General features: G+C 38.4%; 55 protein-coding genes, 1 pseudogene and 1 riboswitch (1 of these 57 running past the window's edge). Of the genes and pseudogenes, 45 read left to right on the plus strand and 11 right to left on the minus strand.

The annotated features are described in order from the left end of the window. Positions 1-150: 150 nt before the first annotated feature. The 3 genes from NQ185_RS11940 to NQ185_RS11950 all read left to right on the plus strand — a co-directional run bounded on the left by NQ185_RS11940 (position 151) and on the right by NQ185_RS11950 (position 4,212). On the plus strand, positions 151-1,092 hold the full coding sequence (locus NQ185_RS11940; RefSeq protein ID WP_257582058.1) for a carbohydrate ABC transporter permease: 942 nt from the start codon (positions 151-153) through the stop codon (positions 1,090-1,092). Between the two features lie 19 nt (positions 1,093-1,111). Beyond that, the gene (locus NQ185_RS11945; RefSeq protein WP_257582059.1) at positions 1,112-1,951 is read left to right on the plus strand and encodes a carbohydrate ABC transporter permease; all 840 of its coding nucleotides are present in this window, start codon (positions 1,112-1,114) and stop codon (positions 1,949-1,951) included. Between the two features lie 122 nt (positions 1,952-2,073). Continuing rightward, positions 2,074-4,212: a glycosyl hydrolase 53 family protein gene (locus tag NQ185_RS11950; protein ID WP_257582061.1), complete on the plus strand. Its 2,139-nt coding sequence runs from the start codon at positions 2,074-2,076 to the stop codon at positions 4,210-4,212. A 376-nt stretch (positions 4,213-4,588) separates the two neighbouring features. On the opposite strand, the gene NQ185_RS11955 is transcribed toward NQ185_RS11950, so the two are convergent. After that, positions 4,589-5,230, minus strand: a complete 642-nt coding sequence (locus NQ185_RS11955) for a YigZ family protein (RefSeq protein WP_257582062.1) — start codon at positions 5,228-5,230, stop codon at positions 4,589-4,591. Positions 5,231-5,507: 277 nt separating this feature from the next. Between NQ185_RS11955 and NQ185_RS11960 the strand changes: the two genes are divergently transcribed. From NQ185_RS11960 to NQ185_RS12060, 21 genes and pseudogenes are all read left to right on the plus strand, one after another. Further along, complete coding sequence (locus NQ185_RS11960; protein ID WP_257582063.1) at positions 5,508-6,650, plus strand: sensor histidine kinase; 1,143 nt, start codon at positions 5,508-5,510, stop codon at positions 6,648-6,650. Between the two features lie 121 nt (positions 6,651-6,771). Continuing rightward, positions 6,772-7,452, plus strand: a complete 681-nt coding sequence (locus NQ185_RS11965) for a response regulator (protein WP_257582064.1) — start codon at positions 6,772-6,774, stop codon at positions 7,450-7,452. 157 nt (positions 7,453-7,609) lie between these two features. Further along, a complete protein-coding gene (locus NQ185_RS11970) occupies positions 7,610-8,152 on the plus strand; it encodes a transposase (RefSeq protein WP_257582065.1) in 543 nt (180 codons plus the stop codon). A gap of 185 nt (positions 8,153-8,337) precedes the next feature. Further along, on the plus strand, positions 8,338-9,180 hold the full coding sequence (gene fakB, locus NQ185_RS11975) for a DegV family protein (RefSeq protein WP_257582066.1): 843 nt from the start codon (positions 8,338-8,340) through the stop codon (positions 9,178-9,180). Between the two features lie 57 nt (positions 9,181-9,237). After that, positions 9,238-10,698, plus strand: coding sequence for an ATP-dependent helicase ComFA (locus NQ185_RS11980; protein ID WP_506323683.1), 1,461 nt, complete (start codon positions 9,238-9,240; stop codon positions 10,696-10,698). Then, complete coding sequence (locus NQ185_RS11985; RefSeq protein ID WP_257582068.1) at positions 10,698-11,405, plus strand: ComFC family protein; 708 nt, start codon at positions 10,698-10,700, stop codon at positions 11,403-11,405. The genes NQ185_RS11980 and NQ185_RS11985 overlap by 1 nt, the downstream gene beginning before the upstream one ends. Before the next feature lie 57 nt (positions 11,406-11,462). Beyond that, positions 11,463-11,867 (plus strand): TIGR03826 family flagellar region protein, encoded by a 405-nt coding sequence (locus NQ185_RS11990; protein ID WP_257582069.1) that lies wholly within the window; start codon positions 11,463-11,465, stop codon positions 11,865-11,867. Between the two features lie 105 nt (positions 11,868-11,972). Further along, positions 11,973-12,230, plus strand: a complete 258-nt coding sequence (gene flgM / locus NQ185_RS11995; protein WP_257582070.1) for a flagellar biosynthesis anti-sigma factor FlgM — start codon at positions 11,973-11,975, stop codon at positions 12,228-12,230. 209 nt (positions 12,231-12,439) lie between these two features. Further along, positions 12,440-14,725: a hypothetical protein gene (locus NQ185_RS12000; RefSeq protein WP_257582071.1), complete on the plus strand. Its 2,286-nt coding sequence runs from the start codon at positions 12,440-12,442 to the stop codon at positions 14,723-14,725. Next, positions 14,722-15,018 carry an EscU/YscU/HrcU family type III secretion system export apparatus switch protein gene (locus NQ185_RS12005; RefSeq protein ID WP_257582074.1) on the plus strand — a complete coding sequence of 99 codons (297 nt, stop codon included), beginning with the start codon at positions 14,722-14,724 and terminating at the stop codon, positions 15,016-15,018. The genes NQ185_RS12000 and NQ185_RS12005 overlap by 4 nt, the downstream gene beginning before the upstream one ends. A gap of 48 nt (positions 15,019-15,066) precedes the next feature. Beyond that, the gene (gene fliS / locus NQ185_RS12010) at positions 15,067-15,498 is read left to right on the plus strand and encodes a flagellar export chaperone FliS (protein WP_257582075.1); all 432 of its coding nucleotides are present in this window, start codon (positions 15,067-15,069) and stop codon (positions 15,496-15,498) included. 17 nt (positions 15,499-15,515) lie between these two features. Further along, on the plus strand, positions 15,516-17,306 hold the full coding sequence (locus NQ185_RS12015; RefSeq protein WP_257582076.1) for a flagellin N-terminal helical domain-containing protein: 1,791 nt from the start codon (positions 15,516-15,518) through the stop codon (positions 17,304-17,306). A gap of 102 nt (positions 17,307-17,408) precedes the next feature. Further along, positions 17,409-17,846 (plus strand): YaaR family protein, encoded by a 438-nt coding sequence (locus NQ185_RS12020; RefSeq protein ID WP_257582077.1) that lies wholly within the window; start codon positions 17,409-17,411, stop codon positions 17,844-17,846. Between the two features lie 39 nt (positions 17,847-17,885). Next, positions 17,886-18,371, plus strand: a complete 486-nt coding sequence (locus tag NQ185_RS12025; RefSeq protein WP_257582078.1) for a flagellar protein FlgN — start codon at positions 17,886-17,888, stop codon at positions 18,369-18,371. Between the two features lie 15 nt (positions 18,372-18,386). Then, a complete protein-coding gene (gene flgK / locus NQ185_RS12030) occupies positions 18,387-19,871 on the plus strand; it encodes a flagellar hook-associated protein FlgK (RefSeq protein ID WP_257582079.1) in 1,485 nt (494 codons plus the stop codon). Between the two features lie 13 nt (positions 19,872-19,884). After that, a complete protein-coding gene (gene flgL, locus NQ185_RS12035; protein ID WP_257582080.1) occupies positions 19,885-20,760 on the plus strand; it encodes a flagellar hook-associated protein FlgL in 876 nt (291 codons plus the stop codon). A 63-nt stretch (positions 20,761-20,823) separates the two neighbouring features. Then, positions 20,824-21,378: a DUF6470 family protein gene (locus NQ185_RS12040; RefSeq protein WP_257582081.1), complete on the plus strand. Its 555-nt coding sequence runs from the start codon at positions 20,824-20,826 to the stop codon at positions 21,376-21,378. A gap of 15 nt (positions 21,379-21,393) precedes the next feature. Further along, on the plus strand, positions 21,394-21,831 hold the full coding sequence (gene fliW / locus NQ185_RS12045) for a flagellar assembly protein FliW (RefSeq protein WP_257582082.1): 438 nt from the start codon (positions 21,394-21,396) through the stop codon (positions 21,829-21,831). 4 nt (positions 21,832-21,835) lie between these two features. Next, entirely contained in the window at positions 21,836-22,060 is a 225-nt protein-coding gene (gene csrA, locus NQ185_RS12050; RefSeq protein WP_257582083.1) for a carbon storage regulator CsrA, read from the plus strand. Between the two features lie 204 nt (positions 22,061-22,264). After that, positions 22,265-23,401, plus strand: coding sequence for a flagellin N-terminal helical domain-containing protein (locus NQ185_RS12055; protein ID WP_257582084.1), 1,137 nt, complete (start codon positions 22,265-22,267; stop codon positions 23,399-23,401). A gap of 346 nt (positions 23,402-23,747) precedes the next feature. Continuing rightward, a pseudogene (locus tag NQ185_RS12060) lies at positions 23,748-23,861 on the plus strand (flagellin); the annotation flags it as partial. A 355-nt stretch (positions 23,862-24,216) separates the two neighbouring features. Here the strand turns inward: NQ185_RS12060 and NQ185_RS12065 are convergent. Further along, positions 24,217-25,122 (minus strand): endonuclease, encoded by a 906-nt coding sequence (locus tag NQ185_RS12065; protein WP_257582085.1) that lies wholly within the window; start codon positions 25,120-25,122, stop codon positions 24,217-24,219. A 438-nt stretch (positions 25,123-25,560) separates the two neighbouring features. Here NQ185_RS12065 and NQ185_RS12070 point away from each other — a divergent pair, with 438 nt between their 5' ends. Both NQ185_RS12070 and NQ185_RS12075 read left to right on the plus strand, forming a co-directional pair. Continuing rightward, complete coding sequence (locus NQ185_RS12070) at positions 25,561-29,226, plus strand: flagellin N-terminal helical domain-containing protein (RefSeq protein ID WP_257582086.1); 3,666 nt, start codon at positions 25,561-25,563, stop codon at positions 29,224-29,226. Between the two features lie 492 nt (positions 29,227-29,718). Next, a complete protein-coding gene (locus tag NQ185_RS12075) occupies positions 29,719-30,258 on the plus strand; it encodes a D-lyxose/D-mannose family sugar isomerase (protein ID WP_257582088.1) in 540 nt (179 codons plus the stop codon). 97 nt (positions 30,259-30,355) lie between these two features. On the opposite strand, the gene NQ185_RS12080 is transcribed toward NQ185_RS12075, so the two are convergent. From NQ185_RS12080 to NQ185_RS12090, 3 genes are all read right to left on the minus strand, one after another. Continuing rightward, a complete protein-coding gene (locus NQ185_RS12080) occupies positions 30,356-30,952 on the minus strand; it encodes a PIN domain-containing protein (RefSeq protein WP_257582089.1) in 597 nt (198 codons plus the stop codon). Positions 30,953-30,956: 4 nt separating this feature from the next. Then, positions 30,957-31,442, minus strand: coding sequence for a helix-turn-helix domain-containing protein (locus NQ185_RS12085; RefSeq protein ID WP_257582091.1), 486 nt, complete (start codon positions 31,440-31,442; stop codon positions 30,957-30,959). A 181-nt stretch (positions 31,443-31,623) separates the two neighbouring features. Next, positions 31,624-33,378, minus strand: coding sequence for a GH39 family glycosyl hydrolase (locus tag NQ185_RS12090; RefSeq protein WP_257582092.1), 1,755 nt, complete (start codon positions 33,376-33,378; stop codon positions 31,624-31,626). Between the two features lie 255 nt (positions 33,379-33,633). Between NQ185_RS12090 and NQ185_RS12095 the strand changes: the two genes are divergently transcribed. The 3 genes from NQ185_RS12095 to NQ185_RS12105 all read left to right on the plus strand — a co-directional run bounded on the left by NQ185_RS12095 (position 33,634) and on the right by NQ185_RS12105 (position 34,797). Next, positions 33,634-33,798, plus strand: coding sequence for a glycine zipper domain-containing protein (locus tag NQ185_RS12095; protein ID WP_257582093.1), 165 nt, complete (start codon positions 33,634-33,636; stop codon positions 33,796-33,798). A gap of 113 nt (positions 33,799-33,911) precedes the next feature. Beyond that, positions 33,912-34,304, plus strand: coding sequence for a globin domain-containing protein (locus NQ185_RS12100; protein ID WP_257582095.1), 393 nt, complete (start codon positions 33,912-33,914; stop codon positions 34,302-34,304). A 37-nt stretch (positions 34,305-34,341) separates the two neighbouring features. Then, positions 34,342-34,797 carry a DUF2269 family protein gene (locus tag NQ185_RS12105; RefSeq protein ID WP_257582096.1) on the plus strand — a complete coding sequence of 152 codons (456 nt, stop codon included), beginning with the start codon at positions 34,342-34,344 and terminating at the stop codon, positions 34,795-34,797. A gap of 658 nt (positions 34,798-35,455) precedes the next feature. Here the strand turns inward: NQ185_RS12105 and NQ185_RS12110 are convergent. Then, positions 35,456-35,926 carry an NUDIX hydrolase gene (locus tag NQ185_RS12110; RefSeq protein WP_307000875.1) on the minus strand — a complete coding sequence of 157 codons (471 nt, stop codon included), beginning with the start codon at positions 35,924-35,926 and terminating at the stop codon, positions 35,456-35,458. A gap of 100 nt (positions 35,927-36,026) precedes the next feature. Here NQ185_RS12110 and NQ185_RS12115 point away from each other — a divergent pair, with 100 nt between their 5' ends. Then, positions 36,027-37,556: a plasmid pRiA4b ORF-3 family protein gene (locus NQ185_RS12115; protein WP_257582098.1), complete on the plus strand. Its 1,530-nt coding sequence runs from the start codon at positions 36,027-36,029 to the stop codon at positions 37,554-37,556. Positions 37,557-37,644: 88 nt separating this feature from the next. Here NQ185_RS12115 and NQ185_RS12120 read toward each other — a convergent pair whose 3' ends face one another. Continuing rightward, on the minus strand, positions 37,645-38,106 hold the full coding sequence (locus NQ185_RS12120) for a chemotaxis protein CheX (protein WP_257582099.1): 462 nt from the start codon (positions 38,104-38,106) through the stop codon (positions 37,645-37,647). Positions 38,107-38,196: 90 nt separating this feature from the next. Beyond that, positions 38,197-38,297, minus strand: a riboswitch (cyclic di-GMP riboswitch). Positions 38,298-38,470: 173 nt separating this feature from the next. Between NQ185_RS12120 and NQ185_RS12125 the strand changes: the two genes are divergently transcribed. After that, a complete protein-coding gene (locus NQ185_RS12125; protein ID WP_257582101.1) occupies positions 38,471-39,220 on the plus strand; it encodes a YybI family spore inner coat protein in 750 nt (249 codons plus the stop codon). Positions 39,221-39,299: 79 nt separating this feature from the next. On the opposite strand, the gene NQ185_RS12130 is transcribed toward NQ185_RS12125, so the two are convergent. Both NQ185_RS12130 and NQ185_RS12135 read right to left on the minus strand, forming a co-directional pair. Further along, positions 39,300-40,232: an aldo/keto reductase gene (locus NQ185_RS12130; protein ID WP_257582102.1), complete on the minus strand. Its 933-nt coding sequence runs from the start codon at positions 40,230-40,232 to the stop codon at positions 39,300-39,302. Continuing rightward, positions 40,229-41,239, minus strand: a complete 1,011-nt coding sequence (locus tag NQ185_RS12135; protein WP_257582103.1) for a Gfo/Idh/MocA family protein — start codon at positions 41,237-41,239, stop codon at positions 40,229-40,231. The genes NQ185_RS12130 and NQ185_RS12135 overlap by 4 nt, the downstream gene beginning before the upstream one ends. A gap of 308 nt (positions 41,240-41,547) precedes the next feature. Here NQ185_RS12135 and NQ185_RS12140 point away from each other — a divergent pair, with 308 nt between their 5' ends. Together NQ185_RS12140 and NQ185_RS12145 are read left to right on the plus strand one after the other, a co-directional pair. Further along, a complete protein-coding gene (locus NQ185_RS12140; protein ID WP_257582104.1) occupies positions 41,548-42,072 on the plus strand; it encodes a DoxX family protein in 525 nt (174 codons plus the stop codon). A 141-nt stretch (positions 42,073-42,213) separates the two neighbouring features. Continuing rightward, positions 42,214-44,331: a sensor domain-containing phosphodiesterase gene (locus NQ185_RS12145; protein WP_257582105.1), complete on the plus strand. Its 2,118-nt coding sequence runs from the start codon at positions 42,214-42,216 to the stop codon at positions 44,329-44,331. A gap of 51 nt (positions 44,332-44,382) precedes the next feature. On the opposite strand, the gene NQ185_RS12150 is transcribed toward NQ185_RS12145, so the two are convergent. Then, positions 44,383-44,517 carry a hypothetical protein gene (locus NQ185_RS12150; RefSeq protein WP_257582106.1) on the minus strand — a complete coding sequence of 45 codons (135 nt, stop codon included), beginning with the start codon at positions 44,515-44,517 and terminating at the stop codon, positions 44,383-44,385. Positions 44,518-44,643: 126 nt separating this feature from the next. After that, complete coding sequence (gene ymaG / locus NQ185_RS12155) at positions 44,644-44,913, minus strand: inner spore coat protein YmaG (protein WP_257582232.1); 270 nt, start codon at positions 44,911-44,913, stop codon at positions 44,644-44,646. A 342-nt stretch (positions 44,914-45,255) separates the two neighbouring features. Here ymaG and NQ185_RS12160 point away from each other — a divergent pair, with 342 nt between their 5' ends. The 12 genes from NQ185_RS12160 to prfB form a co-directional block, all read left to right on the plus strand. Beyond that, entirely contained in the window at positions 45,256-45,882 is a 627-nt protein-coding gene (locus NQ185_RS12160; protein WP_257582107.1) for a hypothetical protein, read from the plus strand. 89 nt (positions 45,883-45,971) lie between these two features. Then, complete coding sequence (gene flaG / locus NQ185_RS12165; RefSeq protein WP_257582108.1) at positions 45,972-46,337, plus strand: flagellar protein FlaG; 366 nt, start codon at positions 45,972-45,974, stop codon at positions 46,335-46,337. 26 nt (positions 46,338-46,363) lie between these two features. Then, a complete protein-coding gene (fliD, locus tag NQ185_RS12170) occupies positions 46,364-48,439 on the plus strand; it encodes a flagellar filament capping protein FliD (protein WP_257582109.1) in 2,076 nt (691 codons plus the stop codon). Positions 48,440-48,472: 33 nt separating this feature from the next. Then, positions 48,473-48,877, plus strand: coding sequence for a flagellar export chaperone FliS (gene fliS / locus NQ185_RS12175; RefSeq protein ID WP_257582110.1), 405 nt, complete (start codon positions 48,473-48,475; stop codon positions 48,875-48,877). Continuing rightward, positions 48,877-49,224, plus strand: coding sequence for a flagellar protein FliT (gene fliT / locus NQ185_RS12180; protein WP_257582111.1), 348 nt, complete (start codon positions 48,877-48,879; stop codon positions 49,222-49,224). Before fliS (NQ185_RS12175) ends, fliT begins: the two co-directional genes overlap by 1 nt. Before the next feature lie 114 nt (positions 49,225-49,338). After that, positions 49,339-49,893, plus strand: coding sequence for a ribosome hibernation-promoting factor, HPF/YfiA family (hpf, locus tag NQ185_RS12185; protein WP_257582112.1), 555 nt, complete (start codon positions 49,339-49,341; stop codon positions 49,891-49,893). 162 nt (positions 49,894-50,055) lie between these two features. Continuing rightward, positions 50,056-51,666 (plus strand): gamma-glutamyltransferase, encoded by a 1,611-nt coding sequence (ggt, locus tag NQ185_RS12190; protein WP_257582114.1) that lies wholly within the window; start codon positions 50,056-50,058, stop codon positions 51,664-51,666. A gap of 279 nt (positions 51,667-51,945) precedes the next feature. Continuing rightward, positions 51,946-53,559: a gamma-glutamyltransferase gene (ggt, locus tag NQ185_RS12195; protein WP_257582116.1), complete on the plus strand. Its 1,614-nt coding sequence runs from the start codon at positions 51,946-51,948 to the stop codon at positions 53,557-53,559. A 53-nt stretch (positions 53,560-53,612) separates the two neighbouring features. Next, positions 53,613-54,179 carry a chromate transporter gene (locus NQ185_RS12200; RefSeq protein WP_257582117.1) on the plus strand — a complete coding sequence of 189 codons (567 nt, stop codon included), beginning with the start codon at positions 53,613-53,615 and terminating at the stop codon, positions 54,177-54,179. After that, entirely contained in the window at positions 54,176-54,709 is a 534-nt protein-coding gene (locus tag NQ185_RS12205) for a chromate transporter (RefSeq protein WP_257582118.1), read from the plus strand. The genes NQ185_RS12200 and NQ185_RS12205 overlap by 4 nt, the downstream gene beginning before the upstream one ends. 154 nt (positions 54,710-54,863) lie before the next feature. Beyond that, positions 54,864-57,377, plus strand: a complete 2,514-nt coding sequence (gene secA / locus NQ185_RS12210) for a preprotein translocase subunit SecA (RefSeq protein WP_257582119.1) — start codon at positions 54,864-54,866, stop codon at positions 57,375-57,377. A gap of 81 nt (positions 57,378-57,458) precedes the next feature. Then, positions 57,459-57,671, plus strand: a protein-coding gene (prfB, locus tag NQ185_RS12215) for a peptide chain release factor 2 (protein ID WP_373370801.1) whose coding sequence is annotated in 2 segments (ribosomal slippage) — positions 57,459-57,530 and positions 57,532-57,671 — 1,098 coding nt in all; it runs 886 nt beyond the window's last position. Because the reading frame shifts where the segments join, the coding sequence is not laid out codon by codon here.

Genomic DNA, 57,671 nt, shown 5'->3' on the forward strand with positions numbered 1-57,671 from the left:
GGATTTTGGTGTGTGTGTGGTAACCTCACTTTTATCCTAAAATTATGGGGGTGGCAAGTTTTTTGCTTATAAACCCTTTTATATCAAGGAATTATTAACTTTTTACTATAGATGTTTTGACAATACGACTGTCAAGATAGGAGGTATATTATGGAACGCATTGTAAAATCAAATGAGGTTCAGATTCCACTCGGATCTTCCAAAAAAAGTTTATGGAAAGAAATATATAAAAATAGAATTCTCTATCTTTTCATCTCTCCTTTTTACATTCTATTTTTGATATTTGGATTATTTCCCATTGTCTTCTCACTTTATTTGTCGTTTCAAAAGTGGGACGGAATTGGAGAAATGGAATTCATCGGCCTCAGGCAATTTAAATATTTAATGACCGATCATATTTTTTGGCAAGCAGTAAGCAATACTTTTATTATTTGGTTTATATCAACACTACCAATGTTAGGCGGCGCTTTAGTCATTGCATTTTTATTAAATGCACCTTTTGTTAAAGCGAAAGGCTTCTACAGGGCAGCTTATTTTGTAACAAATGTTACATCTATCGTTGCTGTTACAATTATTTTCCAGTCCATTTTTGGAAATTCATACGGGTTGTTGAATTACATACTAAAAACAATTGGCATGGAACCCGTAAAATGGTTGGATTCCGGTATTTTAATCAAAGTTGTCATTGCCTCCATGGTTGTATGGAGATGGACGGGCTACAATGCCATAATTTATTTAGCGGGATTGCAAGGAATCCCTACTGAATTATATGAAGCTGCAAAAATTGACGGTGCCAATACCACCCAGCAATTTTTCTATATTACCATCCCATTATTAAGACCGATTATCCTCTTTACCGTTTTAATGACAACGATTGGCTCCATGCAATTATTTACCGAACCTCAAGTTTTACTTGGAAATTCCGGTGGTGTTGGGGGAGCTGGATTAACAATAACCCTCTATATGTACAAACAAGGTTTTATTGATAACCAATTTGGATATGCATCCGTCGTCTCTTGGGCTTTATTCGTGATTATCGGGTTATTTGCATTATTAAATTGGCAAATCGTAGATAAAGCGGGATCTAAATAGGGATGAGAGGTGAGAGATAATGAATGTGAATAAACGGCGTGTACAATTTAAAACTATTCTTTTGCATTTCTTGCTTTTAATAGGAGTATTTATTTCAGTATTTCCTTTTTACTGGCTAGCCGTCATGTCGACAAATAAAACAAGTGATATTTTAAGATTCCCACCAAAACTTGTATTTGGTTCGGAGATCGTGACCAACATCACAAATGTAATGAACAGTGTAGACTTTGTTCAATCTTTCTTAAATACTTTGTTTGTTACTTCAATTTCTGTATTTTGTGTCCTATTTTTCTGTTCGCTTGCAGGCTTCACATTTGCTAAGTTTAACTTTCCGGGAAAGAAATGGTTATTCAGTCTTTTGCTTATTACATTAATGATTCCATCTCAACTCTCGTTTATCCCATCATATATCATTATTTCAAAAATAGGATGGGTTGGAACTTTTAAGGCATTAATCATTCCTGGTGTTGCAAACGCATTTGGGATTTTTTGGATTAGGCAATTTTCCCTTGAATCAATCAATGACAGTTTGTTAGATGCAGGGAGATTAGATGGCTGCAGTCATTTCCGTCTATACTGGAATATTGCCTTGCCAATATTACGTCCGGCATTGGCTTTTCTAGGGATCTTCTCATTTATCGGAGTGTGGAACGATTACTTATGGCCATTAATTGTTCTGAATGATCCTGAAAAATATACGTTGCAAGTAACACTGTCCACATTAAGTGGTATTTACACAACAGATTATGGAATGGTAATGGCGGGAACCTTGCTGGCAACCTTACCCTTAATTATTATGTTCTTATTTGTAAGCAGGCAATTTATTTCCGGGATTACTGCGGGTGCGGTGAAGGATTGATGATTAGTTAGCAGCTTCATATAATTGGATAGGGAGGGGATACATCCATCATATTAATTTTTGCATTTTCATCACAGTACCAAAATGGTTAATACATGAATTAATTAGGAGGTAAGGTACACGTGAAAAAGCGCAATATAATAAAATTCTCCATAAGTTTTTTGGTAGTAATGTTAGTAATATCAGTGACTTTCATGAGTCTGCCGGCGCATGCATATCATGGTACTGCAAACATTACCCCAGCAGTTACAAATTTAACCTCAAAGAATTGGGTATCAGTTCAGGCGGGTACTGGAGATGCAAGATTAGCTATGGATCAAGATGAGAACACATATTGGGATGCAACTATCGTTTCAGATCAAAGCTGGATTGAGTTTGACCTTGGTGGGAAATATCCTGGTATGAGAAAAATAGAGGTTATATTTCCTTCTAAAAACGGAAAATACCAATATAAATTAGAAGCGTCGGAAGAAGGCGAAAATTGGTTTACTCTTTCAGACCATTCAAAAGAAGCAATAATCGGAGGAGAAGATATTCTAATTAAAGATACTCCTGCCATTAGATACTTGAAAGCTACTTTGCTTGGGGTGTCAAACGGAGCGATTGCTGGAATATCTGAAATACGAATAAATAACTATATTCTTAAGGAGAATCTTACTGTTGGTGCAGATATATCGTACGATACACTATATCTAAACAGAAAGTATACAACTTCGAATAATTCAAATTTCCCATCTTCGGATGGCCGTATGATTGGCACCATGCAAGAAACCGGTATGTCTTCGGTTCGTTTCCGGATATGGAATGACCCCCGTAATGAGGGTACTGGAAATCCAGTTACTAACCTTGATGGGAGTATGAGTCCTGAAGATACCCTTAATAAATCTCTATATGCTAATGGGCTTGGCATGAAAGTCGGGCTAGACTTCCATTATTCTGATAGCTGGGCTGACCCTGGTAAGCAAGTAAAGCCAAAGGCTTGGAAAGATTTGAATTTTGAACATTTACTGGATGCTGTATATGATTTTACTTACGAGGTAACGGAAAGTCATGTAAAGTCTGGTGTCGTTCCTGACTATGTGCAAGTTGGCAACGAAATCATTAATGGTATGATGTGGGGAAATGAAAAAGTAGCAACTGGAAATGAACCAAATTACGCTAAAAATGACCGTTCCTATTTCGCAAATTCGGGTGGCGAATTGCTTTGGGAGTATTGGGGTTCAGAGGATCCTGAAAAGCAGGCTGCGTATAACGCATCATGGAATCGTTTTGCAGCTTTAGTTGATGCAGGACTTCGTGCAGTTAAAGAAGCTTCTCCAACTTCAAAAACAAAAATTCATGTGATTGTTGATGCAAATAGGCTGCCAAAAACACAGGAATTTTGGCGTCAATTGACGACTAGGCTTAAGGAAGATTTTAATAATGATTTTGATATCATGTCAATTTCATATTATCCCGAATGGCATGGGACGATGGAAGCATTGAGTGAATATTTACATGCATTTGCAACTGAATTTCCTGAGTATGAACTAGCAGTATCTGAAACAGCCCATCCTGCTTCAGGCGGCACATCCAAAACTGGTTATCCTTATTCAATTCAAGGACAAGCAGATTTCATGAAGGACGTAATGCGTGCATGTAATGATACTATTAATGCATCTTGTTCCACCATGTTAGTTTGGGAACCAGTAATGTGGCAAACGATGTTTACTCGGATTGGAAATACACAATTTTATCAGGCAAATGATTCGACACGTGTATTCCATGAAGCGTTCAGTGAAAATATTCAAAAAAGCAATCACTATCTTTCTACTAAACTTTACACAGTGCCTATTTTACCAGAGTTCACTGAAGTATTAGATATAGAAAACAATGTAATTAAAAAGGCTAAAGTATCTTGGGATTCCATTTCAAAGGAAGCATATTCAAATCTAGGTTATTCCACTGTTAAAGGAACAACCGAGTTTGGAGAAGTAATCGCCCATATTTCGGTAGATATTGATATTAGTGTTATTGAGAATTTGCTGAATGAGTATATTACTTCGGGAGAAGTCTCAGGTCCATTAGTTTCACAGTTGGAGAATATGCTTAAACAAGCTAACCATCATTTAAATAAGGGTTCACAAAAAGATGCAATAAAGTTTATTGAACAATTTTTATTTCATCTTAACCGAAGTGCGAATGAAAAAAATGTTTCAATAAATGCAAAAGAAAGTCTTTATAATCATGCTCAGTTATTATTGGAAATAATGAAAAAATAAAAAACAGAATAAAAACTACAAACAAGGAAACGCCCTCACTTTTATCATTAGATGAGGGCGTTTTTTTAGAAAAAATTTAAGAAGGAGATATTGATATGAGCCGGAAAAGAAAAGTAATTTCACTTTTCCTTATTATGGATATGCTTGTTAATATATACCCCTGGTTTCTAGCCTAGAAGAAGCCAAGGCTTCTGAAGAAAAAGATAATAACAAAGCTAGAGATGGACAACTAAATGCATTTGAAAACAAATTAAAAGCACAAACTAACAAATCATTATCTAAAGAACAAGTGCAAATCTTGCTCAAATGGATGGCAGATTTAATATAACTGCCACAGTGCTGTTAAATAAGGAGAGAAGGACATCCCTCTCCTTATTTAACGCGGTGGCACATCCATCTCAAGATACAACTTCTCACCTGCTAATATAGCAGCCTGTCCATTTGTCATATCAATGATCCATTCACTAAAATTTTCTAGTTCTGCATCTTCTACGAACGCTTCAAGCTCGACTTGATCGGAATAATGAATCTCTTTAAGTTGATAAACAGAAGAACGCAGTTCATTTTCAAGTTTCCCAAGCCAAGAGTAGTCGGCCTTCACATGCATAACGGTCATTAATTTCCGTTCCACCACTCCGACGGCGTTCAGTCCTTCTGTTGTCGATTTGCCATATGCTCTGATTAGCCCGCCCGCTCCTAGCTTGATGCCGCCGAAATATCTCGTCACTACAACAACCGTGTCTCTTAAATCGCGTTTTTTTAATACTTCTAGCATCGGGACACCCGCGGTTCCACTTGGTTCCCCATCGTCATTTGCTTTTTGGATTTGATTGTGCTCGCCAATCAAATACGCGGAGCAATTATGAGAGGCATTCCAGTGTTTCTTTTTTATATCTTGTATAAATTGTTGAGCTTCTTCTTCTGTTTCAGCGCGGCTAATATGTGCAATAAATCTTGATTTTTGAATGATGATTTCATGTTCACCCTGCTTTTTTACAGTAAAATAGTGCGGAAGCAAGAAATCAGCTCCTCTCTACAAAATCATTTGTAAGAAAAACTTAATGTTTAACAAAATTATACATGATATAATAATGAAATAGAATCATATCAACTTTAGGGATAGGTCTTTTTAACCGGCTAGTAGGTAAAAGGTATGAGTTGAGAGATTTAAATATAGGAAAATTCCGGTAATTTAGAATTATTTTGAAAAAAAAACACTTCAAAAATAGTTGAAATATGCATATTAATGTAAAATTAATTTAATGCGTAAAGGGGGGTATCCCTCGAGGTACATAATGCCACTTAGAAAAGTAGATGTAAAAGCTTTGGATTTTATAGTAGAACAAATGATTGATACTGTGGACAAGAGCAAAGATGAGATTTTTCGCATCGGCGAGCAATGTAGACAGGAACATGATTCATTAATAGCAGAAATAAAAGAGATTAGGGAGCAAGTTAAACAAGTTATAACCGAAGGCGATGACCTGGAAATAAAAGCTAGACTTGCGAGGAAGCGATTATCTGAGGTAAGTAAAAACTTTCGAGCGTATAGTGAAAAAGAAGTCCGTGAAGTATATGAAAATGCACATGAACTTCAAACGAGGCATACAATCAACAATCAGTTTGAAAAGCAATTGCGACTCAGGCGTGATGACTTGGAAAGACGGCTTTTAGGGCTTCAAGAAACTATTGATCGCGCTGAAACTCTCGTCTCACAAATTACCATCATTTCTAACTATCTCGTTAGTGATATTAAAGATATTGGTGAAGTATTAGAAGATGCCAAAATGAAGCAGGACTTTGGACTTCGTATCATTGAGGCACAGGAAGAAGAAAGAAAACGCATTTCTCGGGAAATTCATGACGGTCCTGCTCAGTTGCTGGCCAATGTTCTCATTCGTTCCGACTTGGCCGAAAAAGTCCATAAAGAATTTGGACCTGAACAATCCTTGGTTGAAATTCGTAGTTTAAAAGAGATGATTCGAGCAGCGTTATATGAAGTCCGTCGAATTATTTATGATTTACGCCCAATGGTGCTGGATGATTTAGGACTTATTCCAACATTACAAAGATATTTAGCAACCATTGAAGAATATCACAAAGTCGTCAAGTTGGACTTTATTCATATAGGTGAGGACAAAAGGCTTCCTTCAAAATATGAAGTGGCGCTTTTCCGTCTCATTCAGGAATCCGTCCAAAATGCCCTTAAACATTCAAAAGCCAGTGTGATCACGGTTAAATTTGAAAGAAGGCGTGACAGTGTATTTGTTATCGTAAAAGATAATGGCATCGGATTTAATCCCGATGAAAGGAGAAATGATTCGTTTGGTTTAATTGGCATGAAGGAGCGTATCGTTATTCTCGAAGGGACATTAGCCATAGAATCAAGCTCTGTATCAGGTACAGCAATTAAAATGCAAATTCCATTATTGGATTAACAGGAATTTATTTCTGTTGAAATAAGTTCAGATGGACAAGTGCTTTAGATTTTAACATCAGTCCATCAGACTTTTAAACTATTAAAAATGCTAAATATAGAGGCATGAGGGGGAATTATTAGTGTCAACGAAAATCGTAATTATTGATGATCATCAATTGTTTCGTGAAGGAGTCAAACGCATTCTTGAGTTCGAAAAAACGTTTACGGTAGTGGCTGAAGGTGAAGATGGTTCCCATGCAGTTGAACTTGTAGAAAAATTTTCACCAGACGTCGTGCTTCTTGATATTAATATGAAAATGACAAACGGTATTGAAGCGACACGTCAATTATTAGAGGCATATCCAGATACAAAAGCAATGATATTATCCATTCATGACGATGAAGCCTACGTAACACACGCATTAAAAACAGGGGCTTCCGGCTATATGCTGAAAGAAATGGACTCCGATGAACTCATCGAAGCTGTAAAAATTGTAGCGGACGGCGGTTCATACATCCATCCGAAGGTCACTCACAAACTGATTGGCGAATATCGAAGACTAGCAAACCAAACGAATAGCGGAGGCGGCTACCAACAGCCAGAAGTTCAAGTTCCGCTTCACTTATTAACGAGCAGAGAGTGCGAAGTATTGCAACTGCTCGCAGACGGGAAAAGCAATCGCGGCATTGGCGAAACACTATTTATCAGTGAAAAGACAGTCAAAAACCACGTCAGCAACATCCTACAAAAAATGAATGTCAACGACCGCACCCAAGCCGTAGTAACAGCTATCAAGAATGGTTGGGTTGAAGTTCGATAAAAAATGGAGAATCTATTCAAACTTGGTTTGAATGGGTTCTTTTTTATTAGGGACAGGTTCAAAAGGGACAGGGCAAGAAGAAATAGAAGGAATTAATCATTTTACGTCGAAGTAGAGACAGGAGTGAAATAAAAATAGATACGGAAAGGATGATTCAATGGCTAGAAAAAGAAGGGAATGGCTTCCGGGTGATACTTTGCACATTACAAGTAGAGGGAATCGCAAAGAAGTACTCTTTTATGATGATAAGGACAGACATTATTATTTAGCATTGTTGTCAAAGGCTAAAAATAAATATCCCTTTCAGCTTCATTCCTATTGTTTGATGAGGAACCACATACATCTCCTTATAGAAACCACACATACCCCTCCTGGAAAAATAATTCACTCCGCACATGCATCTTATGCAAGATATTTCAATAATCGTTATGATTTAGTGGGACATGTTTTTCAAGGGCGTTTTGTAAGTAAAAAAATAAAAGACGCCGCGCACTTCTTGTACGTAAGTCGTTATATTCATCGAAATCCTTTTGAGGCAAACATTGTCAATGATCCCAGAGATTATAATTGGAGTAGTTATCCTGCGTATGTAAACGACAAAGAGGATCCACTTATAACGAAGGATAAGATCCTACAATTTTTTCCCACGAATCCAATTAACAATTATCGCCACTATGTCGAAGCGCGGCTAGATTATTAATAGCTAATGAACAGATGATTAATTTTGAACGCTTCACTTTTAGGAAGTCGAAAAGGAGAGGATCCGAAGGTACTCTGAAGCTGTCCCTAATGAACCTGTCCCCCCCTCTTAATCTGCCTCTTTTCAAAAGTAGATTAATTGGATAGAATGTAGAGAAGAATATGAAGTAAGTGAGGTGTATATTATTGAAGACGGCAGTTGTCACTGATAGTACTTCATACATACCGAAGCATATACGTGAAAATTTAAATATATATATGATTCCATTAAGTGTTGTCATTAACGGTGAAACATATCGGGAAGAGATTGATATTTCTGCGTCAGATTTTTATGATGTAGTCAGGAATGGGCAAAAGCTTCCAACTTCGACTCAGCCGCCTATTGGCGAATTTGAAGAATTGTATCATTCATTAGCTAAAGAATATGATGCGATTATTAGCATACATCTTTCAAGCGGCATTAGCGGAACATTTCAAGGAGCAGTAGCGGCCGCCGATATGGTTGAAGGTGCGAAGGTATATCCTTTTGATTCCGAAATTAGCTGCATGGCCCAAGGGTTTTATGTATTGGAAGCTGCGGTAATGGCTAATGCGGAAAAAGATCCTGCTGAAATACTCGCTCGATTGGACGAACTAAAAGCATCCATGAGAGCCTATTTTATGGTAGATGATCTATCTCACTTACAGCGAGGCGGCAGACTTTCGAGTGCACAAGCATTAATTGGAAGTCTACTAAACATTAAGCCTGTTCTCCATTTTGTCGATAAAGTCATCGAACCATTTGAAAAAATTCGTACCCGTAAAAAAGCCATGAAGCGCATCGAAGAGTTGCTTGGGGAGGATGCTCGTAAAGGAAAACCGTTGCAAGCGACCATCATCCATGCTAATCGTGTAGAGGAAGCGGCGGGCTGGAAACACGAATTATCAACACTTTATCCTAATGTCGAGTTTACAATCAGCTATTTCGGTCCTGTCATCGGCACCCATCTTGGAGAAGGTGCAATGGGACTGTGTTGGACGATAAAATAACAGTGGGCAGGTTTTCCTTCCCACTGTTTTTATAAAAATAACCACTGAGGTGATGTAGTGAAAAATTTCCCCGCTGACCTTCAATTTTTTCTCTCCGGTCGTGCTCTTCTTGCTTCTGAAATCCCCTTTTCTCCTGAAAAATTGGACAAGCAAATTTCAATAGGAAACATTATAACAATCTCGGGAATTGTTAAAAAATCAAAAAGATGGCGGTGCAACCGCTGCGCGAATTCGACGCAGAGGCTATTTGCAAATTTTCCATGTGCAAATTGCGAAAACGAAAAAGGCTGTTTTTATTGCCGGAAATGCATCATGATGGGGCGGGTATCCTCATGTACCTCATTGTACACATGGTGTGGCCCTCCTGTAGGATATCCTCCTAAAACGACAATCAAGGTCCCACGTCAAAAAATCATACGAAAACTCCCACCGCCTACTAATCTTCCAACTAAACTCCACCACTCATACCTAACTTGGGAAGGAGAACTCTCACCTGGTCAAAAACTTGCCTCACAAGCAGCCATCGAAGCCGTCAACACGAAAACAGACATCCTAATTTGGGCGGTTTGTGGAGCAGGTAAAACAGAGGTGCTTTTTGAAGCGATTGATAAAGCGTTACTCGCAAGAGAACGAATATGCATCGCCACACCAAGAACAGATGTCGTATTGGAGCTGGCACCTCGTTTTAGAAAGGTCTTTCCACAATTAAAAGTTTCTGCACTGTATGGAGGAAGCGAGGACCGCCATGAATACGCTCCACTCACCATCTCCACGACACATCAGCTCATGCGTTTTGAAAAAGCGTTCGATGTCATGATTGTAGATGAAGTTGATGCTTTTCCTTTTTCCTACGACGACAGCTTACAATGGGCTGTAAAAAAATCTACTAAACATGAGACTGCCTGTCTTTTCTTAACTGCTACTCCAAATGAGAAGTGGCAGGCGGAATGTAAATACGGGAAAAGAAATTATGTGAAAATTCCCGCCCGCTACCACAGAAGGCCGCTGCCAGTTCCTGCATTTAAATGGTGCGGCGATTGGAAGAAGCAATTTGGAAAAGGTCGAATCCCCAAAATGGTAGAAGCCTGGGTGAAGGAACGGCTCAATTCCGACAAGCAGGCACTCCTTTTTTTACCCCATATAGAACTGATGGAAAAAGCTCTCCCCCTTTTTCGCAAACTCCACTTAGGAATTGAATCTGTCCACGCCGAAGATCCTTTTAGAAAAGAAAAAGTTGAAAAAATGAGACAAAAAAAGCTTCCTCTCTTACTTACAACAACCATCTTAGAAAGGGGAGTAACATTTCCGAACATCGATGTTGCTGTCATTGGAGCGGAAGATGATATTTTTACAGAAGCTGCCCTTGTCCAAATCGCTGGCCGGGTTGGCAGGAGTTCAGAATTTCCTACTGGGGATATTACCTTTTTCCATCATGGGCGGACGAAAGCAATGATCAAGGCGCTCATCCATATCGATAATATGAACAAAGAAGCTTTGCGTAAGGGGTTGATTGACTAATGACAAATTACTGCCTCTATTGTGACACTTTGATAATGAATGAAATGGATTGGATTAAGTTAATTTTTCCGAAACGAGAGTCGCCATTATGCTATAAATGTAAAGAAAAGCTTGAACCAATAACAGAAAATCTGTGTGATGTTTGTTCGAGACCGTTAAAAGATCTAGATTCGAAATTTGTTGCCAATCACACTTGTCTTGACTGTGTACGTTGGGAGCTGGACGCAAGATGGAAAGGCTCACTTGATAAAAATGTTTCTATTTATGTGTATAATGATTTTTTAAAGGATCTAATTGCCCGATTCAAATTCCGCGGCGACTATGAGTTGGCGAAAGCATTTTCCCCGGAAATATCCGCACAATTAAAATCTCTCGAACATGACCTCCTCGTTGCCATTCCCCTTAGCGACGAACGCCTTAAGGAACGTGGTTTTAATCAATCAGAGGCTTTCGCCCGTGAAACAGGGTTCGTAACATGGGATATCTTGATCCGGACTCATTCAGAAAAGCAATCGAAAAAGTCTCGTGAAGAGCGTCTCTCTCAACAGCGAGTATTCCAAATAAAACAGCCAAGTATTGTTCAAGGGAAAAATATCCTGCTCCTAGATGATATATATACGACTGGTTCTACTCTAAGGCAAGCGGCGAAAATACTAAAACAGGCAGGAGCTGCACAAGTTCGTTCATTGACAATTGCAAGGGGTTAACAATGAATTAATGTTGCCGATATAAATAATAAGAGTATAGTAAAAGGGGATTTTCCAATGGATTTATTAAATTGCCCGGACTGCGGCGAGATCTATGTGAAAAATTCGGTTCGTGATGTATGTGACAAATGCTACCGCGCGGAAGAGGCGCTTTTTGATAAGGTGTACCGATTTTTACGAAAAAAAGAAAACAGAGCAGCAAGAATAGAAAGTGTTTCAGAGGCAACAGGTGCACCTGAAAAATTATTATATAAATGGGTAAAGCGTGGTCGATTGCACACAACACAATTTCCGAACTTAGGTTATCCATGCGATCGATGTGGGAAAATAATTCGTGATGGCCTCCTTTGCGAAGGATGCGCAACTAGCATAAAAGGCGAACTGGAAACATTAGAAATGGAACACGAACGCCTTGAAAAATTGCATAAGTCGATTTATTATTCGCAGGAACGGAGAAAATAGGAGAAATTTGGCGAGAAATTCCTGTTAAACATTTTTGTTAGACACCCGATAATAAGAGTACAAGAAAAATTGTTCCAACTAGATGGAAAGTTAGGAGGGACTGAAATGAAAATTAATCCTTTTCGATCCGTGGAGATGAATCCATATAAAAAGCAATTAAATAAACTGGAGAAACAGCCAGCAATCGCTAAAACAGATAAGGTGGAAATCTCCGCTGAAGCGAAAGAAATGCAGAAACTTCCATCCATCGTTAAGGAACGGGAAGTTCGCGTGGCGGAATTGAAAAATCAAATCCAAAACGGCAACTATAAAGTGGATTTGAAGGAAGTCGCAAAAGGTATTGCGAAATTTTACAAATTATAATAACTAAATAAATATGCAGCGACAAATCGAATGGATTCGAAGCATAGCTCATGGAGGAGCGGCTATTGAAGCACGGCGAAGAATGAAAGAGCCTATTTAAAAAGGCTCTATTTAAAGATGCCGTCTTTTGAATCCAAGATGAAAGGGAATCTGCCCCATTATCTTTGGGTTGCAGATTCTTTTGTTTTTTCGAAAGGAGGCTTGAAAAAATGCAAATTCAGAATGAAGCGAAAACAGCGATTTTACCTCAAAACGGAAATCCCGTAACCATCAAAGAAGGTGGAACATACTCCGCTACGATTACGGAAAAACTTCCGAATAACGAAGCAATTGTGCAGATTAAAGGTCAAGACATGCATGTGAAATTTGAAGGAAGTATGCCTGATGCGGGGAAAATTACGTTGCAAATGGTAAATGGAAAACAAGATATTCCTGTCGTAAAAGCCGTTGCCTTGCCGACCGCCCCCATTTCTAATACAGGATCTGGCCAACCACTTCCTGAAAATGTTAGACAAGCCGTCCAAGTACTACACCAATATCATATTCCGATTAGCAGGGAAACATTGAATAATATTAGATCGTACATAGAAAAAGGACCGGGTACATCTGAGCAAAGATTAGAAACCATTATTAATATGGCAAAGAAGCAGCTTGATTTTACCCCTAACCAAATTAAAGCGGTGCATGAGGCTTTGCACGGAAGATCACTTGGATCTGTGTTGAATGAACTGGTACAGGAATCGAACCCCGATTTTAAGATTCAAAATCCTTCAATTAATAGAAGTGAAGCTAATCGGGAAATCCAACAAACAGTGCTAAACCAGACTTCTAATGTGGTTCAGGATACTATGCGAGAAGCGTTAAAGCAGTTAAAAACGTCTGCCAGCTTATCGACCGTCTTGCAATTCATAAAAGGGAAACAGGAACTTCCTATTACATTGAATCATGCTGTTGAAAGGGCATTGCAGTTACAGGCTTCAGGAAGGGAGCTAGATGCAAAGCAGGAAATCATCTCGGCATTGACAAAACTTTTAACAAGTGAAAAGCCAATACAAGTTACATCAACGGATATTCTTTCGCAAGGAACAGATATACAGTCTGAAATTCAGGAAGCTTTGAAACAAGTAAAAACAGCACCTAACCTATTAAAGGTTTTACAATTTATAAAAGAAAATACGTTATTACAAAACCTTCCTGAAATACAAAAAAACAATTTACAACAATCAGTTGAAAAGGCAGAACTGCTCCAAGCTGGGGGGCGAGCGCTGGCGGCGAGGCACGAAATCGCAATGGGATTAACTAATCTTGTAGAAGCTGAAACGTTGACTCAACCCGAGCAAGAAGCCGATGCAGCATACCGAATTAGCAATGACATATTGGCTTCCATTCCAGTGCAGTCGAGGGACTTGATTGTTACAACGATAACAAAGAAGCTTTCGCAGGCGGCATTAGATTTTAAAGCTGTAAAACGCGACATCTTAAATACATTGCGAACTACGGAATTATTACTTAAACAAGCCCCCTTGCAAGCGAGGCAGCTATTAGAAGCTGTGATAAAACAATTGGATAATGCGATTTTAAAAAGTGACTTTATGTTATTCACCGACATGGGGACGGAAAAAAAGCTAATGCAAGCAAGCTCTCAGCTTCATGAAGCAAGAAAGCTTCTTGGAAAAGGAGACTTTATAAAAGCGAACGAAATCGTTAATCAAGTAAAAAATACAGTCGACAAATTAATCTTCCAACCATCGGATCAGCGTGTGAAACATTTCGTTTCAAAAGAGCTGTTAAACTTGGAACAATTTCCAGTTGAGAAAGAGATCGTGCGTTCATTCAATGAACCTTACCAAACGTTAAGGCAGGAACCGAGTGCGCGGAACGCATTTGAATATATTAGAAGACTAGGTCTGACATATGACTCAGATATTGCACACCGCCTCGTTTCTGGTGACGGATCGCGGACAGATGCCGATGCTTCTTTAAAAAATAGTTTACTAAAATTAATTCAAGCTGAAGGAAATAATGCGGCAAGCCAAAAGGCGGAGCAAGCGTTGAATAATCTTACTGGGCAACAGTTGATGAGTAAGACAGACAGCTCCGGGCTGCAAACGATGTTATTTACACTTCCTATCATTCTCCGTGATCAATTAGAGGACGTAAAAGTATTTTTAAAATCCAATCAGTCTAAGCAAAAAATTGACTGGGAAAATTGCAGTTTATACTTTTTACTAGAAACGAAACGGATGGGAGATGTCGGCATTTTGTTGACATCTGTTGATAAAACTCTATCCGTTACGATAAAGAATGATCGCTTAGGTTTCCAAAATAAAATGGAACCTCTTGTGAAAACAGCAAAAGGCAGGTTGGAAGAAATCGGGTATAAAATTGGTGCTATCCAATTTTCAAGATTGACCTCCATAGAAAAAACTGAGGAGCCTAAAGAACAAAATAACCCCCCCAGATTTACAGAAAGAGGGTATGATTTTTCGGTATGAGACAAGCGTTTTTTAATCAAAAAAATCAGAGGCTGAAAAATGGACCATCTGCTGCTGTCATTCGTTACGATGAGGCTGAAGGCAATGCCCCACAAGTGGTAGCACATGGAACTGGTGGAGTTGCAGTGAAAATCATGGAGCTTGCTAAAGAGCATGGAATCATGATGCAAGAAGACGCCAATTTAGTTGGTCACCTACTTGATATCGATCTCGGCGACAATGTTCCCCCCCAACTCTACTCCGTTATTGCGGAAATTTTACTTTTACTTGAAGAAATGGATCGGAACTATTAAAAAATGATCGATTTATCCGATATGTAATATGAATGGAGGCAGGAAAGAATGGAATTTTTAACAAAAGAACTATTGTATCAACAAACGCCACAGCAACTTACTGCATTCCTTTATGAAGCGTGCATAGATAATTTAAAAGAGGCTATTACGAGCATTGAAAAGGGCAGCTATACAGTGGCCAATTCTCAGTTGCAAAAGGTAAATGATATTTTGGAGCGGCTCGGTGTTGGATTGAACTATGAATCTGGCATTATAGCTGACCAATTAGATACGCTCTATAACTATATGGCAAATCAAGTCATTATCGGGAATTTAAACAAAGATGTTCCTATTTTACAGGAAGTGTTAAACATGCTGGAGCAACTGGCAAGTGCATGGAATGAAGCGATGAATATGGAGAACACTAGTGGACAAAGGGAACTTCATCGTAAAACAAGCGCATATGAAAAAAATGTGATGGTCGAGAAACGCGATTACTAATTAAAGGGGAAGAACAAATGAGAATCAATCATAATATACAAGCCTTAAATGCATATAGAAATTTATCCCAGACAATGGCAAGTACTTCGAAAAGTTTAGAAAAACTTTCTTCTGGACTTCGGATTAATCGTGCTGCAGACGATGCCGCTGGTCTTGCCATCTCTGAAAAAATGCGCTCGCAAATTCGCGGACTTGGCATGGCAGAACGTAACGCACTTGATGCGGTTTCATTAATCCAAACTGCAGAAGGCGCTTTGAACGAAACACATTCGATTTTACAACGGATGCGGGAATTAAGTATCCAAGCTGCAAACGGAACGTTGGAGGATGGGGATCGAGAAGCTATCCAAACTGAAATCGATCAATTAACATTTGAGCTTGATAGAATTGCAGACACAACACAATTCAACCAAAAAAAGCTATTTAGCGGTGAACAAAATGGGAGAGCTTTTGCGAAAATAAGCTCTAACCAAGTAGCCTACGCTGGTAATGGGGAATGGAATGGGCAAGTAACGGCAGAGCCAACTTCTCCAGCAAAAGTGGATATTGAATTCGATAGCAATTTAGGTAAAGTAAGCAAAGCCAATATTGAAGCAAAGACGTTTACTATTAATGGCAAGCGTTATGAAATAGATTTAACGGACGGCACTTCAAAAGGGATCGTTAATGGAAATATTGCTGTTAACGTAACGGGTTGGAAGGATCCAGCGAGTAATGACACTGACATCATAGGTAATATGAATTTATTATTAAATGCTCTTGAAAAAGCGGTAGTTGATAATGATTCCGATTTTACCGTTACAAAAAGTCTAGCATCTGATATTGGAAATAATACAGATGGAAATATTAAAAATGCGATTCTTTCACTTGCTACAAAAAAACCAATGTCAGCTAAAGATGTTGATAATATGCAAGGTACAAATGAAAATGTTTCTACGAATGTATCTGGTGTTACTTTTAAAAACCCTTATCAAGCAAATGTAACTACCAATAAATTGGGTGCAGATCCGAATGCTATTCTTGCTAATAGTTTTACAATCGAATTTTCAGCTATGCCAAAAGCAGGTGATTCATTATTTATAGATGGACTTACAATCAACTTTGATACACCTGCGTCCGCATATGCAAATGGAACAGCAACACTGGATGTTACCGGGAAAGATATTTCAACATTATTAGGCGAAATCGTTGCAGTGCTGGATGATGCTACAAAAGATTCTAATAATCCAGTTGCTGCTCTAAGTCCTGTATATTCATTTAACGGAACGATGCTCACACTTGGAACAAATAAAACAGATAATGGATCAACTAACGGCCTTGAAATCGAATTAAGAGATCAAAGTTTCGACTCTGGCAAAAGTGAAGATCTAAATTTGAATTTCCAAATTGGGGCTAACAGTTCTGAAACACTTAATATTAGCCTTTCAATCATGGACGCAGCAAGACTTGGAATTGGCTTTAATGCCGATGGAACAAAAGCAGCAGTTGGTGTTAATGCGGAAAAGGGAGTTAACGTAAGTACAGAAGCGGCTGCCAGTGCTGCAATCGATCAATTAGACGAAGCGATCCGTTTAGTATCCGAACAACGCTCAAAACTAGGAGCTTATCAAAACCGTCTCGAACATACAGTAACGAATCTGCAAACTGCAAACGAAAACTTGACTGCAGCAGAATCACGAATCAGAGACCTCGACATGGCTCTTGAAATGACGAACTTTACACGAAGCAACATATTGAACCAAGCGGGACAAGCGATGTTGGCACAAGCCAATCAGTTGCCGCAAGGAATTCTACAGTTGTTGCAATAATATTAAAAACTTGGCCAGCCTCCTTCCGGTTTTGGGAGAGAGGCTGGGCATTCAATAGAAAAACAATTTTCAACAAAGAATCAGAAATCCGGAGTGATCTTCATGGAAGTACGCAGGGTCGAAAAAACGGGAATCAACAGCGTGCAGAAAAAAGAACAGCAAGCAACAGAATCGGTTCGTTTTTCCGAAGTAATGGCAAAAGGTCGAGAAAACATCGTTTATGAACGAATGGCCAAGCTTCGTCAAGATATTGAAACGCAAGGTCAGAAACTTGCTAAATCACAAACAATAGAAGATTTTAAAAAATATAAGCAGCTCGTCAAATCCTTCATGGAAGATGCCGTCAAAAACGGACTGCAGCTTGAAGAACAGCGTGGTCTTGATTGGCGCGGTCGCACGAAAGTATATAAAATCGTGAAAGAAGTTGACAAGAAGCTGATTGATTTGGCAAATACTGTCCTTGACAAGGAAGAAAAAGGGCTGGAAATTCTTAGCCTTGTTGGTGAAATCCAGGGACTGCTTATCAATATTTACACTTGAGCATAAAAGATAGATACGCTTGAATAGGAGGGTCAACAAATGACGACCCAAGCATTAATCGAAGCAATGGAAAAATTGCTTGATTTACATAATGAACTTCTGCAAACAGCAAATGAAAAAACAACTGCATTAAAAGATAACAATATCGAACAACTAACAAAAATCTTGCGCACAGAACAAAAAATAGCAGCTAGTATTCAAATTACAAATAGCAAGCGGCAACAAGTAGCGGAATTTTTAACAAAAGGAAATAAAGAAGTAACGATTTCGGATATTATCGAGATGCTTGAAGGACAGGAACGTGAGGAGTTGCAACAACTTCAGGAAGCGTTAAGTGCTGTTTTGGCGCAACTTAAAGATGTAAATGAACTAAACCAACAGCTACTCAAGCTATCCTTACAATTCATTCATTTGAATTTAGATTTAATGGCACCTGAATTGGATAATGCCAATTATACGAAAACAAGAGATGAAATGAATGATCAACCAAGTCCTGGGAGATCTATCTTTGATTCGAAAGCATAGAAGGGGGGATAAAGAATGCGTTCTACATTTATGGGATTAGAAACAGCAAAGCGTGGAATGTACACACAGCAAAGCGCAATCCATGTAACAGGTCATAATATTGCCAATAAAAATACACCTGGATATACGAGACAACGTGTTAATTTTGTACAAAGTGAACCGTACCCTGCTGCCGCGATGAACCGCCCGCAAATTCCCGGACAAGTGGGTACTGGTGTTCATGGTGGTGTTATCGAGCGAATACGCGATACTTTTGTGGATGAACAGTTCCGCACTGAAAATAACAAGCTAGGATACTACGAATCTATGACAGGTTCTATCGCGAAAATGGAAGACATTATGAATGAACCGAGTGATGTGGGTTTGTCAAAGGCGATGGCGCAATTTTGGCAATCTCTGCAAAGTTTGAGTACGAACCCAGAAAATGAAGGCTCACGGCGAGTAGTAATACAGAGGGCAACATCTGTAGCTGAGACATTCAATTATTTATATGGCTCATTAACAACAATAAAAAATGATATGAAGAAAGAAATAGACATTACTCTAAATGAAATCAATGCAATTGCAACCGATATTGCAAGCATCAATAAGCAAATCAGTGAAATTGAACCGCATGGTTATTTGCCAAATGATTTGTATGACGAGAGAGACAGGCTGATGGATCAATTATCGAAACTCGTTCCGATCGAAGCAGAAAGTATCCATTATGGCGGAAACTCCTTGTCTATTGCAGAAGGTGGACGCAATGTTTCTATGATCGTGAACGGGGAAAAAGTACTGCTAGTGGATGATGCAAAAACGAACCAGCTAGAATGGGATAATACGAAGGAAAAGCTTCTTTTAAATAATAAAGAAGTATCCTTTGATAGCTTAGGTGAAGGAAAAGGAAAAATGTCTGCCTTATTCCATGCTCATGATATTGATTACCCGGACATGCTCGCTGACCTTGATAAATATGCTTATACTTTTGCTCAAGTTTTTAATGAAGTCCATTCACAAGGACATGATTTAAATGGTGACCCAGGGGCAGCGTTATTTGATGTTGGGGATCTTAATGGGGCAGCTGGCAGAATCAACGTAATCATAACCGATCCAGCAAAAATTGCCGCGGCACTACAAGGGACGGAAAGTGGCAATGGCGGCAACGCACTGAATCTAGCTAAAATAAAGGACTTAGTAATTTCCGGGGGGGTAATTGAAGGGCTGGAAAACCTACCGACACTTGAAATTAAATCAGGTACAATGCAATCCTTCTATGAAGGGGTTATTGGTGCTATGGCAGTTAAAGGTCAACATGCGAACCGCCTGCAACACAATACAAATATTTTGGTAGAATCCGTGAGTCAAACTAGAAGTTCCATTAGTGAAGTATCACTTGATGAAGAATTCTCAAATTTAATTCAATATCAGCATGCCTACTCTGCATCAGCACGGATGATTTCAGTAATTGATGAGATGCTTGATAAAATTATTAACGGCATGGGGACTGCCGGTAGATAAGAGGGTGTAATATATGCGCGTAACAGATAGTATGATTGCTAGAAGTGTCATGAATAATATAAATCAAAGCTACGGGCGACTTGATCGTTTATTTGAACAAGTACAAACACAGAAGAAAATCTCACGTCCATCGGATGATCCAGTTGTTGCGATGAAGGGCATGTTTTATCGTACGAATGTCATCGAGGTCGAACAATTCAAACGCAATTTTTCCGAAGCAAGAAACTGGGTGGAAACGACGGATTCCGCAATTGGTGAAGCGACGAAGGTAATGGAACGGATTCGGGAATTAACCGTACAAGCAAGTAATGAAACGTATGATAAAACCCAGCTCGAAGCCGTTGCAGAAGAAGTTGCCCAATTAAAAGATCATTTAAAAACAATCGCCAATTCAAAAGTTGGAGATAAATATATTTTTAATGGAACAAATACATTAACAGCCCCAATCGATAATGAAGGCAATGTCTCTTTTGGAACAGATAATGTAGAATACGAGCTTGCAAAGGGGATTATGGTTCCTGTAAACATGCAAGGTGAGAATGTATTTGGAGCGGGCGGTAGTGTATTTAATGTACTAGATCGATTAGAATCAGCATTACGAACTGGCGATACAAAAGCTGTCGGTGATATGTTAGATGATTTTGATGCAAGTGCAGATAATATGATTTCTGCTCGTGCAGAATTAGGAGCACGTACAAACCGCCTAGATTTTATGGAAGAAAGAATTGATAACCAAGAAATCATCGCAAAACGAATAATGTCTGATAATGAAGACGTTGAATTTGAAAAAGTGCTCATGGAATTTAAAGCCCAAGAAGCGGTCCACCGTGCGGCCATGTCTGTTGGGGCAAGGATTATTCAACCGACTTTGATGGACTTTTTGAGATAAAGAATAATGAAGGGTCTACCTCTGAACGGGGTTTGACCCTTTTTTAGGAGGTGGATGGAGTAGATGCAAATTCCTCAAATCCGCATGCAATCACAGTTTGCCAAGATTGCGATTGATACAACACCAGCTAGGCAATCGATTCAACAACCAGAACCAGAGCTAAATATGGAACAGCCGAAAGCTGATCTGAAAATTATACAAAATCCCGGTCGTTTGACGATTGACCAGACACAAGCTTGGGAAGAACTAGGATTAAAGGGGATTAAATCCTTTGCGCGTGAGAATACTCAAAGGGCGTATAAGGAAGCAAGCGAGGCAATCAGCGGAATTGTAACCGAAGGAAATGAGATGCTGAATATCCAAAGTGGGACTAACGCTTACGCAGAACAAGCAAGGCAACGGACTAATCCACCTCCAGCTGACTTCAATATTAAGTGGATTCCATCGCCTTTTTCTGTAAAAGTACATTATCAACGTGGTAAAGTAGACGTGGATGTACAACCGAGAAACGTAGTTATTAACGCACAAACAAAGAAACCAATTATTTCTTATCAACCAGGAGATGTTCGCGTCTCCTTACAACAGAAAAATAGCTTACATATTGATTTTGTAAAATAAGATGGAGTGTGACAAATGAAAATTCAAACGAAATACCATGGCGAGGTTGAAATAGCGGAAGACACAATATTGCACTTCGCAAAAGGAATCCCAGGTTTCCCAGATGAAACGAAGTTCACCTTACTGCCATTACCAGATTTAACAAATATGTCCGTCATGCAATCAGTGACAACACCAGCACTCGCATTTGTCGTCGCAGATCCATACAGTCTCTTTTCTCCATACGAGTTTGCCTTAGATGACAATACTATTGAGGAGCTAGATATTTCAAGCCCAGATGATGTCAGTGCGCTCGTAATCTTGACTGTGCAAGATCCATTTGAAAAAAGTACAGCCAACTTACAAGCACCAATTATTATGAATATTAAAAAGAACAAAGCAAAACAAGTCATCTTAAATAATGAAAACTTTAAAACAAAACAGCCACTATTTGGCCAACTTGTAAAGGGGTGACGGCATGCTCGTACTGACAAGGAAAAAAGGCGAATCCATCCAGATTGGTAACGACATAGAAATCACCATTGCTGCTATCAAGGGCGATCAAGTTAAAATTGGTATTAATGCACCGAAGAATGTGGAGATTCATCGGAAAGAAGTTTGGGTGGAGATTCAGAGTGAGAATACGGCTGCTTCTGAAGAAGTCAGTGATTTGTTTGGGATATTGGCGAAGGTGAAAAAATAAACAGGTATCAAACTGTCAATAGTACGCTGAATTGACAGTTTTTTATTTATTTCTAAAAAAATAATCAAAATCTATTAAACTTTCCCGAACCATGACGATATTACTAGTGAAGCGAATCACAGGGGGCGGCCGACCCTCACCATTCGCGAAAATAAACACACGATTCACAAGGACGTGAATCGCACATTCAAGGAGGAAAAGAATATGATTATCAATCATAATATTGCGGCGTTGAATACTCATCGTCAATTGGGTGCTGCTGCAAATGCTCAAGGTAAATCAATGGAGAAGTTAGCTTCCGGGCTTCGTATTAACAAAGCTGGAGATGATGCAGCTGGGCTAGCAATTTCCGAAAAAATGCGCGCACAAGTACGCGGTTTAGATCAAGCTAGCCGTAATGCTCAAGATGGTATTTCTTTAATTCAAACGGCAGAGGGCGCGTTAAGCGAAACAACTTCAATACTTCAAAGAATGAAGGAACTTGCTACTCAATCAGCCAATGGTACATTAGATGACAATGTTGACAGAAAAGCTATACAAGCAGAAGTAGATAAATTAAATGAAGAAATGGATAGAATAGCTTCTACTACTAATTTTAATGGTAAAAAGCTTTTAGATGGTTCTATTGGAGCGGGCAGCACAAAAGTTTCTGGATATAATGATACAACATTAGTTAACTTGTCCACCTCCGCTACAGCGGCAACAACCTCTGTAACAGGCGTGGAAGTTGCAGATGGAAGTAAAGTTACTTCAGCAGTAAGTGGTACAAAAGTAACTTTTACAACAACAGATGCAGATGGAAATGCTACAAGTAAAGTTGTAGATATTTCAGAGGTTTTAACTGATAAAGCAACCGGAGGAACATTTACATCTGGGGCTGGTAAGCAAGGAGTTATTGACCTTACATCAGTTGGATTAGGTAGAATTGAATTCACAGCCACAGATGGCACTGCAACTGCAGCTAATTTAGCTATTGATCTTAATACGGCATTTGATACTACTGGAAAAACATTTGCAGCCGGAGCAGGTTCAGGCGGTGGCTCATTACAACTGCAAGTTGGTGACTCAACTGAAGCAAAACAAAAGGTTTCTGTTGATATATCTAGCATGAGTTCCTCATCTTTAGGAGTTGGCGGTCTTGATGTTTCAGGCCAAAGTGCAGCTACTGCTGCAATAGACAAGATTAGTACGGCTATAAACACTGTTTCTACTCAAAGAGCAAAGCTAGGTGCAACTCAGAATAGATTAGAACATACAATCAATAACTTAGGAACTACAAGTGAAAATTTAACGTCAGCTGAATCTCGTATTCGTGACGTAGATTATGCTTTAGCTGCTTAGGAGCAGTGACAAGCACAGTCGTCCTGGCTGGTAACGGCTAGAGATTATGATCGGGTGAATTGCTGGAAACCCCTTAGAGCTTTTCTTGCCACAACGTAGCTGGAAACAACAGGCGTGATGGTTTGAAAAAAGAAAAGATTGGGCAATCAGCAGCCAAGCTCCTGTCTCGAAAGAGTGGAGAAGGTCCAACGACTAGGATAAACCATCTAAGGCGGATGCTATGATGATGAAATCCATAGGTGAAACAATGGTCATCAGCATTGTGAATCCGAAGTGCCCGACCCCTACTAGATTGCTAGAGGGTGAAGATATAGTCTAGTCATTTGTGAAAGCAAATGTTCGCACGATGGCGAAAGAAATGATGGAACAAACTAAAAATTCAATTCTCTCTCAAGCTGCTCAAGCTATGCTTGCACAAGCTAACCAAGCTCCTCAAGGAGTATTACAGTTGTTACGTTAATTTTAATATACGATAGAGGCTCTTGGTTAATTAGAGCCTCTTTTGTTTTTTGAAGGTGATGTTATGGCTAAGTTTTCAATGCCTAAAATTTTCACTGATGATGAAGTTGAGAGATTAAAGTGATTAAAGAGATATATTTCTTCTAATTATGATGTAACTAATGTTACAAATATTGAACTTATGAATTTTACCCTGAAATTTCAGAGGATAAGGGACTCAAAAATAGTTATACTTTGTTAGTGGTACTCATCCAATCACTGGATTAAAAACGACTATGCTGGTAGAAGTATAAATAGAAATTAAGGCAAATATTTATCACTTTTACATGAAAAACGGTCATTTAGACAGTGTTTTTCTACGAACGAAAGCACCATTCTATAATTTTGCTATTCGTTAATCCAAGTATGGATCTAATCTTAAGAAGATTTTCTCTATGGTTGTTTGCAATGCGTATTCTATAAGGATTTGTTAGAATTTTCTTTTGAATCCAAAGATTTTCGTAATAAAAAGATATATGTCCCTTTCTTGTCTTTATTAGTTCCATCAGTATGTTTAGCTTATTTAATTTATTATTAATCTCGGATGTAGGTTTATTCAATTGAAACGTAGTAGGTAAATAAATCGTTGTTGTAGAAGCAAGTGTTTTTTGGAGGCCTTGATCTAATTGTTTTCTATTCATTGAGGTATGTATATATGGTTCTAACAATCTTAAAAAATATAAAATCTGATATTGATCGTATAGAATTAAACGATTTTGTCCATCTATTGAAAATGTTAGATGGAATTTTTTATTTAGGATTTCTATTAGTTTAAGATTCTCATCTGTAGCAAAATTGTCAGTCGATAAAATGATTTTCCTTGCTATACCTTTTTCCTGTTTCAAATGTCCATCATCTTGATACCACCAAGCAAGTGATTCTTCATTCAAATACTCATTAATAAAACTAATAGGTAATTGTTTTTTTCTATTGATGTACCACATTTCCTCGAGCAGCGTAATAAATTCGTGAATACGTGATTGAACAAAATAACTCTCTGAAAAACCTGATTTTATCCTTTTATCTACTATTTTTTTATACATTGGAGGGTTAAGAGGTAGAAAATCCTTCAACTGTTCGTAACAATACTTCGTCCAGTCAAAATCCGCAACACTATGCATAAATTGAAATCTTGGCTTCCTCCCAACCTGTTTTGTAATAGAACCATCTCCTAGAAGTTTTCCAACAATTCTAGATATATACTGATCAGTGTGATAAGACATGCCCGACCACCTTTTTTAGGAATGTATGTTCTGTACCTATTGTATCATTTTTTCTTTCTTTTAGGTGGGATAAATACAGTATTAATCAGTAATACCCTTCACTGGTTTAAGGCAGGAAATGAAGGAGCAGCAGTAACCGAGTGCTTCCACTAGAATCACTGATGAAGATGATATTTTTACAGACCCATAGATCAATAGAATACCGGAAATATTGAAGAAAGATTATTGATAGAATAAACAGCTATGGATAAAGGTGCTTTAGTTTTTTGAGGACGGTTTTATTGATAGAAGGGGGAGTTAAAAATTTTAGGAGTGCCAAGAATTAATGTGTTTCCCAGGTCTAAAGTATTGAAGCACTTAGCCGATATTATATAGAGAGATTATACATTAACACCATAACTAATTAGATTTTTACCACTATCACGAGGTGCAGCTAATTTGATCATTAGACACAATATACACGCCCTTAAAACTCTTAATAATATCAATAAGGCATCAAAAAAGGGTTGGGATGCAACTGCGAAATTAAGCTCCGGACTTTCGATCAATAAAGCTGCTGATGATGCGGCAGGTTTATCCATTAGTGAAAAGATGCGTGCGCAAATTCGGGGATTGGTTCAGGCTGAGCGAAACGGTAGGGATGCACAGTCTATGTTGGACACGGTTGATGGTGTATTGCAGGAAGAGACGAATTTGCTGCAACGTATGAGAGAACTGACGATTCAATCTCTTAATGATACGTTATCTGAGAGTGATCATTTGGCATTACAAGAAGAGTTCCGTCAATTGCAAATGTCTTTGGACCGTTTCTCGCAATCTACTGAGTGGAGTGGCATGCCTATTATTGAATCGCATCAGTCATCCTTTGCCCAATTAGAAGGCAATCATTATTTTAATCAAATAATCAAAATAGTGGATGGCTATAATAATGACTTAACTTTTATGATTGATGGGGTCGAAAAAAGTGTAAAGATTGATGAGGGATTGTATACTATTGGTGAAATTGCGGATCAGTTGGATACTAAATTGTTGCAAATTGATCCTAATATCATTGTAAATGTAACTGAAGAAAATACTGTTAGCATTCAGGCCGAGAACAATAAATCCATTGACTCCATTAAAGGAGGGGCCTCTTTTCTGTTCTATGAATATTCTCTAGGAAATCCTCCGGGAATGGTTATTGGAGTGACGAAATTTCAGGATGGTGGAAAGGTTCAAATAATTAGTGGTAAAAGTGATACATTAACATTTTATGCGGGAAGCGATAAAGTATATAATTTACGTTTTTCTGCTGGACAATATAGTTTAGAAGAAGTGATTAACGGGATTAATCGTCAACTAGAAAGTAAAGGGGAAAATTCCGTTAAAGCCATTAAATACGGTGAGGATCGGATTGCATTAACTTCTAATAAGTATGTAATCACCGGTTTAAGTGGAAATATGATTGAAATTGATGGTATTACATCGATATTATACGATAACACCAAAAGTGGGACTATCTCCAAAAGTCAGGCGTACATAACAGGTTATGCAGATTTATCGCAGCCTATCGAATTCATAAAAGGAGTAAATGATCAATTAAAAGTATATATCGATAATCATCCGCCTGTTACAATTCAGTTTTTGGCAGGGGATGAAAATAGTAAGGTATTAAACAAGCAGGATATTATCAATAAAATAAACGATGAATTTATGAAGCATGGGATTGATGCAACGGCAAATGGAGATTTTATGAATCGACTGCAAATTAAAAGTAATTATTTTGGCGCAAATAGCCATGTTGTAATCGATAAACAATCCTCCGCTTTTCAAAATCTTTTTGTTAAGGAAAATGTTACTTACACTAATATTTTACCGAATAATGGTGCGGATATAGCTGCAAAAATTCAAGGCCAGTATGGCATCAAGAATACTACCACTATTAAAACAGGGGTAAACGATACTCTAAAATTTCAAGTAGATAGTCGTGATTTTACAATTATTTTAGATGAAGAAGACTATTCGAAGACCGAATTAGTTGACGAATTGAATCTAAAGCTTTCCGAACAAAACATCCCTATAAATGTAAAACTATCTGATTTTACGTCGAACTTTCAATCAGCACTTATTTTTGAACATAAAAGTATAGGAACTGGTTCGATTAACATTAACCCATCTTCTAATGCAGTTAAAACACTCTTACATGGTAGAACCATTATTGACCCTTTCATTGCCCAAGGTACAACATCGGCTATCTATCCACCAGAGGGAATTGCAAGCCCCCCTGAATACACATATACTGCAGCAAGGGCTGAAGGAAGGACATCTTTAGGATCCGGCATTACAATAGATGAAAATAATAATAAGATGAATTTCACTTTAAATGGCGAAATTATTGAGATTACTTTGAAATCAGGGGTTTATAATCGGGCTGAAGACTTTCTGACTGCAAATAATCGGCTGTTTGAAGATATTGGCTTGAATGCAAGCTTGTTTACTAGTAAAACTTTAATATTTGAAACAAAGGAAAAGGGAGAGAATCAAACATTTTCGAATTTTGGTGGTTCCTCACATGAATTTATTATGGGACTTGTTCAAGATTCTCCACCTAATTATTACTCCAGTTCTGGAATGGGAATACCTTCATTATTAAATGGGGTTTCTACTATTAATGGAGGGATCATAATCAACGACTCCAATAATAAGATGAGTTTTACGTATGAACGTGATGGAAATTCTCACGAAATTAATTTTTCCATTGACCCCGCATATTATAGTTCACTTGACAGTTTATTGCTTGAATTAAACGAAAAGATAAAACAAACATTAAAAAGTGAGGGAATGTCTGGAAATGAATTGAGATTTGAAAAGCTTAATGACAATCGTATTCAATTGCGTACAGCAGAGTCCGGAGAGAATAACAAGTTCAATCAATTTTCAGGCGGAATGTATGATGAAATTTTCCGCAAGCGTGTCACAGTACAAGAACCTTATGCTTCAGATAGCGGGTACACGTATGTTCAAGATACATATATCGTAGGACGTGAGTCGTTAATTAGTAAAAATATCGTCATTCACCCAAACATAAATGATCGCCTTTTATTTGACCTGCATATTAATAATCAAAAACATATGATTGATATCACTTTAAATGCGGGACATTACAATGCTTCTTCGCTCATTCAGGAAATTAATCAATCTTTAAGTGCAAAATTAACAAGTCTTGGAATGTTTCCGGATTTAGTCCAAGCCCAAATTGGTGGAATCACAAGTGGCACAGCTGAAAATGATACTGATAAGCTTGTTTTTAAAGTCAACATGCAAGAAAATGGGCGAAATGATACAGGTTCGTACCGAATTGATGGTGTTCGAGGAAGTGCTGCTTATACTTTTTTTTATAGGGCAGAGGGAGAGCCAACGCCAACTTATACAATCGGTATTATGGATTTAACTGGAACTACTAAAATCGAAGAAGGGGTTAATGATACATTTATCTTAGAGGTTGATGGTGCCGAAAAGAAAATAGCTTTAAACGCAGGTACATATGATTCCGATAGTCTTTTAAATGAAATAAATACTCAGTTAAATGCAGTGAATGCGAATATCATCGCATCTTATTATGATGGGCGATTAAAATTGAGCAGCAATGAGGTTGGGCAAATTTCCATTGATGGGATAAGAGGAAATGCCCGGGGTACTTTATTTTATAAAACAAATGACCGGGAAAAAGATGAACCGATGAAGTTCCAGATTGGCGCAAATGCGAACCAACAGATTACATTTGAAAGAATTAGAGTCACTAGTGAGTTATTAAGAGTTAATACTGTTATGATTCATGATCGAAACCATTCCGAAAAAGCATTAACAAGAATTGATGAGGCAATGAACGCTCTAAATAAACAGCGTTCCTATGTGGGAGCAGTTTCGAACCGCCTGGAACACGCAATAAATAATGCAAGGAACTATGCCGAAAACATTATTGCAAGTGAATCACGTATCAGAGATGCAGATTTGGCTAAAGAAATGATGGAAAAAATTAAAAGTGATATTTTAACCCAAACTTCACAGGCAATCCTTTCGCAAGCAAATAAAGAGCCTATGTCATTATTGGAGTTACTTAAATAATTTGTAGATTAATCAATGCAGCAGGTTTAGAAATTTCTGAGAAAATGCGTGCTAAATACGGTGATTAACACAGGCATCAAAAAATATTTAAGATTCTATTTCTTTGATCCAAACAGGAGAAGGTGGACTCCAAGAAACCCATTTTCTTTTACATAGTGGACATGAGTTGATGGATCAGACTGCAAATGAAACGAATGCTGAGGGAGTCCCAACTATCCTTCTACTCATACAACTGCTTAATACATTATATCAATTACCTAAGAGTAAGATGGACGCTTGCTCTTAGGTTTTTTTTGCCCTATCATTAGGTCATTTCATCCCCATCAAAATCGATGCTATTGGACAGTTAGCCTTATTAGGAAAATTATATTATCAAATAGCTGTTTTAAAACAGGTAATAAAAAATGTTTGTGCGATAAAGAGTAAAAACAAGGGTAATTAGATTGACTGTAGAATTATACTATTAATCAATCTAATAGGAGGGAAGGGAAAATGAATCGCAAAGAATATGAAGAAATACAAAGCAAGGCACTTGAATTATTTGAAAAGGCCAACATTGTCTTAACCGACAAGGAGAAAGAAAACATAGAAGTTGCTGATTTTGGCTTAGGTAAAATTGAAAACACAGGACTGCAACTAGTTACATATGTCAATACAGATCTAGTTTGTGCAAAAGAACTCGCATTATTGCCGAATCAAACTTGCCCTGAGCACAAACACCCAAAAAGAGATTTTGATGATGGGAAAGAAGAAACGTTCAGATGTAGATATGGCACAGTCTATCTATATGTAGAAGGGGATGAAGTCGAACATCTCTCCACTCAACTTCCTGAAGGTGATGAAAAATATTATACTGTATTTCACGAAATCATTCTTAACCCTGGGGAGCAATATACAATACCTCCAAATACCCTCCATTGGTTTAAAGCGGGTAGCGAAGGAACTGTCGTATCCGAATTTTCTACGAGAAGCACTGATGAAGATGATATTTTTACAGATTCAAGGATTAAGAGAATACCAGAAATCAGTTAAACAAGATAAATCGTGGAAAATATATAATGATTATATTTATATCTAAAAAGCCGTCCTAGCGTGGGCGGCTTTTGTGGTGAAATTTACATTATTAATATTATATAAAAACACTAACTAATTCATCTTTCAAAGTCCTAAACTCTTCATCATTAGTAATAATTTCATGAGAGATATGATCAATAAATACAAAATCTTCAGTAATTAAATCATATAATTTCTGATTTTCAAATTCGAATAGTAAAGGAAATAACATATAATCTTTTATATTGCTAGTTACCAAAGTACAATCATTTTGCCATGCATTTATTAATATTCGTGCATCGGAAATGGAAGGGTATTCGACACCACGGTTAAGTAAATTTACGTTTTGTTTATAATTTTTACGGATATAAGCGGATAGCTTTCTTATTAAGTGTTCCGCAAAAACATTCTCAGATTCAGGTAAAATAACTAGGCAATCCATTAGTTGATCCAATCGATCCTTTTCATTCTTGTTCATAAAATATGCTTGAATCTCTAGTTCTCGTATTACTTCAAGAGGAACAAAGATCTCGGCTTCTCCATTTTCAAGTTCTGATAATATCTTTCTCCATAAACGTTTGGCTTTCGTTCTGTGATTGGAATGAGAATCAACTTTATACCTAAACACATTTGTATCCAACATATACCTTTGATCAGAAATTAGTTTACTCAATTATTTATTCCTCTTCGTCTTCATCGATCATTTGCAACATAATTTCTGCTGCTTTAATTGACTTTTTTCTATTTATTTCTTTTTGATAAAGATATTTTGTAAACTCAGGTTTAGATACAAACTGTTCTGTTGGTATAAGCCATTGACCGGTTTCACCGAGTCGTTGTTTTGCTTTTATTTTACCTTCCGCACAATACCTTCTTACCATTTGGGGAGATACTCCAAGGATTTGAGAAACCTCCGTTACAGGTAGGTAAACGGGTAGACTGGATTCAAAGGTATGTTTAAGGAGCTGCTGCACTTCGATTTTTTCATTTTCCCTAAGTTCCAAATAAGCCATTTCTTTCAGTTTTTCTACCTCCATTGATTGGAAAAGAAGATTCACGTAATGTCTAGCACTATCACTTATTTTGTCTTCATTGGCCAGGTTTTTAACTCGCTCATTTGACAAATATCTTGATACCATCTCTGTTCCCATATTCTCGTCCACTCCTTTCACCTCCTTTTCCCTTCGAAATTAAAGAAAATAACGAAACAAATGAAACCTTATTTGCATTATTATATACCCTTACTCTAAAAAAGATACTCTGGTAATAATTATTTCTTCTGCGTTATGATATATGAAGAAATGAAAGGGATGCCCGGTCTTATCGGACATCCCTTTCATTATATTATTCTATTTCCACCAAAACCGCAGCTAACGGACTTTCTTTAGGATTAACAGCGATCCACAGTTGTGGTGATTCCTTCGATTCTATCCTCTCTACCATCCAAGATAATTCAATTTCCTCACCCGGCTTTATTTTTTCAATTACCTGAATGTGGTCGCCCTCTACTTCTAATCCTTCATTCACGAAAATTTCACTTATAATAGCCACTGCCACTTCGTCCCCAATATTGGTTGCCATTGCCGTTACCGTGTAGATGCCACCCGATTCCTTTATCACTTGTGGATTGGAAATGGTGACGCGTGCTGGAGCATTTTTCGCTTTAATCAATTCAATGGTATTCGTATATTCCGGTTTCAGTTCTAGCGATAAGGTAGTAGAATCCTCATTTGCATCGAATTCAAAAGGTGTTTTTTCACCAGTGACTGAATAGCGGATTGCCTTGCTAAAATTTCCGGGAACTGTCACTTCGATTGTTTCATCTTCCGTCCCGCGGTTCCATGCCATAAGAATCACATCGCCATTTTCTCTTTTAAAGGCATGAACATAAGGCTTAACAGCATCCTTTTGGTCGATCACTAACTCATCATCAATCGTAATAAAAGGATTAGAAAATAATTGTTTTGTCGCGGCAATAGAAAACCAGAGATGTTTTGGAAAATAGTTATGGTCAAGCGCTCCGAGAAAATAGTTGTTTACATCTCCAATGGCTTCACTATTGAGTCGCAAGTTTTTGATTTCATACCACAAAATAGTTGAAACGTCTTCTGTCGCGGCAATGAGACTATAAGCACGCATGAACGTGACCGCCTGGAATTCTTTTGTTTTTTCATACGGTGCTTTCTTTCTCACCCAATCAGACACTTTTATGCCATCTTCCTGAACATAATCACTATAGCCAATTTCTGCTATCCAAAGTTCTTGTTTGCCACCATTTTCGCGAATGACATCTGCAACTATTTTGATATCATCATAAATTCTTTCGGTGGCGTTAGGATTCCATGTTTCGTTATAAAAGTGAATATTTATGACATCGATATTATCGGCTGCCCCATCTTTAAAAATGGAACGAACGTGATTTTTCTTTAGATCTGTGAGGCCACCAAAAACTGTTCTAGCATTGGGATTCGCATCTTTCACGGCTTGTGCTCCAACTTTCACTAACTCTATTTGCTCGCCCCAACTGCCAGTCCAAAAATCATAATTATCGCCTTCATTCCAAAGTTCCCACTGGTTAATCTTGCCTTTATAGCGATCAACGAGTGTATAAACAAAATCATACCAATCTTGATAATCTTTTGGTGGAGCTTTCCAGTCGGATCCTGTTGCCCATGGCGGCGAATAGCAAATATACGGATACAATTCTATTCCGTATTGTTCCGCTAACTCCACATATTTATCGAGTAATCCCCAATCGAATATGTGCTTATTGCGCTCATAATCACCCCATGCGACACTCACTCTTATATCACTAACGCCATATTGATTCATTAATGAAAAATCCTTTTCAATGGAATCGAGCAATGTTCCCCGAGGATAGTCTTCAGCTAATCCTAGGATTGGTGAGTAATATTCCGTTTGTTGCAGTTTGTTCAACGGTAAAGTTGCAGGAATAGGTTTTTCGGATTCTGGAGTAGAGATGTTTACATTTTTATCAACGGAAACTTTTTCATTTTCATGTTGACTGTTTTCTTTTTCTGATTGATTACTTCCGGTTTCACTGCTTTTTGGTGTTGAGCTACATGCAACAAGTAGCAATAATAGAACGGCAATTATGGTAATAAGTTTGATAAATCCTTTAGTGTAAATGTCATCCTCTCCCTTTGCGGTTCTTTCTTTATAAAAGTGTGTTGTTTATGAAAACCCTTTCAATAATTTGATAATCTTATAATACACTGGAACAGTCAATAGCAAATTCATTATCGGGTGGAAAAGTGTGTTGATCATGTCACTACTTGAAACATTTCGCATCTTCAATCGTAAATAAACTATTCTGATTCGGAGCGTGGTAATATGGCTAATAATAAAAAAAACAGAAACAATTTTTCCACCGGCATTGCTATCGGTATTTCAATAGGAGTAGCATTGGGAATAGCTTTTGACAATTTAGCACTCGGTATTGCAATTGGAGTTGCGATAGGCGCAGGCATAGGAAGTGCGAATAGTAAAAAGAAATAATTTGAAAAAATGCTAATAACCTCCTTCATATCTTTAAGTGTGATGTTTATCACATCATGATTTTTGATTTATACTATATAATGTAAAGAAAAACATTTTCGGGAGGTATGAATGTGAAGGAACCTCGATTACAAACGCTCTATGATGAAATCGGTGGAGATAAAATAGAGGAGTTAGTGAATGCATTTTACCCTCGGGTATATGCCGATCCAAATATTAGCCCGCTTTTTGAAGGGGATATGCATATCATTATGGAAAAACAAAGGAAGTTTTTAACTCAGTTTCTTGGCGGTCCAGCACTTTACAGTATGGAATACGGACCACCTGCGATGAGGCATCGGCATCTTCCTTTTGAAATAACACCGAGCCGTGCGAACAGCTGGCTTCGTTGTATGAAAGAAGCCTTTGACGAGGTGGGGCTAAGTGACCATCCAGCAGGTGAAATGTTTTTTGGCAGGCTTACACAAGTTGCCGGAATCATGGTAAATTCCGAAGAGGATGATTAAAAAGTCATCCTCTTCATAATGAAGTGAGGGAACATCAGTGGCAATATTTTATAAAATTTTAGTTTTTATACATATATTTTCCGCAATCCTTGGAATGGGTCCGGGATTTGTATTAAGTTTAATAGGAAAATCAGCAAAAACGATCACGGAATTAAGACATGCGTATAAAGTTAAAAATCGAGTCCATATTTTTGTTATGATTGGCGGAACGTTATTACTTGTTTCAGGCTTGTTAATGGGTGCTATTAACACAAGCTTATTTCGCATGGGTTGGTATAATGTAAGTCTTTTTCTCTTTTTACTGGCACTTGCGATAGGACCAATCGTTTTATCACCGATATCCAAACCTCTTAAAGCAAAAATTGAAGCTCACGAAGGTGACGAGATTCCAGAAGAATATATTCGCGAAGGAAAGAGATTGGTTTTCTATGAGAATATAGAGAGCTTCATTTTTTTAGTTATTATTGCATTAATGATTTTAAAGCCGTTCTAGTGATGGATTCTATTATTGATGCGAAATGTGAAATGTCGTAAGGTCGCACGATAACCTTAAAATAACTGGAACGGCTAATAGGATGGCTGCGACGGCTAATAGGATACACCTAACATCCTAAAAAATCACGAAACGTCTAATAGGATACATCAATCGTCTAATAGAACCACGAAACGTCTAATAGGCCGCGTCAAATGTCTAATAGAATCGCGAAACGTCTAATAGGCCGCGTCAAACGTCTAATAGAATCACGAAACGTCTAATAGGCCGCGTCAAACGTCTAATAGAACCACGAAACGTCTAATAGGTCGCGTCAATCGTCTAATAGAACCACGAAATGTCTAATAGGATGCGTCAATCGTCTAATAGAATCACGAAACGTCTAATAGGATGCGTCAAACGTCTAATAGAATCACGAAACGTCTAATAGGATGCGTCAAACGTCTAATAGAACCACGAAACGTCTAATAGGCCACGTCAAACGTTTAATAGAACCACGAAACGTCTAATAGGCTGCGTCAATCGTCTAATAGAATCATGAAATGTCTGATAAACTCCGCCAAACGTCTAATAAGATCTCTAGATAATACTAAAACACCTAAAGAAACGTGCTTTGATTACTATTAATTCATAATTACATAAAAATATTAGGGATTTTTTACGTTATTTTCTCCAAGTAATCATCAATCGCTCTTCGATGGCTTTTAACCATGTTTTCCGGGAGCTGGCTCATATCGAAAAACTCAAGGTTCAAAGATTCATTGCCGTCTAATGTTAGACATCCTCCCAAAATCGCCTTCGTCACATACACAATCGTGACGACGTAAAATTCATCTCCATTTTCGGCTTTTACAAAATTTTGTGGGCCGGAGGAAACGGATACTAATTGCAACTCCCCGATGGTCAAGCCCGTTTCTTCTAAAACCTCTCTTCTCGCACAGTCTTCGGTTGATTCGGTCAATTCCATTAGTCCGCCGGGCAACCCCCACACTCCATAAGGGTAGCTGCGTTGTTGCAATAACACTTCATTGTCTTCATTTAAAACAATAACTACCGAACCAACTAATATAACAGGTCTTTTCCCAACTATTTTACGGAGTTCTTTCACATATCCGATAATAATCACCATCCTCATTCTCTTATATCTATTATGCCTTTCGGGAGATGCTTGTCGCAATTATTCGGGAATTGTTTTACACTAAAAATATTCAAAGCAGAGAGGTGAGCCAATGATTTTTCAATTTAAGGTCCAGATGCTGCAAATGGAGAAACCGATTTGGCGAAGATTGCTTGTTGATCGTGACAGCACGTTCTATCAATTGCATGAAATTCTTCAAGTTGCTTTTGACTGGGGTGGCTATCATCTACATAATTTCATGATCACACGCAAAGATGGTAAGAAAGTAGAAAATGAAATTGGGAATCCTGAAGAGGAATTTGATTTTTCGTGGAGGGTGGTACTTGATGAACATCACGAAAAACTTTCTGATTGGTTTATTATGGAAAAGGATAGGGCGGTCTATACATATGATTTTGGCGATGATTGGAGACATGAAATTGTTCTTGAAAAAATATTGTCTCCTTCAAAGGATGTGACATATCCGTATTGTTTAAAAGCCGTACGTCCCGCGCCTGCAGAAGATAGTAGATCATTGTACATAACAGGTGAGGCGGAAATAGAAGAAGCAGACTCAAAAGTGTTAACCGAAGAAGTAAACTTTATGTTTTGTGAAATTGTAAATTCGAAGCAAGACGAAACCATAAATTGGAACGAATTATTAGAAAAAGCAAAGGAATTCAATAAAGCAAAACCGTGGGAATGGTTTGATGATGATGAGGTCTTTGTCGTCATCGATCCAATGACAGGTGAAAACCTAATCTGCAGCATACTCGGGGCACTAGGTGAGGAGTATGGGATGGCTGTTTACATAGGGAATGAAGGGTTCCAATCTTTGCTCAAAACCACAGAAGGACATTTTAATTATTTCGATATTCTTGTAACTCAGCGAAATTTATTAGTGTCCTTTTCGAATCGGGATGAACTAGAAAGAGAAGATTATCAAATCATTAAGGATGCAGGCCTGACGTTTAGAGGGAAAAAGCAATGGCCTATGTTTCGCAGCTTTATGCCGGGAATGTACCCCTGGTTAATAAACGAAAAGGAAGCACGTTTATTAATGGTGGCGATGGAGCAAGCACTTCTCTTATTAAGGGAAGTAGAGGAGGAGAATCTCTTTATTCCATTTTTTCAGGAAGGAAAACATATCATTGCCAGAATCCCTGAACAATCAGAATGGAAGACGGAGTTGCTCCTTCTTGAGGACCTTGACATTGGGACAGCCCCCGCTGAAGATCTACCACTTTTAGTTTCAGAATTAGATGTATTACGTGTATCTAAGTATAAAAGGTTTAACAATCCGATCGAAATAGATTTTTCTAGGATTGATATGCCGATTCAAGAAGAAAGTGGGGGACGTCCTTATTTCCCAATGATGGCAGTAGCTATTGATCAGCAAAGTGGATTAATCATTTTTCAGGAGCTGGTGCAGGGGAAAAATCCCGAGGCAGACGCTCAATCAATTTTGCTTAAAATGTTCCATCAGATTGAAAAAATTCCGAGAGAGATATGGATGACGAAAGAAACCCGAGTGTTGCTTAATTCTTTATTGATACGCTTGCAAAGTAATGTCATTGAGGTAGAGATATTGCCTCAAATAGAGGAGTTCAAACAATTTATAGGTGAAATGCCGAAATTTTAAAAGCTGTCACTAATTGAACTGCCCCCCCCAATTGTTAGAAGGTGTCTTACAATTTAGGGTGCAGTTCACAATTCGATAGCTTTCTTCTTCAATCCAGCAATAAATATATATCCATTTCCCCGATTTCATCCATGACGATCGTTAACTGAATCGCCTTTTCATAACCGGATAATGTTGTATTCCCTTCCATAATGGTGGGAGAGGTGATATCTGTTTTGATTCCATTTTCAACAATAATGGTTGATAGGCAGCCTGCAATCATATTGCCGAGCTCTCCGCTAAAGGATGCGAGCATATCCCCATCTAACGACATTCCAAACATGACTTCACTAATTGAACTAAATACTTCTGGGTTGGATGATAATATTAACTTTCCTTTTATATCCCCAGTAATCCCAATCAAAACTCCATATTGAAGGTGTAATGATTTTCCAAGAAGTTGTGGTTTCTTAATATCATGCTTTATCGGAACGACATTCTTAAATGATGTGAACGTGCCATTTAACAAGTCCCTTACAGTGCTATTTCTTTGTTCGATGGATATTGACAATTTTCGCACTCTCCTTTTAAAAAAATAAGCTATTCTCAAAAGAATAGCCAAAAAGAATTCTTATATTTATGTAAATATAAAAAATCAGCATTTGGTAACCAGGCGATCATAGTAATAGGATTAATGCCCTATATTACCGTAGACCCTTAGCTTTGCGTCCTATCTTTTCAAATAGTTTGCCTTTTTCAATTTGATTCATATGAGACTTTGTATTCAGTACTTTAGTATATACCAATTTTCAACAATATTCTACATTATTTGCAAAAAATAACAGGGGAAGAATTAAATGTAACCTTGTTATCCCTACATAATTCTGAATATAATGCGAAACATAAATCAAACACCATATGTGGGAGATGATGCAATGAAAAAATACGTCATGATGCTCGTAGCTGTGGCCTTATTGTTTACCCTTCCTAATATATCTCCTGTTTCTGCAGCTAAAAATCCGAAAACGATTTTAGAATATTACCATGATGTCACGGGCGACGGAACTCCCGAGAAAGTTACTGTTTATGGGATTTCCTTCAAAGATAATAAAGATTATTATCAAGAAGTATTGGCAGAAATTGATGTAAAAGGGAACCGTAAAATTACAATCAATTATGAAGGTGGATTTGAACCGAAGCTGGAATTTGCTGATTTGAATCACGATGGTGTTGATGACATTCTTTATTCAAGTGCGACAGGAGGAAGTGGAGGACTTTATAATTATGCTTTACATACGGTGAAAGATGGAAAACTTTTTGAGTTGCCTCTTCCAGAACCACTGGAAATCGAAAGCTCTTTTCAAAATAACTTCCGGGCGGTAATGACTATACCAGGTATAAAGAATCCAATCCATTTAGATCTTACGAGTCGAAAAGCCGATTATATTAGGCTTGGTCTTTATCAGAAAAATGGTACATTAAATGAACCGGCAGAGTTGATGATTGATCCGATTGCGATCTTTAAAATAGTGAAAATAAATGGGAAGGATGGATACGGCTTAAAAAGCTATCGTCAAGTGAGTGGGGCCTATCATGCGGATGGAATTGGGACCGTGGAAGTCCTTTCCTATTATGAAAATGGCCGATGGAATACGATCGATGTACAATGGAAAGCTTCAAGATAACCCGGTGAGAGGTGAACCTCACCGGGTCTTTCTGTAGCTTCAAAGTAAACATTCGTGAACAAGCAGCTGCCACTATTTCTTATCTACTTCTAAGATCAAGCCACTTAATTTCGTCTTCTGTCAATTTAATATCAGCAGCTTGTCTGCATGACACCATTTCTTGCTTGTTTTGCGGTCCAATAATAGCAGCAGTTGGGAAGCTTTGATTCAATACATACGCTAAGCTGATTTGGATTGTTTCAACGCCTTTTTCTTTCGCAAGCTGTTCTGCACGGCGGTAACGCTCCCAGTTATCGTCGTTATAAAACACGCGAACTAAATCTTCATTGGAGCGATCTTCTGGAGTAAATCTGCCTGTGAAGAATCCGCGAGCTTGAGATGACCATGAAAATAGCGGCATATTGCTGCCTTCATGCCAAGCAAGCATTGGATCATCAACTGAAAGGCAGCCTGCCCAATATGGTTCTTGAGCTTTTGCAAGACTTAAGTTTGGACTGCTGAATGAAAAGCCGACAAGCCCATGCTTTTCTGCATAATCATTTGCTTCCTGAAGTCTTTCGAAAGACCAGTTAGAACCACCAAAAGCACCAATGCGTCCAGCTTCTATGTGGGCATTTAACGTTTCCAAAATTTCGCCGACAGGAACCTCAGGATTATCACGGTGAAGAGCATATAATTCAACATAGTCAGTCCGAAGTCTTTCCAAGCTGATTTTTAGTTCTTCATCAATCGCTTGTTTGCTGACGCGTGGACCTTCATGATTTGGATGAGCACCTTTTGTTAAAATGATGACATCGTCGCGGCGCTTGTTTTCTTCCATCCAAATGCCGATCGCTTCTTCACTTTTTCCACCGTAATAAATGTAGGCTGTGTCAATTGTATTGCCGCCAATTTCCAAATAATTGTTTAATACATCTGTCACAAGGTCCATTTTTTCTGGTGTGAAATAATCGGATCCCATTACTAGACTTGATATGTCCTTATCTACACCTTTAACTCGAATGCTCTTCATATGTTCATCCCCTTTAAATTTAAAATGATTCTTTCCTTTTTTTCAGCTGATTCTAAAGCTGCTTTTACTGCTCTCATGTTTTTTAGAATGTCCTCGAATGGGAATTTACTAGATTTCCCGTCGAGTACGCTTTCTGCAAAGCTATCAGCTTGGAGTTTATAGGAATTGATGTTGTCGTCCGGAACGGTTTCTGTTTGACCGCCCTTAATAATTTCGTATGACTGGTCACCTAAGAATGCAGCTTTTAAAACAATTCTTCCGTCGGAACCGAGAATTTCAAGCTCATTGCGGAATTCAGCCCACATGGCACAGTCGAATGTTAAAGCGACTCCATTTGAAAATTCCATTAAACCTGAAGCCATCATATCGACATTGTCGTGCTCAGGAGAGAACAAAGCATGTGTCGTAACGGCTTGTGGTTCTTCATCTAAAATTAAGCGAGCGGCACTGATCGGGTAGCAGCCGACATCATAGATGGCTCCGCCGCCCCATTCTTTCGTATAACGGATGTTATTGTAATCGCCGGCATTATTAAAGGTAAATACCCCATGGATTCCACGGACTTCACCGATTTCTCCATTTTTAATCCGGTTTTTAATATCTTCATATCGTTTTTGGTGGCGATACATGAATGCTTCGGCGAGGATCACACCAGCTTTTTCACATGCTTCAACCATTTCCTTTGCTTCAGCCTCGTTGAGCGCAATTGGCTTTTCGCATAAAATATGTTTGCCTGCTTCCGCAGCTTTAATTGTCCATTCTTTATGTAAGTGATTTGGCAGCGGGATATAAACGGCATCAATTTCAGGATCGTTCAATAATTCCTCGTAGCTTCCGTAAGCTTTTGCAATCCCTAACTCATCTGCAAAGTTTCTGGCGTTTTCTAAAGATCTACTTGCTACCGCAACAACTTCGCTTCGTTCTGATTCTTGAATTCCAGGAATAACAGAACGTTTTCCAATACTTGCCGTACTCATAATTCCCCAGCGAACTTTCCTATCTGACATCTAAACAATCCCCTCCTTTTTATAAAGTAGTATAGCATAAACTAGCCTTATCGCCATCTTATTTGTCATCGTTTTCATCATTGATTTTAAAAAATCATTTCAGCATCCAATTATGTCAAATTATTGAAATGTTGGAAAGGTCTGTTGCATTTAGTGAGGAACCGTAGTATATTATAAGTGAAAAGAGATAGTGAAAATATTCACAAACAAACAAAACATCATATCATCATAAGCACTAATAAATTTTTTTAAATAATAATGTGAAAAGTTTCACAAAATCTCTTTAACAAAAATATGGAGTGATTAAAATGAAAAAATTATTCGATGAGCGAGTCATTGGCATCATCTGGGCAGTCTTAAGAATTTGGCTCGGAGTACAATGGTTGCAGGCAGGCTGGCACAAAGCATTCGGAGGGTTTGATGCAACTGGATTCTTACATGGTGCTATTGCAAAAGCCGGTGGAGAGGCGCCAATCGTTCAAGGCTGGTACGCAGCATTTTTAGAAAATGTCGCTCTTCCAAATGTAAAACTATTTAACGTCATGATAGCATGGGGCGAATTATTAGTCGGTATTGGGTTGATCCTTGGTGCATTAACGATTCCAGCACTCATTGCAGCGGGAATAATGAATCTAAACTTCCTCTGGGCAGGAACAATTGCCACGAATCCAACATTGTTGCTAGCAGCATTTGTTCTGCTAATAGCTTGGAAAGGTGCAACATATTACGGAGCTGACCGCTTCTTAATCCCGGCAGTGAAAAAAGCAATTCAAAATCGCAATCAAAATAAATTAACGAAAACACCGAATGTTCATGCAGGGCAAAATGCATAAAGTTTGAAGGGAGAATCGCTTTCCATAGAGGGCGATTCTTTATTTTGCAAAAAAATAAATGAATTTGCTATAAATCTACATTTTTCTGCCGATAAAAAAGATACTAGGAATTTTTAATTGACAACACAAGGACGTGTTTAAATGGAATTGCATCATGCTCCCTGTATCCTGCTTTTTAACAAACAAAATCAATCCTTTTCTCCGATTAATGATCGAAATAAAATCTTTGAGAATTATCATACGACTATAACATCCAAGTTATTAACTTTGGAGATAGACAGTGGGGCAGAGGTTGAACTAATGATTGGCGAAAAGTTATTTGAAGTTACTTCAACACATCTTTCAAATAATGAATCCCTTTATGTTCTTTTGCCTTATATTGAAAAGGGTTTGTTTGAAGCAATTGAAATGGAAAAGACTTTAAGGGATCAGCAACAACGACTTTTTGAATTAGCAAAAGCAAATAAAATTTCTAAGGCCGAGATTCAATCGATGCTGCGGGAAATATGTGAAACCATTTCAATTTTACTAAATTGTGATCGAGTTGGCATATGGATTTTTAATGATGATAAGACGATTTTAACATGTCGCAATTTATATGATCGGCAATCCCATAAACATCTTTTAGGCGTTGAGTTGCATTCATCTGTTATGCCCCGTTATTTTCAAGAAATTGTTAAAAACAGATCTTTAGCTGTTACTGACACTGAAACTGATTTGCGTGTTCAAGAGCTGCAGGATGGCTATTTTCATCAAATGGGTGGAATTAAATCCCTTTTGGATGTTCCATTGATTTTGAGCAAAGGTATCGGTGGAGTATTATGTTGTGAGTCTTTTTCCGTGAAACCGTGGTCCGAATTAAATCAAACCATTGCGGGTATGCTCGCGGACATGGTTAGTTTCATATTCGAGCGGTTGAATTGGATTGAAGAGGAAGGAAAAATGCTGGAGCTTGCGTATACGGATCCGTTGACTGGGCTTTCCAATCACCATGCTTTTTTAGAACAAGTAAACGCGAAGATGAGAGAACTTAAGCCTGGCGAAAAAAGGTTGATGGTTTATTTACAGCTCGATCAGTTTAATAGTATTCAAGATGTTCTTGGTTACAGCAGTGGGGATGAAGTGCTATTGACGACTGCGAGGCGACTTCAAGATTCCATTCAATCAAAAGGACTTATATCACGTATCGGGTTTGGGCACTTTGCTTTATTTTTGCCGGCAAATTCAGAGGGTGAAATGAAATGTATAAGTATGGAGGAAATTGCCAAACGCCTTCATGCGCCGATGTTTATTCAAGGGCAGGATGTATATGTTACACATAGTTTTGGAGTAAGTATTTACCCTGATCATGGAAAAGACGCAAATAAATGCATTCAAATGGCCCAAGTTGCTCTAAACACGGCAAAGAAAAAGCATGCAAGATCTGTTCAAGCAAGATTCACTGAAGACATGATCAATATGCTAGAAGATGATCTTCTTGTTGAAATGAATTTACGTAAAGGTCTTGATTCAAATGAATTTGAGCTGTATTACCAACCTAAGATAAATAGTTTTACTGGTGATATTATAGGGTTTGAAGCATTGATCCGCTGGAATCATCCAGAAAAAGGGCTCATTCCACCTCTTGAATTTATCAGTTTGGCAGAATCTACAGGCCTTATAATGGCAATCGGGGAATGGGTAATCGTACAGGCCTTTATTCAGCTTGAAAAATGGAAGGATAATGGAGAACAGGATTACACACTTTCTATTAATATATCACCCCGACATTTCTTGCATTCAAGGTTAAATCGTTTTTTAAAGGAATGCCTTGATGAATATGAAGTAAATCCTAGCCAACTCGTTATCGAAATAACTGAAAATGTAGCGATGGAAGATTTTGAAAAAGTGAAAAATAAGATGACTGAATTACAAAAACTTGGCTTTTCTGTGAGCATCGATGATTTTGGAACAGGCTTTTCAGCTTTTCAGTATTTGCAGCATTTCCCAATCCAAGAGATTAAGATTGATAGAAAGTTCATAAGGGACATTGCCAATAATGAAGTTAGCAAAGGAATTGCTAAAACGATTATCGACTTGGCGAGCTTGTTAAAATTAAATGTCGTCAGTGAGGGTGTTGAAACGATTGAACAGTGGAGAACTCTTAAAAAACTCGGCTGTCCGCAATTACAAGGCTTTTATTTTTCAAAGCCAATGCCGATTAATGAACTGCAAACATGGTTGACTAATCACCAACAAGACGGACTAACTCTGCATTAATAATCAAGCCCCTCTTAAGCGTAGGGGCTTTTTGTTTAGGCGCATGCACTTTTATTCTTGAGAATTTCTATTTGTTTTGGAACCCATATTTTTAAACTGATTCATTAATTTATTGCGGGATTTTTCGTTTCTGAGTAAATAGGCTGCACCGAGGGCTAATGTGGTAAAAAGGGTTTTGTTTTTCATAATCGCATATCTCCTTTATAAGTAGATTTCTCATATGTTCTTATACCCTATTTCTCACGGAATAAACGAATGCTCGACATTTCCCGGGAAATGTCGAGTAAAGTGGAGATTGTTATTTCTTTTTTTTTAATAGTAATAAGGGTAATACGGATACGGATATGGATATGGATAGCCATATCCATAAGGACCTGCTAATAAAGATCCTGCTGCAAGGCCACCTACAAAGCCTAATGGAAATCCGCCAAAACCGAATCCAAATGGTCTTCCAAAACCAAACCCGGGGCGACCAAAGCCAAATCCTGGACGGCCAAATCCACCAAACCCAAATCCCGGACGGCCAAATCCACCAAAACCAAATCCCGGACGGCCAATTATTCTTTCATCGTGATGTTCCATAGGAACGTGTCCATAACCTTGTATTTGTTCGTAATGATTCACGTGGCATCCTCCTATTTATATAATGGGTAATCTTCCCTCCATCATATGCGGAATATGAAGGTTTGGAGCAGTTGGGACAACTAAATGGGCACTTGTCTAAAAAACAGAAAGGAGACTGGCATATTTACCAGTCTCCCTGACCCTTTAGGGGGTCTCCACTCCAAGGTCCACTTTGCAGCCATCAACATCGTACTTCATAAGGAACCACTCCTTTGATGGAAAAGTGATGTATGGAGTTGTACTAATCATGTTCCCGATTTAGTAGAAATTAAACATTTTTTTGGAAAAGTGGGGATTTAAATGAAAAAAACTTTCTTTATATCATTAATTATTGCCATCGTGATGATTGGATCACTCTCAGCACTTCAACTTTCAATGCCTATTGTTCTTGCCATAACGTTTATTTTCATTTTCTTAATAATACTTTCTCCTCAAATATACTATATGTATTTTTCAAATAATGTGAATAAAATTGAGAGATTCATGAAGAAAAATCTGAAACAGCCAATTATTGCTTTGTATTATGGTGTCGCTAATAATGATGATCAGTTTGTTTCGGATTCGTTGGAAAAGATATTGAAAAAGTATAAAAAGCCTCATCACCAAGCCATTTTTAAAACAGTTTATGCTTTATATAAAAAAGATATAACAGAAATGAAACAGTACATTATTGAGATTAAGCCACTTCAGTTTCAATATTATTATGAAGGCATTGTTTCTATTAGCGAAGGTGATTTTATAAAAGCGGAAGAGTACATAGGGAAAATAAAAACGGTTTGGATGAAATATGTATTGATGGCAAGTCTTGAACAGGAAAATGGATCCAAAGAAAAAGCAAAAACATACGCGAAAACAGCAATTGAAAATGCAAAAGGACTACAAAAATACTTAATATATAAGCATACAGAAAATTTTATAAATAAATGATGGTGCTATTCTTATCCCTAAACAAATGGAAATGATTGCCGATATTAAAAATAGATTATATTCAAACTGGTACGAAGGGGAGAAAACCAATGGTAGGACAAGTTGGAGGAGGTCTGTCGGTAAATTTAACGATTAAGGAATCTATGGTAGGCAAGGTAGAGGAAGCTAGTTCTCCTCGTGTGCAGACACAGGAAGTAGAAAAGAAACAAGTGTCATCTAATTTACTTACGATCGATCAAGTGGAAAAAGTAGTTAACAGCATGAACGACTTTTTGAAAGCTTCACCTTCCACTCATTTGAAATTCCAGTACCACGATAAGCTGAACGAATATTACGTGACGATTGTCGATGAAATCTCTCAAGAAGTAGTAAAAGAAATACCCGCCAAAAGAATGCTCGATATATTTGCGGCCATGACCGAGTATTTGGGATTAATGGTCGATAAAAAAATCTAATCTGTTGTGAATTGGAGGTATAACAGATGAGAATTGCAGGTCTTGCAAGTGGCATGGACATTGAATCCATGGTTAAAGATTTAATGCGTGCAGAGCGCATGCCACTCGATAAATTAAAACAAAAAAAGCAATTCCTCGAATGGCAGCGCGATGACTATCGTGCACTAAACACGAAAATGCTGTCGTTTAGGGATAAGCTTGCTAACTTAAAATTGACACCAAACTATCGTGCACGTACGGTTACCTCATCTAATGATACATATGTATCTGCTACAGTGACGAGCGGTGCTTCGCAGGCTTCGTATTCGATTTCGAAGGTGGAGCAGTTGGCGAGTGCTGCAGTGAGGGTTGGTGGAACCTTAACGGAAATAGATAACTCTAAAATTGATCCAGCTAAAAGCTTGTTTGATCAACAGGATGTTTTAAATATGATAGATGTTTGGAAAGATGGAGTAGTAGAAACAAAAAATCTCAATGGTAAAAAAGGAGATAAGATTCTTTCGCTTAATCTTGGTCCAGACGAAAAACTTCAAATTCCAAATGAAATTAGTGTAAAAGTAAATGGTCAAACATTAAAAGTAGTTACAGATCGTGAACCAACATCTGGTGAAGTTAAGATTGAAAACGGAGAACTAAAATTTGGGGTTGAATTATCACAAGATAGTACAGTTAAAGTTGAGTATGCACTTGAGAGTAAAACGAAAAGCATTAACACTAAGGAAAATGATGTCGCATTAGGTGGCTGGAATCTAGGGGTAAGCTCAATATCTACTCTGTCTTTGACCTTTACTGGTGAAGGTGTATCAGGAACGTATATACTAGGAGAGGAAAAAGATGGCATTGCGCAATTAATCAATGCAGATGGTGATGCCGGGGACGGTCCACTCAAAATTGGTGAAATAAACCTTGCTACTGGTGTAATAACATTTGAGGGATTTGGTGCAGACGGAAAAGATGGAATTCCACCAAATACCGAGATTGAAGCTACTTTTACCCAAAACTATTCTTCATTTGGAATTAATACTCAAACTTCAAAAGGGGAAATACAAGAAACTATCTTTATGACTGGAAACGATACGCTAAATAATGTTATTCGAAAAGTTAACGATTCCTCTGCTGGGGTAACAATGTATTATGATTCTTTTGCAAACCAAGTTAGTTTGACAAGAAAAGAGACGGGTGATTATAAAGATGGTGCAGGTAATGAAATAACGGTAAGTGGAAACTTTTTATTGAAAACCTTGAATTTTGAAAAGAGTTCCGAAACTGGCGGGCAAAACGCCATGTTCACAATCAATGGTCTTTCAACCGAGCGCAGCACCAATACCTTCCAAATGAGCGGGGTAACTTTTACCATAAAACAAATTTTTAATAAAGATAATGTAGATATTCAACCAATTTCTATTTCAATCGCTAACGACACAAACCAAGTATTCGAAAATATAAAAGCATTTGTCACGCAATATAATGAATTAATTGCTGAGATTAATGGCAAGTTAAACGAGGAACGCTACCGCAGTTATAAACCATTAACAGATGATGAACGTGAAGAATTGTCTGACAAGCAACAGGAAAAGTGGGAAGAGATGGCAAAGAGTGGTCTGCTAAAAGGGGACCCAGTTCTTTCCAGTGTTTTAACGAATATGAGACTGGATATGTCAAGCGTAGTTGAAACAAACGGCCTTTTTAAACAGCTAGCTACTATTGGCATTAAAACGACCGCCAATTATTTGGAAGGCGGAAAGCTAGAAATCGACGAGGCCAAACTGAAAGAAGCGATTGAAAAAGATCCACAGTCGGTAGAAAACTTATTCCGAGGCGATGGAACGACATCTGATCGCGGAGTCGTGCATAGACTATATGACACGGTCGATGCCGCTATGAAGAAGTTGCAGGAAAGAGCAGGGAGAGCCACTTCTACGAATCAGCAGTTCACTATCGGTCGTGAGCTAGATAACGTGGACAAGGGAATCACTCGTTTTGAGCAAAAAATGAAGTTGACTGAGGATCGATATTGGCGTCAATTTACAGCTATGGAAAAAGCGATTCAAAAGGCAAATCAACAATCGATGTATTTAATGCAGCAGTTTGGGGGCCTTTAGTTAATTAGCCCTTAAAAATGAGGAGTGAACAAAATGGCAAGCGCTAATCCATACCAAGCTTATAGAACAAATGCTGTAACGACAGCATCACCTGGCGAGCTTACATTAATGCTTTATAATGGTTGTTTAAAATTTATGAACATGGCGAGAATGGCTATTGAATCAAAGGACATGGAAGCGAAAAACACGAATATTCAAAAGGCCCAAAACATCATTACCGAATTAATGGTGACCTTGAATATGGATATGCCCATTTCTAAAAATATGATGGCCCTTTATGATTATGCGAATCGCAGGCTTATCGAAGCGAATATTCATAACGACGTTGAAATCATTCGAGAAGTTGAAGAACTTATCACTGAATTTCGTGATACTTGGAAGCAGGCCATCCAAATGAATCGACAGATGCAACATGCAGTTGGAGGCAGTGGAGTTTAATGAATGCTGTCGAAAAATGTGTGGAAATCACTGAAGAATTAATAACCGTGTTAAAGGCAAATTCCAATGATCGAGACAAGACCATCATTGAGATCGAACACTTATTAGAACAGAGGTCGGAATGGCTGTCTAAAATTAAAAGTCCGTTTTCTGAAAAAGATCAATTAATTGGAAAAAGGCTCACCATTTTAGACAAGGAAATGACAAATCAATTGAAAAAAATCCAGGTGGGCATTCAAAAAGATATAAATGGATTAGAGCAAAGAAAGATATCCGCGGAACGTTATACTAATCCTTATGCAGCCACTGAACAACTGGACGGAATGTTTTACGATCAGAGGAAATAAAAATTTTTAGTCAAATTTCACGTATTCGACAAAAAATTTATTGAAAACAGGCAGGATTTTTAAGTTGGTATATAGAAGTATATATACATAGCATTATAAAAGGAGGAGTTATATATGCTGAAATTCCAAATACGTGGTGAAAACATCGAGGTCACAGAGGCAATTCGTGATCATGTAGAAAAGAAAGTTGGAAAACTTGAGCGTTACTTTAATGAAACTCCTGAGGCAAATGTTCATGTAAACTTAAAAGTGAATCCTGATAAAAAATCTAAAGTTGAAATTACAATACCTATTCCGCAACTAACGCTTCGTGCAGAAGAAGTAAATAGTGATATGTACGCAGCGATTGACCTAATTGTTGATAAACTAGAACGACAAATTCGTAAGCATAAAACGAAAGTAAACCGTAAGTTCCGTGAAAAAGGAAACCCGAATGAATTTTTCAATACAAATGTTAACGGAGCTGCACTCATTGAAGAAGATGACGATGAAATGACCATTGTCCGTACGAAACAATTTGATCTAAAGCCGATGGACAGTGAAGAAGCAGTGCTGCAAATGAACATGCTTGGTCATAGCTTTTTCATCTATACAGATGCCGAAACAAATGGAACCCATATCGTTTACCGCAGGAAAGACGGGAAATATGGATTAATTGAAACGAATTAACAGAACTGAAAAAGTACGTAGTTTTTATTGCACGCAGCAGTTATTATGGCTGCGTGCTTTTTATATACAGAAAAGTTTTTGTGGAAATATTGAGTCTATTAAACTAAAATTAATGATAGGGCTTTCAGATAGAGAATGAAAAAATACTAGGGGGAAATTTTAATGAAAACAGATCATCAATATTATCCATATCCTTCGCAAAGAATGACGGTACACGGTCAAAAAGGAATGGTGGCCACGACTCAACCTTTGGCTGCACAAGCTGGCTTGAGGATAATGCAACAAGGAGGAAACGCCATAGACGCGGCAATCGCTACGGCAGCTTGTCTCACCGTAGTTGAACCGAATTCTACAAGTATAGGCGGAGATTCCTTCGCGCTTGTATGGACGAATGGGGAATTGCATGGACTGAATGCGAGTGGACCTGCTCCTAAAAGCATTTCTATCGAGAAAGTGAAAGAGATGGGGCATGATCATATGCCTGGAATAGGGGTGCTTCCCATCACGGTTCCTGGAACACCTGCTTCATGGGTGGCTTTGTCGAAGCGTTTTGGTAAATTACCGTTAACGGAAGTGTTGAAGCCTGCAATTGAGTATGCTCGGGACGGTTTTCCGGCATCGTCTGAAATCGGAAAGTTTTGGGATATTCGCTTTCGTGAATATACAGAGCAGTTCAAAGGTGAGGAATTCCAAGAATGGTTTAATGTATATGCTCCAAATGGAAGAGCGCCTGAAATCGGGGAGATTTGGAAATCGCCTGCCCATGCCAATACTTTACAAGCGATTGCTGAAACAGATGGTGAGGCTTTTTACCGCGGGGAGCTGGCGGAAAAAATGGCTGAATGTGTGGCAAAATATAACGGCTTTTTAACGGTAGAGGACCTTGCTGCTTATGAGCCGGAATGGGTTGAACCAATTAGCGTCAATTATAAAGGTTATGATATTTGGGAAATCCCTCCGAATGGTCAGGGAATTGTCGCGTTAATGGCCTTGCAAATTTTAAAGGACTTTGATTTTGCTACGAAGGATTCTGTAGATACCTACCATAAGCAAATTGAAGCTGTTAAATTGGCATATATGGATGGGTTAAAATATATTACCGATCCGAAAAAAATGAAAGTAACGGAAAAGGAATTACTATCTGAACAATATGCAGAAATTAGACGTGCTCTTATTAATGAAAAAGCGATCCTTCCTGAAGCTGGAGAGCCTGTCCCAGGTGGAACTGTTTACTTAGCTACCGCTGATGGAGAAGGAAACATGGTTTCCTTTATTCAAAGTCATGCAGGTGACTTTGGTTCAGGTGTAGTCGTTCCAGGTACGGGAATTTGTTTGCAAAATAGGGGCAGTGGATTTTCTTTAGATCCAAATCATCATAATGCTTTGGAAGGTGGAAAGAAAACGTTACATACGATCATCCCAGGTTTTATTACGAAAGATAATCAACCGGTCGGACCATTTGGTGTTATGTGTGGAATGATTCAACCACAGGCACATGTGCAAGTTGTCATGAATCTAGTCGATTTTCTATTGAATCCACAAGCAGCTTTGGATGCTCCTAGATGGAGATGGATTAAAGAAAAAATCATTGAGGTAGAGCCGCAATTCCCTGATCATATCGCAAAAGCTTTAGTGCGAAAAGGACATATCGTCCAACGAGCAGTCGATTCTGGAATGTTCGGGAGAGGGCAAATTATATGCAGAGATCCTGAGTCGGGGATATTATCCGGGGGAACGGAACCGAGAGCTGACGGAAGCATAGCAGTTTGGTAAGTTAATATTTTTGAAAAAATAAGGATAAAGTCCGTCGCTTTATCCTTATTTCCTTTTCTATTTTTTCCCTACATAGTAAAATGAAACTTATGTCATTCATTATGAAGATTCTTTTCCTAAATATAAATCTAAATAATTAAAGTAGATATTGTTCCTAAAACTGAAAAAACATGGGAGAAGAGCTGCTAGCTTAATAAGAACTGCTAAAACGTCCTTATTGGGCTTTTACAAACAACAAATTTTTAAAAAATAGCCATATTGAAAGAAGGCAGAGTGAGTATGAATTTGGATCATTTATATCAACCCTATACATCTCAGCGAACAACAGCATTCGCCAAAAACGGGATGGTGGCGACTTCACAACCGTTAGCTGCTCAAGCTGGATTGGATATATTGAAAAAAGGCGGGAATGCAATTGATGCAGCAATTGCAACAGCGGCAGCACTGACTGTCGTTGAGCCGACGTCGAATGGAATCGGGGGAGATGCATTTGCTCTCGTTTGGACAGATGGGAAGCTTCATGGACTAAATGCGAGCGGTCCTTCTCCGAAATCCATTAGTCTTGAAAAAGTAAAATCACTTGGTTATGAAAAAATGCCAGCGCATGGCGTCATCCCGATTACAGTACCAGGAGTGCCATCGGCCTGGGCAGAGCTATCCAAAAAATTTGGTAGACTTCCTTTAACTGAGACGCTGAGACCGGCGATTCAATATGCAGAAGAAGGATTTCCGTTGACACCTGTTTTAGGAAAGTATTGGAAGCTAGCATATAATCGGTTTTTAGAATTGTTTTCTTCGAAGGAAGAATTTAAGCCGTGGTTTGATACATTTGCTCCAAATGGAAGAGCACCAGAAATTGGTGAAATGTGGCACTCCCCAGGTCATGCAGCTACACTAAGAGCTATTGCCAACACGAGTGCCGAAAGTTTTTACAGAGGTGAGCTTGCAGAAAAAATAACTTCTTTTGTTAAGAAACATAATGGTTTTCTTTCTATGGAAGATTTAATTTCGTTTAAAGCAGAATGGGTAGAGCCCGTTTCAGTAAATTACCGTGGTTATGATGTTTGGGAAATTCCTCCGAATGGACAAGGAATTGTCGCCCTTATGGCCCTTAATATTGCGAAAGGCTTCAATTTTACAGAAAAAGAAAATGTAGAAACGTATCATAAACAAATCGAGGCGATGAAGCTTGCGTTTATGGACGGAAAAGCGTTTATAACGGAACCTGCGCATATGCCAATTAGTGTTGAGCGACTACTGTCTGAGGAATATGCGGAAAAACGCAGAGCAAAGATTGTGGGAGATGCTTTAGAACCGACCGTAATGGAGCTTCCAAAAGGTGGAACTGTTTATTTAGCAACAGCCGACGGTGAAGGGAATATGGTATCTTTCATTCAAAGCAACTATATGGGATTTGGATCTGGGATCGTTGTGCCTGATACAGGAATTGCCTTGCAAAATCGTGGACATGATTTTTCGTTGGATGAAGGTCATCCGAATGCATTGCAGCCAGGGAAGAGAACCTACAATACAATTATTCCGGGCTTTTTAACGAAAGATGGGAAGGCAGTTGGACCTTTTGGCGTAATGGGCGGTTATATGCAGCCACAAGGTCATTTCCAAGTCGTTTCCAATACAATCGATTTCCACTTAAATCCACAAGCTGCACTTGATGCACCTCGCTGGCAATGGTTAGAAGGGAAAAAAGTCCTGCTGGAACCTAATTTCCCTCTCCATATTGCTCAGGCATTAGCCCGCAAAGGCCATCAAGTACAATTAGCCGTTGACAGCGGTAGTTTTGGACGTGGTCAAGCCATTTGGCGCAACAGTGAAACCGGCGTTTTAATGGGGGGCACTGAGTCGCGCACGGATGGATCGATTGCAGCGTGGTAAATAACTAAGACAGAAATTTCTTGAAGTGCATCTAGTAAAGGCGGTTTTATTTAATGAAACAAAAAGATATTTTTATTGCTTTTTTTCGGTCGGGCATACTTGGCTTTGGAGGCGGACCGTCAGCGATTCCACTCGTTCACAGGGAAGTTGTCCTTGTATATAAATGGATGAATGATGAAGAATTTTCAGATGTATTAGCGCTCGCCAATGCATTGCCGGGACCGATTAATACAAAAATGGCAGGATATATCGGTTGGAGAGTCGGCGGATTCTGGGGTATGATGAATGCTTTATTTGCCACCTCTATACCGACCGTTGTCTTAATGATATTATTTTTAACTCTTTTAACGGCTCATAAGGATAAACCTTGGGTGGCGGGAATGTCTAAAGCGGTACTGCCTGTAGCGGGTGTATTGCTCGGTGTTTTGGCATGGGATTTTATCGTGAAATCAAGAAAAACGCTCGGTTGGCTTTGGGGCACAATTCTCATTCTGGCTAGTGTAGTCATTTTGGAATTTCTTCATATTCATCCAGGAATATTAATTGCTGCTCTTTTAATTTCTGCCATTGTTTTAGGGAGTAAGAAGAAGGCTAAGCAAGAAGGGAGAGGCCAATCATGATTTACTGGCAAATTTTCCTTGCATTCTTTATTCCGGGAATCCTAGGCTACGGGGGAGGACCATCTTCCATTCCTCTTATTGAAAATGAAGTAGTTGGTACGTATGGTTGGCTTACTGTGAACGAGTTCAGTGAAGTACTTGCCCTAGGGAATGCACTCCCCGGACCCATCGCAACAAAGATGGCTGGATATATTGGCTATCAACAGGCAGGGGTGCTTGGAGCTGTAGTCGCACTATTTGCTACAGTTGCACCGTCTATGATACTTATGATTACGTTGCTGGGTCTTTTATTAAAGTATAAGGAATCTCCCCAAGTAAAAAAAATGACGCAACTTGTCAGACCTGCAATTGCGGTCTTACTCGGCATCATGACAGTAAATTTTTTCGTAAACTCAATTTCTACAGATGGCGCAGGATATATTCATACACTCATTATTGGGATAGCGAGTCTATTTTTACTAGAAAAATGGAAAATCCATCCTGCCTATGTTATTGCTGGGGCGCTTGCTTACGGAGCCATTTTCCTGTGAAAGTTGAACCTGTCCACTAGTCAACGCGCTTGTTGTCATGAAAAGCTGATAGTGTTAAGATTAGTAAGCAGATATAGTTATTTTGAGCTAGATTTATGCAACGTATCCTGTATTTTATTATTGCCTGAATTTTATATGTAAGGGAGCGTTATAGATGGTTGCATTTTTAAATAAATTATTTGATCCAAATACACGAGAAATAAAGCGCTTGGAAAAATTTGCGGAAAGCATCCAAGTATTAGAATCAGAAATGGAAAATAAATCGGATGATGAATTACGCGCAAAAACAGCGGAATTTAAGGAAAGATATCAAAAAGGGGAAAAACTTGATAATCTTTTAGTTGAAGCTTTTGCGGTCGTTCGTGAAGGTGCGCGTCGAGTACTTGGTCTATATCCATATCCAGTTCAGCTCATGGGGGGAGCCACACTTCATGAAGGAAACATCGCTGAAATGAAGACCGGGGAAGGTAAAACCTTGACCGCTACGATGCCCGTTTATTTAAATGCGCTTACCGGAAAAGGCGTACACGTCGTGACGGTAAACGAATACTTGGCGAATCGTGATGCCACGGAAATGGGAGAATTGTATCAGTTTTTGGGACTGACAGTCGGTCTCAATTTAAATAGTATGTCCAAAGAGGAAAAACAAGAAGCATATGCAGCAGATATTACGTATGGTACTAATAATGAGTTTGGTTTTGACTACCTCCGTGATAATATGGTGCTTTATGCGGAGCAAAGGGTGCAAAGACCGCTCCACTATGCTGTCATTGACGAGGTTGACTCAATTTTAATTGATGAAGCAAGAACACCATTAATCATTTCAGGGCAAGCGCAAAAATCAACACAATTGTATATGCAAGCAAATTCTTTCGTCAACATGCTGAAAAAAGAGGAAGATTATACGTATGATGAAAAAACAAAAGGGGTTCAGTTAACAGAGGAAGGGATTAATAAAGCTGAACGTGCTTTTAGAATCGATAATCTATTCGATATTTCGCATGTGACATTGAATCATCATATTAACCAGGCTTTAAAAGCTCAGGCTAGTATGCATCTTGATGTAGACTACGTTGTTCAAGAAGGCGAAATCGTAATTGTTGACCAATTTACAGGTCGTCTCATGAAAGGTCGTCGTTTTAGTGATGGACTCCATCAAGCCATCGAAGCTAAAGAAGGCGTCGAAATTCAAAATGAATCGATGACGATGGCCACGATTACATTCCAGAACTATTTCCGTATGTATGAAAAGCTCGCGGGGATGACAGGTACAGCAAAAACGGAGGAAGAAGAATTCCGCAATATTTATAATATGCGCGTTATTGCAATCCCTACGAATAAACCGATTACGCGGGATGATAGAGCAGACTTAATTTATGCATCGATCGATGGGAAATTCCGTGCTGTTGTTGACGATATTGCCGAACGCTACCGTCTTGGCCAACCAGTTCTCGTTGGTACCGTTGCAATTGAAACGTCAGAGCTCATTTCTTCGCTTTTATTAAAAAAAGGCGTAAAGCATAATGTATTGAATGCGAAAAATCATGGCCGTGAAGCTGAAATTATTGTGGAGGCAGGACAAAAAGGTTCTGTTACCATCGCGACAAACATGGCTGGCCGTGGTACCGATATTAAACTTGGTGAAGGTGTAAAAGAGTTGGGCGGTTTAGCCGTAATCGGTACAGAACGCCATGAATCACGAAGGATTGATAATCAGTTAAGGGGACGTTCTGGTCGTCAAGGAGATCCAGGGGTCACTCAATTTTATTTATCAATGGAAGATGAATTAATGAGACGATTCGGATCAGATAATATGAAAAACATGATGCAAAAACTTGGAATGGATGATTCCCAGCCTATTCAAAGCAGAATGGTTTCTAAAGCGGTTGAATCTGCGCAGAAGCGTGTTGAAGGAAATAACTTTGATGCCAGGAAGCAGCTCCTTCAATATGATGATGTTTTACGTCAACAACGTGAGATTATTTATCAGCAGCGAAACGATGTAATGGAATCAGAAAATCTACGTGATATTGTCGAGAAAATGATTGTTTCTGTCATTGGGCGTGTTGTTTCCGCTCATACCCCTTCACATGAGGAAGAAGAGCAATGGAATTTACAGGGCATCATTGATTTTGTAAATGGCAATTTACTTCCTGAAGGAGATATTACGGCAGATGATTTGAAGCGAAAAGATCCAGAAGTTATGATGGACTTCATTTTTGATAAAGTAAAAATTCGCTATGACCAAAAAGAAGAATATTTATCGCCGGAACAAATGCGTGAGTTTGAAAAAGTAATTTTACTTCGTTCCGTCGATTCAAAATGGATTGACCATATTGATGCGATGGAACAACTCAGACAAGGTATTCATTTACGCGCCTATGGTCAAATCGATCCGCTAAGAGAATATCAAGCTGAAGGTTATTCTATGTTTGAAAGCATGGTCACTGCGATCGAGGAAGATACTGCGAAATACGTTATGAAGGCCGAAATTCGCAATAACTTAGAGCGTGAGGAAGTTGCAAAGGGTCAAGCCGTGAATCCGAAAGAAGAAGGCGGAGAAGTGAAAAGAAAGCCGGTCCGCAAAGAAGAAAGCATCGGACGTAATTCTCCATGCCCATGCGGAAGTGGGAAAAAGTATAAACACTGCCACGGAAGGTTGGCGTAATAATAGAAATGGTCGACCTTCTCTGATTGCGTCGACCTCCAAAGCACAGCAAGATATTCAAAATTTTTGAGGTGGTTCAAAATGGAATTATTTGAAGTAAGATCAGAACTAGAAAAAACGGCTAATCGACTGGCCGATTTCAGGGGGTCTCTTTGACTTAGAGGAAAAAGAGACACGAATAGCCGAATTGGATGAAAGAATGCTGGAACCTGGATTTTGGGATGATCAGCAGGCTGCCCAGACGGTAATCAATGAAGCAAATTCGCTCAAAGATCTCGTTGGTGAATACAAAGA

Origin of the sequence: Lederbergia panacisoli (assembly GCF_024626525.1) — a bacterium.
GTDB classification, from domain to species: Bacteria; Bacillota; Bacilli; order Bacillales; family Bacillaceae_C; genus Lederbergia; species Lederbergia panacisoli.

Excerpts from the sequence above, each read along its gene's own strand:
- NQ185_RS11940 (WP_257582058.1), top strand. The coding sequence starts at position 151 with ATGGAACGCATTGTAAAATCAAATGAGGTTCAGATTCCACTCGGATCT.
- NQ185_RS11945 (WP_257582059.1), top strand. The coding sequence starts at position 1,112 with ATGAATGTGAATAAACGGCGTGTACAATTTAAAACTATTCTTTTGCAT.
- NQ185_RS11960 (WP_257582063.1), top strand. The coding sequence starts at position 5,508 with ATGCCACTTAGAAAAGTAGATGTAAAAGCTTTGGATTTTATAGTAGAA.
- NQ185_RS11970 (WP_257582065.1), top strand. The coding sequence starts at position 7,610 with ATGGCTAGAAAAAGAAGGGAATGGCTTCCGGGTGATACTTTGCACATT.
- NQ185_RS11985 (WP_257582068.1), top strand. The coding sequence starts at position 10,698 with ATGACAAATTACTGCCTCTATTGTGACACTTTGATAATGAATGAAATG.
- NQ185_RS11990 (WP_257582069.1), top strand. The coding sequence starts at position 11,463 with ATGGATTTATTAAATTGCCCGGACTGCGGCGAGATCTATGTGAAAAAT.
- flgM (WP_257582070.1), top strand. The coding sequence starts at position 11,973 with ATGAAAATTAATCCTTTTCGATCCGTGGAGATGAATCCATATAAAAAG.
- NQ185_RS12000 (WP_257582071.1), top strand. The coding sequence starts at position 12,440 with ATGCAAATTCAGAATGAAGCGAAAACAGCGATTTTACCTCAAAACGGA.
- NQ185_RS12005 (WP_257582074.1), top strand. The coding sequence starts at position 14,722 with ATGAGACAAGCGTTTTTTAATCAAAAAAATCAGAGGCTGAAAAATGGA.
- fliS (WP_257582075.1), top strand. The coding sequence starts at position 15,067 with ATGGAATTTTTAACAAAAGAACTATTGTATCAACAAACGCCACAGCAA.
- NQ185_RS12015 (WP_257582076.1), top strand. The coding sequence starts at position 15,516 with ATGAGAATCAATCATAATATACAAGCCTTAAATGCATATAGAAATTTA.
- NQ185_RS12020 (WP_257582077.1), top strand. The coding sequence starts at position 17,409 with ATGGAAGTACGCAGGGTCGAAAAAACGGGAATCAACAGCGTGCAGAAA.
- NQ185_RS12025 (WP_257582078.1), top strand. The coding sequence starts at position 17,886 with ATGACGACCCAAGCATTAATCGAAGCAATGGAAAAATTGCTTGATTTA.
- flgK (WP_257582079.1), top strand. The coding sequence starts at position 18,387 with ATGCGTTCTACATTTATGGGATTAGAAACAGCAAAGCGTGGAATGTAC.
- flgL (WP_257582080.1), top strand. The coding sequence starts at position 19,885 with ATGCGCGTAACAGATAGTATGATTGCTAGAAGTGTCATGAATAATATA.
- NQ185_RS12040 (WP_257582081.1), top strand. The coding sequence starts at position 20,824 with ATGCAAATTCCTCAAATCCGCATGCAATCACAGTTTGCCAAGATTGCG.
- fliW (WP_257582082.1), top strand. The coding sequence starts at position 21,394 with ATGAAAATTCAAACGAAATACCATGGCGAGGTTGAAATAGCGGAAGAC.
- csrA (WP_257582083.1), top strand. The coding sequence starts at position 21,836 with ATGCTCGTACTGACAAGGAAAAAAGGCGAATCCATCCAGATTGGTAAC.
- NQ185_RS12055 (WP_257582084.1), top strand. The coding sequence starts at position 22,265 with ATGATTATCAATCATAATATTGCGGCGTTGAATACTCATCGTCAATTG.
- NQ185_RS12065 (WP_257582085.1), bottom strand. The coding sequence starts at position 25,122 with ATGTCTTATCACACTGATCAGTATATATCTAGAATTGTTGGAAAACTT.
- NQ185_RS12075 (WP_257582088.1), top strand. The coding sequence starts at position 29,719 with ATGAATCGCAAAGAATATGAAGAAATACAAAGCAAGGCACTTGAATTA.
- NQ185_RS12095 (WP_257582093.1), top strand. The coding sequence starts at position 33,634 with ATGGCTAATAATAAAAAAAACAGAAACAATTTTTCCACCGGCATTGCT.
- NQ185_RS12110 (WP_307000875.1), bottom strand. The coding sequence starts at position 35,926 with ATGGTGATTATTATCGGATATGTGAAAGAACTCCGTAAAATAGTTGGG.
- NQ185_RS12115 (WP_257582098.1), top strand. The coding sequence starts at position 36,027 with ATGATTTTTCAATTTAAGGTCCAGATGCTGCAAATGGAGAAACCGATT.
- NQ185_RS12125 (WP_257582101.1), top strand. The coding sequence starts at position 38,471 with ATGAAAAAATACGTCATGATGCTCGTAGCTGTGGCCTTATTGTTTACC.
- NQ185_RS12130 (WP_257582102.1), bottom strand. The coding sequence starts at position 40,232 with ATGAAGAGCATTCGAGTTAAAGGTGTAGATAAGGACATATCAAGTCTA.
- NQ185_RS12135 (WP_257582103.1), bottom strand. The coding sequence starts at position 41,239 with ATGTCAGATAGGAAAGTTCGCTGGGGAATTATGAGTACGGCAAGTATT.
- NQ185_RS12140 (WP_257582104.1), top strand. The coding sequence starts at position 41,548 with ATGAAAAAATTATTCGATGAGCGAGTCATTGGCATCATCTGGGCAGTC.
- NQ185_RS12145 (WP_257582105.1), top strand. The coding sequence starts at position 42,214 with ATGGAATTGCATCATGCTCCCTGTATCCTGCTTTTTAACAAACAAAAT.
- NQ185_RS12150 (WP_257582106.1), bottom strand. The coding sequence starts at position 44,517 with ATGAAAAACAAAACCCTTTTTACCACATTAGCCCTCGGTGCAGCCTAT.
- ymaG (WP_257582232.1), bottom strand. The coding sequence starts at position 44,913 with ATGGAACATCACGATGAAAGAATAATTGGCCGTCCGGGATTTGGTTTT.
- NQ185_RS12160 (WP_257582107.1), top strand. The coding sequence starts at position 45,256 with ATGAAAAAAACTTTCTTTATATCATTAATTATTGCCATCGTGATGATT.
- flaG (WP_257582108.1), top strand. The coding sequence starts at position 45,972 with ATGGTAGGACAAGTTGGAGGAGGTCTGTCGGTAAATTTAACGATTAAG.
- fliD (WP_257582109.1), top strand. The coding sequence starts at position 46,364 with ATGAGAATTGCAGGTCTTGCAAGTGGCATGGACATTGAATCCATGGTT.
- fliS (WP_257582110.1), top strand. The coding sequence starts at position 48,473 with ATGGCAAGCGCTAATCCATACCAAGCTTATAGAACAAATGCTGTAACG.
- fliT (WP_257582111.1), top strand. The coding sequence starts at position 48,877 with ATGAATGCTGTCGAAAAATGTGTGGAAATCACTGAAGAATTAATAACC.
- hpf (WP_257582112.1), top strand. The coding sequence starts at position 49,339 with ATGCTGAAATTCCAAATACGTGGTGAAAACATCGAGGTCACAGAGGCA.
- ggt (WP_257582114.1), top strand. The coding sequence starts at position 50,056 with ATGAAAACAGATCATCAATATTATCCATATCCTTCGCAAAGAATGACG.
- ggt (WP_257582116.1), top strand. The coding sequence starts at position 51,946 with ATGAATTTGGATCATTTATATCAACCCTATACATCTCAGCGAACAACA.
- NQ185_RS12200 (WP_257582117.1), top strand. The coding sequence starts at position 53,613 with ATGAAACAAAAAGATATTTTTATTGCTTTTTTTCGGTCGGGCATACTT.
- NQ185_RS12205 (WP_257582118.1), top strand. The coding sequence starts at position 54,176 with ATGATTTACTGGCAAATTTTCCTTGCATTCTTTATTCCGGGAATCCTA.
- secA (WP_257582119.1), top strand. The coding sequence starts at position 54,864 with ATGGTTGCATTTTTAAATAAATTATTTGATCCAAATACACGAGAAATA.